At 71.9% G+C, this 56,658-nt stretch carries 56 protein-coding genes and 1 tRNA gene (2 of these 57 running past the window's edge); 25 read left to right on the top strand and 32 right to left on the bottom strand.

Annotated features, from left to right (window positions below; genetic code table 11):
• Positions 1-789 carry the end of a glycosyl hydrolase family 18 protein gene (locus tag CLV40_RS10620; RefSeq protein ID WP_245931201.1) on the top strand. Its footprint begins 1,293 nt before the window's first position, so the window shows 789 of its 2,082 coding nt (coding positions 1,294-2,082); the start codon falls outside the window, past its left edge; the stop codon is at positions 787-789.
• Between the two features lie 163 nt (positions 790-952).
• Here CLV40_RS10620 and CLV40_RS10625 read toward each other — a convergent pair whose 3' ends face one another.
• From CLV40_RS10625 to CLV40_RS10640, 4 genes are all read right to left on the bottom strand, one after another.
• Positions 953-1,936, bottom strand: a complete 984-nt coding sequence (locus tag CLV40_RS10625; RefSeq protein ID WP_245931202.1) for a CobW family GTP-binding protein — start codon at positions 1,934-1,936, stop codon at positions 953-955.
• A gap of 216 nt (positions 1,937-2,152) precedes the next feature.
• Positions 2,153-2,653, bottom strand: coding sequence for an NUDIX domain-containing protein (locus CLV40_RS10630; RefSeq protein ID WP_104478673.1), 501 nt, complete (start codon positions 2,651-2,653; stop codon positions 2,153-2,155).
• Positions 2,654-2,664: 11 nt separating this feature from the next.
• Positions 2,665-3,063 (bottom strand): OsmC family protein, encoded by a 399-nt coding sequence (locus CLV40_RS10635; protein ID WP_104478674.1) that lies wholly within the window; start codon positions 3,061-3,063, stop codon positions 2,665-2,667.
• A gap of 214 nt (positions 3,064-3,277) precedes the next feature.
• A complete protein-coding gene (locus CLV40_RS10640; protein WP_245931203.1) occupies positions 3,278-3,973 on the bottom strand; it encodes a copper homeostasis protein CutC in 696 nt (231 codons plus the stop codon).
• Positions 3,974-4,446: 473 nt separating this feature from the next.
• On the opposite strand from CLV40_RS10640, the gene CLV40_RS10645 reads away from it, so the two are divergent.
• Positions 4,447-5,406: a hypothetical protein gene (locus CLV40_RS10645; RefSeq protein WP_104478675.1), complete on the top strand. Its 960-nt coding sequence runs from the start codon at positions 4,447-4,449 to the stop codon at positions 5,404-5,406.
• 73 nt (positions 5,407-5,479) lie between these two features.
• Here the strand turns inward: CLV40_RS10645 and CLV40_RS10650 are convergent, their stop codons facing one another.
• Positions 5,480-6,541 carry a WD40/YVTN/BNR-like repeat-containing protein gene (locus CLV40_RS10650; RefSeq protein ID WP_104478676.1) on the bottom strand — a complete coding sequence of 354 codons (1,062 nt, stop codon included), beginning with the start codon at positions 6,539-6,541 and terminating at the stop codon, positions 5,480-5,482.
• 62 nt (positions 6,542-6,603) lie between these two features.
• Between CLV40_RS10650 and CLV40_RS10655 the strand changes: the two genes are divergently transcribed.
• Positions 6,604-7,665 (top strand): FAD-dependent oxidoreductase, encoded by a 1,062-nt coding sequence (locus tag CLV40_RS10655; protein ID WP_104478677.1) that lies wholly within the window; start codon positions 6,604-6,606, stop codon positions 7,663-7,665.
• A gap of 419 nt (positions 7,666-8,084) precedes the next feature.
• On the opposite strand, the gene CLV40_RS10660 is transcribed toward CLV40_RS10655, so the two are convergent.
• Positions 8,085-8,849, bottom strand: coding sequence for an SGNH/GDSL hydrolase family protein (locus tag CLV40_RS10660; protein WP_104478678.1), 765 nt, complete (start codon positions 8,847-8,849; stop codon positions 8,085-8,087).
• A gap of 100 nt (positions 8,850-8,949) precedes the next feature.
• Between CLV40_RS10660 and CLV40_RS10665 the strand changes: the two genes are divergently transcribed.
• Both CLV40_RS10665 and CLV40_RS10670 read left to right on the top strand, forming a co-directional pair.
• Entirely contained in the window at positions 8,950-10,155 is a 1,206-nt protein-coding gene (locus CLV40_RS10665; RefSeq protein ID WP_104478776.1) for a sensor histidine kinase, read from the top strand.
• Positions 10,156-10,818 (top strand): response regulator, encoded by a 663-nt coding sequence (locus CLV40_RS10670; protein WP_104478679.1) that lies wholly within the window; start codon positions 10,156-10,158, stop codon positions 10,816-10,818.
• 388 nt (positions 10,819-11,206) lie between these two features.
• Here the strand turns inward: CLV40_RS10670 and CLV40_RS10675 are convergent, their stop codons facing one another.
• Both CLV40_RS10675 and CLV40_RS10680 read right to left on the bottom strand, forming a co-directional pair.
• Positions 11,207-11,620: a GNAT family N-acetyltransferase gene (locus tag CLV40_RS10675; protein WP_104478680.1), complete on the bottom strand. Its 414-nt coding sequence runs from the start codon at positions 11,618-11,620 to the stop codon at positions 11,207-11,209.
• A 9-nt stretch (positions 11,621-11,629) separates the two neighbouring features.
• Positions 11,630-12,394 carry a helix-turn-helix domain-containing protein gene (locus CLV40_RS10680; RefSeq protein ID WP_245931204.1) on the bottom strand — a complete coding sequence of 255 codons (765 nt, stop codon included), beginning with the start codon at positions 12,392-12,394 and terminating at the stop codon, positions 11,630-11,632.
• A gap of 64 nt (positions 12,395-12,458) precedes the next feature.
• Between CLV40_RS10680 and CLV40_RS10685 the strand changes: the two genes are divergently transcribed.
• Positions 12,459-13,022, top strand: coding sequence for a TIGR03086 family metal-binding protein (locus CLV40_RS10685; protein ID WP_104478681.1), 564 nt, complete (start codon positions 12,459-12,461; stop codon positions 13,020-13,022).
• Positions 13,023-13,060: 38 nt separating this feature from the next.
• The gene (locus CLV40_RS10690; RefSeq protein ID WP_104478682.1) at positions 13,061-14,110 is read left to right on the top strand and encodes an NAD(P)/FAD-dependent oxidoreductase; all 1,050 of its coding nucleotides are present in this window, start codon (positions 13,061-13,063) and stop codon (positions 14,108-14,110) included.
• A 1,320-nt stretch (positions 14,111-15,430) separates the two neighbouring features.
• Here the strand turns inward: CLV40_RS10690 and CLV40_RS37125 are convergent.
• The 3 genes from CLV40_RS37125 to CLV40_RS10705 all read right to left on the bottom strand — a co-directional run bounded on the left by CLV40_RS37125 (position 15,431) and on the right by CLV40_RS10705 (position 18,477).
• A complete protein-coding gene (locus tag CLV40_RS37125) occupies positions 15,431-16,237 on the bottom strand; it encodes a hypothetical protein (protein WP_146107986.1) in 807 nt (268 codons plus the stop codon).
• A gap of 276 nt (positions 16,238-16,513) precedes the next feature.
• On the bottom strand, positions 16,514-16,741 hold the full coding sequence (locus CLV40_RS10700) for a hypothetical protein (protein WP_104478683.1): 228 nt from the start codon (positions 16,739-16,741) through the stop codon (positions 16,514-16,516).
• Positions 16,742-16,851: 110 nt separating this feature from the next.
• Complete coding sequence (locus tag CLV40_RS10705; RefSeq protein ID WP_219823942.1) at positions 16,852-18,477, bottom strand: FAD-binding dehydrogenase; 1,626 nt, start codon at positions 18,475-18,477, stop codon at positions 16,852-16,854.
• A gap of 214 nt (positions 18,478-18,691) precedes the next feature.
• Here CLV40_RS10705 and CLV40_RS10710 point away from each other — a divergent pair, with 214 nt between their 5' ends.
• From CLV40_RS10710 to CLV40_RS10730, 5 genes are all read left to right on the top strand, one after another.
• A complete protein-coding gene (locus tag CLV40_RS10710) occupies positions 18,692-19,777 on the top strand; it encodes a Re/Si-specific NAD(P)(+) transhydrogenase subunit alpha (RefSeq protein WP_104478685.1) in 1,086 nt (361 codons plus the stop codon).
• Positions 19,778-20,077: an NAD(P) transhydrogenase subunit alpha part 2 gene (locus CLV40_RS10715; RefSeq protein WP_104478686.1), complete on the top strand. Its 300-nt coding sequence runs from the start codon at positions 19,778-19,780 to the stop codon at positions 20,075-20,077.
• Positions 20,074-21,462: an NAD(P)(+) transhydrogenase (Re/Si-specific) subunit beta gene (locus tag CLV40_RS10720; protein WP_104478687.1), complete on the top strand. Its 1,389-nt coding sequence runs from the start codon at positions 20,074-20,076 to the stop codon at positions 21,460-21,462. The genes CLV40_RS10715 and CLV40_RS10720 overlap by 4 nt, the downstream gene beginning before the upstream one ends.
• Before the next feature lie 61 nt (positions 21,463-21,523).
• Positions 21,524-21,934: a VOC family protein gene (locus CLV40_RS10725; protein ID WP_104478688.1), complete on the top strand. Its 411-nt coding sequence runs from the start codon at positions 21,524-21,526 to the stop codon at positions 21,932-21,934.
• Positions 21,931-22,422 (top strand): hypothetical protein, encoded by a 492-nt coding sequence (locus tag CLV40_RS10730; protein WP_104478689.1) that lies wholly within the window; start codon positions 21,931-21,933, stop codon positions 22,420-22,422. The genes CLV40_RS10725 and CLV40_RS10730 overlap by 4 nt, the downstream gene beginning before the upstream one ends.
• Positions 22,423-22,793: 371 nt before the next feature.
• Here the strand turns inward: CLV40_RS10730 and CLV40_RS10735 are convergent, their stop codons facing one another.
• Complete coding sequence (locus tag CLV40_RS10735) at positions 22,794-23,132, bottom strand: histone-like nucleoid-structuring protein Lsr2 (protein WP_104478690.1); 339 nt, start codon at positions 23,130-23,132, stop codon at positions 22,794-22,796.
• Positions 23,133-23,552: 420 nt separating this feature from the next.
• On the opposite strand from CLV40_RS10735, the gene CLV40_RS10740 reads away from it, so the two are divergent.
• Positions 23,553-24,563, top strand: coding sequence for a D-cysteine desulfhydrase family protein (locus CLV40_RS10740; protein ID WP_425428231.1), 1,011 nt, complete (start codon positions 23,553-23,555; stop codon positions 24,561-24,563).
• Between the two features lie 317 nt (positions 24,564-24,880).
• Here CLV40_RS10740 and CLV40_RS10745 read toward each other — a convergent pair whose 3' ends face one another.
• The gene (locus CLV40_RS10745; protein ID WP_104478692.1) at positions 24,881-26,131 is read right to left on the bottom strand and encodes a hypothetical protein; all 1,251 of its coding nucleotides are present in this window, start codon (positions 26,129-26,131) and stop codon (positions 24,881-24,883) included.
• A 447-nt stretch (positions 26,132-26,578) separates the two neighbouring features.
• Here CLV40_RS10745 and CLV40_RS10750 point away from each other — a divergent pair, with 447 nt between their 5' ends.
• Positions 26,579-27,082 carry a DUF3145 domain-containing protein gene (locus CLV40_RS10750; RefSeq protein ID WP_104478693.1) on the top strand — a complete coding sequence of 168 codons (504 nt, stop codon included), beginning with the start codon at positions 26,579-26,581 and terminating at the stop codon, positions 27,080-27,082.
• 23 nt (positions 27,083-27,105) lie between these two features.
• Positions 27,106-27,705, top strand: a complete 600-nt coding sequence (locus tag CLV40_RS10755; protein WP_146107987.1) for a hypothetical protein — start codon at positions 27,106-27,108, stop codon at positions 27,703-27,705.
• An 89-nt stretch (positions 27,706-27,794) separates the two neighbouring features.
• Here the strand turns inward: CLV40_RS10755 and CLV40_RS10760 are convergent, their stop codons facing one another.
• From CLV40_RS10760 to CLV40_RS10790, 7 genes are all read right to left on the bottom strand, one after another.
• Positions 27,795-29,042 (bottom strand): beta-ketoacyl-[acyl-carrier-protein] synthase family protein, encoded by a 1,248-nt coding sequence (locus CLV40_RS10760; protein ID WP_104478695.1) that lies wholly within the window; start codon positions 29,040-29,042, stop codon positions 27,795-27,797.
• 91 nt (positions 29,043-29,133) lie between these two features.
• Complete coding sequence (locus tag CLV40_RS10765; RefSeq protein ID WP_104478696.1) at positions 29,134-29,385, bottom strand: acyl carrier protein; 252 nt, start codon at positions 29,383-29,385, stop codon at positions 29,134-29,136.
• 97 nt (positions 29,386-29,482) lie between these two features.
• Positions 29,483-30,457 carry a beta-ketoacyl-ACP synthase III gene (locus tag CLV40_RS10770; RefSeq protein WP_104478697.1) on the bottom strand — a complete coding sequence of 325 codons (975 nt, stop codon included), beginning with the start codon at positions 30,455-30,457 and terminating at the stop codon, positions 29,483-29,485.
• Positions 30,454-31,374: an ACP S-malonyltransferase gene (locus CLV40_RS10775; RefSeq protein ID WP_104478698.1), complete on the bottom strand. Its 921-nt coding sequence runs from the start codon at positions 31,372-31,374 to the stop codon at positions 30,454-30,456. The genes CLV40_RS10770 and CLV40_RS10775 overlap by 4 nt, the downstream gene beginning before the upstream one ends.
• Positions 31,375-31,553: 179 nt before the next feature.
• Positions 31,554-32,741: a PucR family transcriptional regulator gene (locus CLV40_RS10780; protein WP_104478699.1), complete on the bottom strand. Its 1,188-nt coding sequence runs from the start codon at positions 32,739-32,741 to the stop codon at positions 31,554-31,556.
• Positions 32,742-32,796: 55 nt separating this feature from the next.
• Entirely contained in the window at positions 32,797-33,810 is a 1,014-nt protein-coding gene (locus CLV40_RS10785; protein WP_104478700.1) for a hypothetical protein, read from the bottom strand.
• Positions 33,803-34,213 carry an RNA polymerase sigma factor gene (locus tag CLV40_RS10790; protein WP_219823943.1) on the bottom strand — a complete coding sequence of 137 codons (411 nt, stop codon included), beginning with the start codon at positions 34,211-34,213 and terminating at the stop codon, positions 33,803-33,805. Before CLV40_RS10790 ends, CLV40_RS10785 begins: the two co-directional genes overlap by 8 nt.
• 1,074 nt (positions 34,214-35,287) lie before the next feature.
• Here CLV40_RS10790 and CLV40_RS10795 point away from each other — a divergent pair.
• On the top strand, positions 35,288-35,911 hold the full coding sequence (locus CLV40_RS10795; RefSeq protein WP_104478701.1) for a nicotinamide mononucleotide transporter family protein: 624 nt from the start codon (positions 35,288-35,290) through the stop codon (positions 35,909-35,911).
• Between the two features lie 45 nt (positions 35,912-35,956).
• Here CLV40_RS10795 and aceE read toward each other — a convergent pair whose 3' ends face one another.
• Positions 35,957-38,722, bottom strand: a complete 2,766-nt coding sequence (gene aceE, locus CLV40_RS10800) for a pyruvate dehydrogenase (acetyl-transferring), homodimeric type (protein ID WP_104478702.1) — start codon at positions 38,720-38,722, stop codon at positions 35,957-35,959.
• A 305-nt stretch (positions 38,723-39,027) separates the two neighbouring features.
• On the opposite strand from aceE, the gene CLV40_RS10805 reads away from it, so the two are divergent.
• The 4 genes from CLV40_RS10805 to CLV40_RS10820 all read left to right on the top strand — a co-directional run bounded on the left by CLV40_RS10805 (position 39,028) and on the right by CLV40_RS10820 (position 41,244).
• The gene (locus CLV40_RS10805) at positions 39,028-39,459 is read left to right on the top strand and encodes a DUF3052 domain-containing protein (RefSeq protein WP_104478703.1); all 432 of its coding nucleotides are present in this window, start codon (positions 39,028-39,030) and stop codon (positions 39,457-39,459) included.
• Between the two features lie 114 nt (positions 39,460-39,573).
• Entirely contained in the window at positions 39,574-40,032 is a 459-nt protein-coding gene (locus CLV40_RS10810; protein ID WP_104478704.1) for a peroxiredoxin, read from the top strand.
• A gap of 45 nt (positions 40,033-40,077) precedes the next feature.
• Positions 40,078-40,149 (top strand) — tRNA-Val (locus CLV40_RS10815).
• Between the two features lie 549 nt (positions 40,150-40,698).
• Positions 40,699-41,244 carry a hypothetical protein gene (locus tag CLV40_RS10820; protein ID WP_104478705.1) on the top strand — a complete coding sequence of 182 codons (546 nt, stop codon included), beginning with the start codon at positions 40,699-40,701 and terminating at the stop codon, positions 41,242-41,244.
• A gap of 54 nt (positions 41,245-41,298) precedes the next feature.
• Here CLV40_RS10820 and CLV40_RS39380 read toward each other — a convergent pair whose 3' ends face one another.
• The 8 genes from CLV40_RS39380 to CLV40_RS10860 form a co-directional block, all read right to left on the bottom strand.
• Positions 41,299-42,906, bottom strand: a complete 1,608-nt coding sequence (locus tag CLV40_RS39380; RefSeq protein WP_245931205.1) for a trypsin-like peptidase domain-containing protein — start codon at positions 42,904-42,906, stop codon at positions 41,299-41,301.
• Between the two features lie 314 nt (positions 42,907-43,220).
• Positions 43,221-43,988 (bottom strand): hypothetical protein, encoded by a 768-nt coding sequence (locus tag CLV40_RS10830; protein WP_104478706.1) that lies wholly within the window; start codon positions 43,986-43,988, stop codon positions 43,221-43,223.
• Positions 43,975-45,540, bottom strand: coding sequence for a substrate-binding domain-containing protein (locus CLV40_RS10835; protein WP_245931206.1), 1,566 nt, complete (start codon positions 45,538-45,540; stop codon positions 43,975-43,977). Before CLV40_RS10835 ends, CLV40_RS10830 begins: the two co-directional genes overlap by 14 nt.
• Positions 45,519-46,724: a hypothetical protein gene (locus tag CLV40_RS10840; protein ID WP_219823944.1), complete on the bottom strand. Its 1,206-nt coding sequence runs from the start codon at positions 46,722-46,724 to the stop codon at positions 45,519-45,521. The genes CLV40_RS10835 and CLV40_RS10840 overlap by 22 nt, the downstream gene beginning before the upstream one ends.
• A gap of 203 nt (positions 46,725-46,927) precedes the next feature.
• Complete coding sequence (locus tag CLV40_RS10845) at positions 46,928-47,605, bottom strand: DedA family protein (RefSeq protein WP_104478781.1); 678 nt, start codon at positions 47,603-47,605, stop codon at positions 46,928-46,930.
• Between the two features lie 207 nt (positions 47,606-47,812).
• Positions 47,813-48,814, bottom strand: coding sequence for a lipoyl synthase (gene lipA, locus CLV40_RS10850; RefSeq protein WP_104478707.1), 1,002 nt, complete (start codon positions 48,812-48,814; stop codon positions 47,813-47,815).
• 18 nt (positions 48,815-48,832) lie between these two features.
• Positions 48,833-49,762 (bottom strand): oxidoreductase, encoded by a 930-nt coding sequence (locus tag CLV40_RS10855; RefSeq protein ID WP_104478708.1) that lies wholly within the window; start codon positions 49,760-49,762, stop codon positions 48,833-48,835.
• Between the two features lie 59 nt (positions 49,763-49,821).
• The gene (locus CLV40_RS10860) at positions 49,822-50,310 is read right to left on the bottom strand and encodes a hypothetical protein (RefSeq protein ID WP_245931207.1); all 489 of its coding nucleotides are present in this window, start codon (positions 50,308-50,310) and stop codon (positions 49,822-49,824) included.
• Between the two features lie 44 nt (positions 50,311-50,354).
• Between CLV40_RS10860 and CLV40_RS10865 the strand changes: the two genes are divergently transcribed.
• Together CLV40_RS10865 and CLV40_RS10870 are read left to right on the top strand one after the other, a co-directional pair.
• Positions 50,355-50,951 carry a TetR/AcrR family transcriptional regulator gene (locus CLV40_RS10865; RefSeq protein ID WP_104478782.1) on the top strand — a complete coding sequence of 199 codons (597 nt, stop codon included), beginning with the start codon at positions 50,355-50,357 and terminating at the stop codon, positions 50,949-50,951.
• Between the two features lie 60 nt (positions 50,952-51,011).
• Positions 51,012-52,091, top strand: a complete 1,080-nt coding sequence (locus tag CLV40_RS10870) for a hypothetical protein (RefSeq protein ID WP_104478710.1) — start codon at positions 51,012-51,014, stop codon at positions 52,089-52,091.
• Here the strand turns inward: CLV40_RS10870 and cobT are convergent.
• The gene (gene cobT, locus CLV40_RS10875) at positions 52,088-53,188 is read right to left on the bottom strand and encodes a nicotinate-nucleotide--dimethylbenzimidazole phosphoribosyltransferase (protein ID WP_104478711.1); all 1,101 of its coding nucleotides are present in this window, start codon (positions 53,186-53,188) and stop codon (positions 52,088-52,090) included. The two genes, CLV40_RS10870 and cobT, sit on opposite strands and share 4 nt — an antisense overlap.
• Positions 53,189-53,272: 84 nt before the next feature.
• Between cobT and CLV40_RS10880 the strand changes: the two genes are divergently transcribed.
• Genes CLV40_RS10880 through CLV40_RS10890 form a run of 3 tightly spaced genes read left to right on the top strand, consistent with a single transcriptional unit; the run spans position 53,273 to position 54,463 of the window.
• Positions 53,273-53,473, top strand: a complete 201-nt coding sequence (locus CLV40_RS10880; protein ID WP_104478712.1) for a hypothetical protein — start codon at positions 53,273-53,275, stop codon at positions 53,471-53,473.
• A gap of 2 nt (positions 53,474-53,475) precedes the next feature.
• Entirely contained in the window at positions 53,476-53,766 is a 291-nt protein-coding gene (locus CLV40_RS10885; protein ID WP_104478713.1) for a hypothetical protein, read from the top strand.
• A 4-nt stretch (positions 53,767-53,770) separates the two neighbouring features.
• On the top strand, positions 53,771-54,463 hold the full coding sequence (locus CLV40_RS10890; protein WP_104478714.1) for an alpha/beta hydrolase: 693 nt from the start codon (positions 53,771-53,773) through the stop codon (positions 54,461-54,463).
• Between the two features lie 81 nt (positions 54,464-54,544).
• On the opposite strand, the gene CLV40_RS10895 is transcribed toward CLV40_RS10890, so the two are convergent.
• On the bottom strand, positions 54,545-55,642 hold the full coding sequence (locus tag CLV40_RS10895; RefSeq protein ID WP_104478715.1) for a branched-chain amino acid aminotransferase: 1,098 nt from the start codon (positions 55,640-55,642) through the stop codon (positions 54,545-54,547).
• Positions 55,643-55,705: 63 nt separating this feature from the next.
• Positions 55,706-56,658, bottom strand: partial view of a hypothetical protein gene (locus CLV40_RS37875; RefSeq protein ID WP_181043422.1) — the 3' portion only. It continues 250 nt past the right edge of the window; the window shows 953 of its 1,203 coding nt (coding positions 251-1,203); its start codon lies off the right edge, out of view — the gene reads right to left on this strand; its stop codon occupies positions 55,706-55,708.

Here is a 56,658-nt window from a genome sequence, read left to right on the forward strand (position 1 = left end):
AAGTCCGCCACCGTCTCGGTCAAGGTCAACGGCACCCAGCCGGGCAACGACTTCTCGCTCGCGGTCAACCCGGCCGAGGTCACCGTCGCCACCGGCAGCACCGCCACCACCCAGCTGACCACCGCGGTCACCGGCGGCAACGCGCAGACCATCGCGCTGAGCCTGACCAAGCCGCAGAGCGGTGTCTCCGCCACCATCAACCCGACCAGCGTCACCGCGGGCAACTCGGCCACCATCACCGTGACCGCCGCGGGCAACGCCACCCCGGGCAAGTACACCTTCTCGGTCGGCGGCTCGGCGCCCTCGGGCAAGCACAGCACCTCGTTCACCGTGACCGTGCAGGGCGGCACCCCGGGTGGTTCCGTGGCCAACGGTGACTTCGAGTCCGGCGTGCTGGCCCCGTGGACCGCGGTCGACGGCACCACCGTCGTCACCTCGCCCACCCACGGCGGCGGCCACGCCCTCTCCGTCGGTGCGAGCAACTCGAGCACCGGTGAGGCCAGCCAGCAGGTCACCCTGGAGCCGAACAAGTCGTACACGCTGCGCGCCTGGCTGCGCGGCAACTACGCCTACCTCGGCGTCCGCGGCGGCGCCAGCGCCACCACCTGGACCGTCGCCAGCGACTGGCAGGAGGTGACGCTGCCCTTCACCACCGGCGCCAACGGCACCGTGACGATCTACACCCACGGCTGGTACGGCCAGGGCGCCGTCTACGCCGACGACTTCAGCATCTCGTCGTCGGTCAAGGCAGTGCAGAAGCTCGCCACCACCAAGCACGGCATCAAGTAAGCACCACCCGAACGGACAAGGTGGCGGGCGCCTGCAGGCGTCCGCCACCTTGGCTTCGCGGCCTGGGGTTGCCGCCGGCCCCCGGAATCCAGGCTACCGGCGGGGACCGACGGTACCGCCGGGTAGCGATCAAGCCTGTGGACAGCTCGCGATCTTGGTTTGCTCAGACCCTGGGCAGGAACCGGGTGATCGAGGCCATGTCCAACGGGTCCACCGACTCCGGGGCGTCCTCAAGCGACTCGTCGAGACCCCGGCGCAGGGCCGACTCGTCCAGTTCGGATCCGATCACCACCAACTCGTTGCGCCGCTTGGCCTCCGGTGCCGCCGCGAGCCACACCGCCTTGCCGACCGTCTGCACCAGGTACGGCTCCTCGAAGCCCGGCACCCCGAAGTGCGCGAAACCCTTCATCCGGTAGACACCCGCGGGCCGCTCCGCCAGGAACCGGGCGAAGCGCAACGGGTTCATCGGGCGCGGGTCGGCGAACTCGACGCTCGAGTAGCCCGCGTGCACGTGCTCCTCGTGCGGCAGCAGGTCGTCCAGCGTCAACTGGCGCACCTCCGGCTCCACCCGGGCCACGCGGTCGAACAGCAGACCCGGGTCCACCCGCCCGTACTCGGTCGGCACCACCGGGACGCCGCCCGCCAGGTCCCGCACCAGCTCCAGCACGCCATCCGCCGCGCGGTCGACCTTGTTCAGCAGCACCAGGTCCGCCTGCTTGATGTGCCGGTCCAGCTGCGGGTGCCGCTCCCGGGTCGCCGGGAACTCCGCCGCGTCGACCACCTCGACCAGCCCGCCGTAGCGGATGTGCGGGTTCTCGCTCGCCAGCACCAGCCGCACCATCGCGGGTGGCTCGGCGAGCCCGCTGGCCTCCACCACGATCACGTCCACCGGCCCGTCCGGGCGCGCTATGCGGTCGAGCATCGCGTCCAGGTCGGCCGCGTCGACCGCGCAGCACAGGCAGCCGTTGCCGAGGGTCACCATGGAGTCGACCTGCGCGGCCACGGTCATCGCGTCGATGTTGACCTTGCCGAAGTCGTTGACCACGACACCGATGCGCAGACCGCCCGCGGTGCGCAGGAGGTGGTTGAGGAGGGTTGTCTTGCCGGAGCCGAGGAAGCCCGCGACCACTACGACCGGGATGTGCACGCGCCGAGGGTAGTGAACCCGGATGATCTCCGCTGGGCCGCTACGGGGGGTGGCCCCCGCCGGACGTCCCGACCCGGCGGGGGCCATCACCCCCAGTTCCCCCGCTGACCGATCCCCCAATCGACCTGACGACAACGCTAGGCACCCGGCCCCCGGCGGTCATCACGCCGGGGGATGAGGTCCGCGTCCGACCTTCGGGGGAGCCCGCCGGGGCGGTCAGTCCACTTTGGTCGACACCTGGTCGAAGTAGGTGGCCACCACCGTCGTGTGCAGCGGAAACGCCAGGGTGGTCGGTTCGCGCACCAGCTCCCAGCCGGTGGTCTCGTCGGTCGGGGTGGACGGCGGCAGCGCCGACCCGGCCACCGCGGGGGCCAAGCCGAACACGAGCAGCGTGCCGTCTGGGGCGCTCAACGCGTCGAACAGCCGGACGGCGGCCGGGTCGACCTCGATGCCCGCCTCCTCGCGCAGCTCCCGCGCGGCCGCGGCCTGCCAGGACTCACCCAGATCGATGAAGCCGCCGGGCAGGGCGAGCGCACCGCGCCGGGGCTCGACGTCGCGGCGGACGACCAGCAGCCCGTCGTCGACCGGCAGCAGCAGGACGGCGACCGGCACGGGGTTGAGGTAGGAGGTCTGCCCGCACCCGGCGCACCGGCGCGGCCACGGCAGGTCGGTGGGGTACGCGGTGCCGCAGTACGCGCAGTGGGAGTTCTTCGTCATGCGGTGATGATCTACCAGTTGTGGACTGTCTCCACCGTTGTGGGCTGCTTGAGGGTGCGGGTGACCGTGCACAGCGCCTCCACCGCCCGGGTGACGACGTCGAGCAGCTCCGCCCGCGCGGCGTCGTCCAACCCGGACGCGTCCAGTTCGACGTCGAGGCGCACGCCGTCGAGCTGGTGGGCGCCGTCGGGGCGCACGTCGGTGGCGTCCACGGCCAGGCCACCGCCCGTGCGCCGCAGCACCAGCTGCTCGGCGGTCACCCCGACGCAGGTCGCGGCGGCGGCCAGCAGCAACTCGACCGGGCTGAACACCCCGTCCTGCCCGGCCCGCCCCACCTCGACGCTCGCACCCCGGTCGTTGGTGGCGGTGAACACGTGCGCACCGGTGCGCCGCGTGCGAACGGTGGTCATGTCGAACCCCTCTCCGCCGCCGGTCGCGGCGCGCCGGTGGGGGAGATCGGGGCTCCCTCCACATGCGCCGAGGTTATCCACAGCCCCGAGCCGACCCCGGCCACCCGCCTGCCGCCGCGCTTGGGCTTGGCATCAGGGGTTCCCCCTGGGCGGGGACCCCTCGCGCCTGGACCTGGCCAGGTGGAGCCCCGGCTCGGAGGTGCGCCGCGTCGGGTCAGGCGTCGAGCAGCTCGCGCAGGGCGCGGACCCGGGTCGAGTCGACCGGGCTGTCCCAGCTGTCCCGGACCAGGCCGCCCGCGTGGATCGCGGTGACGCCGATCGAGCGCAGGCCCGGCACGTGCGCGTGCTTGAGCCCGCCACCGGCCAGCAGCCGCACGCCGCACTCGCGCCAGTCGTCGCGGGCGGCGAGGCGGGGGAGGCCGTCCTCCAGCCCGCGCGCGGAACCGGCGGTGAGCACGGTGTCCAGGCCGGGGAGGCCGCGCAGGTCGGCCCAGGCGCGCTCGGTGTCGGCGGCGTGGTCGACCGCGCGGTGGAAGGTCCACGGGCAGCCGTCCAGTGACTCGACCACGACCCGGGTCGCCTCCAGGTCCACGTGCCCGTCCTCGGTGAGGAAGCCGAGGACGAACTCCTCGGCGCCCGCCGCGCGCAGCTCGGCGACCACGGCCAGCAGCCTGGCCAGCTCGTCGGCGTCGGCGGTGAAGCCGTCCGTGCCGCGCACCATGATGCGCAGCGGGATGTCCACGGCGGCCCGCATCTCGGCCACCAGCTCCGGCCTCGGGGTCAGCCCGTCCCGGTCCATCTCGGCGACGACCTCGATCCGGTCGGCGCCGCCGTCCTGCGCGGCCACCGCGTCGGCGACGGTCAGGGCGATGATCTCCAGCAAACCGCTCTGCGGCGGCGAAACGGTCACGGCGCCCATCATCCGGCCCCCACCGGTCGCCGCGACGCCCAGGGTCGAAAAATCCCACCACGTGGTTGGCTTTCCGCGCACCCGGACCACGACCCCCTACCGGGAAAGGTGGTCCAGACCACATAATACATAGCCATAGCGCCCACGATCCTCCTGTGCGACACCGGTTCCAGCCCATCGGCATGGGCAAGGAATGGTGTACCACGAATGATCTCGAATAGTGGTCCAGACCACATATCTGTTAGCGTTCGTGAACTGAACAGCGCTGCTTTTCGGGTGTTATCCACATGGGCCGGACGGTCCACGGTCGAGTGGTGTTTATCCCGGCTCGGACGGCGCGGGCCGACCGGTCGCTCACGGAGCGTGTGGTGTACATAGCAGTTCGTGCTTGACCGCGAAAGGGGCGGCACGGGTGTCACCCGGTCTGGTGACATTGGTCCGCTATTCCCGCGTCCGGGGAGTACGAAGGGCGCGTGACACCGGACGAGATGGACCGGATCGCCGCCGCGTGGGCGCCGGTCGAGGAACGCGACACCGCGCTCGAGTGGCTGGTCGAGCCGATGCGCGCCTTCGTCCACGAGATCGGCGAGCCGCCCCGCCTGGGCGAGTACCTGGACATCGTCGCCTGGTCGATGCCGGGCATCGAGGAGTTGGAGTTCCTGCCGACCCCGGTGCCGCTGCGCGCGACCCTGGTTGGCGGTGTCGACTACGGCTACCGGTGCGCCGAGCGCGTGCGGGGCCGCGTCGCCGAACTGGGTGACGTCGCGTTCGCCGAGACGACCGAGTGGCTGACCGCCATGATCCGCGGCCTGCACCCGCACAGCGACGGCGTGCTCCCCGTCGACATCGTGGCGAAAGGCCTGCTCAACGCGCTCCAGGCCGGGGAGGTGGCGTTCGCCGACGTCGAGGCCAAGGACGTGGCCGCGCTGTCGGTCGACCTGCCGGTCCGCGTCCCCCGCCCTCGTCCGGGTGACGTGCTGGCGATCCCGGGTGAAGCGGGTCACCACCTGGCCGTAGTCCTGGCCACGGGGCTCGGGGATGTGGTCCTCGGCCTGCTAGCGGGCGCCCATCCGACCCCGGAACTCGGCGACCCCACCACTCAGCGTCCTCGCCGCGTCCCCGTCCGGGTGATCCACGACGCCATCGCCGAGGGGCGCTGGCCGACGGTCGCGCACGAGGAGTCACTGCTCGCGCTGTTCCCCGACCCCGTGGCCGACTACGTCCCGGCCCGGCTGCCCTCGGGCCAGCGCCACGGGGAGTGGGGCGCCCGCGTCGGCCGGGACCAACTCCCGGTGCTCATCGGGGAAGCGGAGGCCGAGGCCATCGGGCTGCTGGACGGCACCCACCAGGACTGCTACCTCGACAAGCATTTCGTGGAATTGCTCAACAAGGGCCGCTTCGACCGCGGCCCGCTCCCCGGCCAGTTCACCTGACCGTCCGCTATGGACCGAATACCCCACCCGATGGGCTGGCCGGGTGGGGCCGGTCGACCCCACCCGGCGCTCGTCAGTGTCCCAAGTGGAGTTTCGCGATCCGGCCCTTGGTGCCGGAGGCCCAGCAGGCGCCGTCGGCGGCGCAGTCGACCGTGTCGAAGCTGCCCGTGTCGAACTGGCGCCAGTGCCTGCCGCTGTCGAGGGTGTAGTCGCTGCCCGACGGGCCGACGGCGATGGCGGCGCCCGGCAGGAACGGGTGCCAGGTGACCCCGGAGCGGTAGCCGGTCGGGGCGGTGCTCGGCTTCTGCCACGTCTTCCCGCCGTCGCGGGTGGTGGCGAGGGCGTCGACGGCGGTGTCGGGTTTGCCGTAGTCGCCGCCGACGGCGATGCCCGTGCGGCGGTCGCGGAACGCGGTGGCGAACACGCCCGCGCTGGCGCCGCTGGCCAGCACGGTGTCGCTGACGGTCCAGCTCCGGCCGCGGTCGGACGAGTGGAACACCCGCGCCTTCGCGCCGCCGCCGGTCGCGATCCACGCGTCGCGCGGGCCGGACGTGGTCACGCACTGCCCGCTGGCGGCGAAGGCGAACTCGCCCTCGAGCGCGGCGGGAACCCGGTCGGACGGGTTCGGCCGCCACGACCGGCCGCCGTCCGAAGTGGACAGGATGCGGAACTTGCCGTCGACCGGGTCGCTGAGCGCGAGGCCGTGGTCGCGGTCGAAGAAGGCCAGGCAGTCGTAGAACGCCGTCGGCTCCGCGTTGCGGAACGCCTCGGTCCAGGTGGTTCCGCCATCACCGGTGCGGAAGATGCGCGACTGGTCGCCGGGGCCGATGCTCAGCACCACGGCGGTGCGCGAGTCGAACGCCTCGACGTCGCGCAGCTCCAGCTTCTCGGTCCCGGGCGGCGTCGACCGCTGCCACTCGCGCCCGCCGTTGGTGGTGCGCAGCACGGTGCCGCCCGTCCCGCTGGCCCACGCCACCCGGTCGCTGACGGCGGACAGGCCGCGGAACTGGGCCTCGGTGCCGGTGGTGGACAGCCGCCAGCTCACGGTCGGCGGGTGCCCGGTGGCGGACGCGGCGCCGGGTAAGGCGGCCGAGCCCACCACGACGAGCGCGGCGATGATCAGGGATCGCTTCATGATCCGGACACTAGTGCCTGATGACCGCGGTGTGACCCAGCCGACGGAAGCCCATCCGGGCGATGGGTGTTGCACCGGGTGTGGACGTGGTCGTGATCGGTGCCGGGCAGGCGGGGTTGTCCGCGGCGTACTTCCTGCGGCGGGCCGGGTTGGAGTTCGTCGTGCTCGACGCCAACCCCGGCCCCGGCGGTGCGTGGCGGCACCGCTGGCCGTCGCTGCGCCTGGGGCGGGTGCACGGTATTCACGACCTGCCCGGTCTCGCGCTGCCGAGCGCCGACCCGACCAGGCCCGCGTCGGAGGTGGTGGCGGACTACTTCGCCGACTACGAGCGCGAGTTCGACATCCCGGTACTACGACCCGTCGCGGTTCGTGCCGTACGGGAGGCTGGTGCGGACCTCGTAGTGGAAGCCGATGGCGCGGTCTGGACCACCCGAGCCGTGGTTAACGCCACCGGCACCTGGGACAAGCCGTTCTGGCCGCACTACCCCGGCCGGTTCGACGGCAGGCAGCTGCACACCGCCGGCTACCGCGGCCCGGAGGAGTTCGAGGGCAAGCGCGTGGTCGTGGTCGGCGGCGGGACATCCGCCGTGCAGGCGCTGATCGAGATCGCGGAGGTCGCCGCCGAGACGACCTGGGTGACCCGGCGCCCACCGGTGTGGCACGAGGGACCGTTCACGTCGGAGCACGGTCGCGCGGCCGTGGCCAGGGTCGACGAGGCGGTGCGGGCGGGGAAGGTACCCGCCAGCGTCGTGAGCGTCACCGGCCTTGGCCTGACCCCGGAGGTCCTGGCCGCCCAACGCCAAGGCACCCTCACCCGCCACCCGATGTTCGAGCGACTGGTGCCCGGAGGGGTGGCGTGGGCCGACGGCCGGGTGGTCGAGGCGGACACGATCCTGTGGGCCACCGGCTTCCGCCACGCCCTGGACCACCTGGCCCCCTTGGCGCTGCGCACCCACGGCGGCGGCATCGTCATGGACGGCACCCGAGTCGTCGCCGACCCCCGCGTCCACCTCGTCGGCTACGGCCCGTCCGCCAGCACGATCGGCGCCACCCGAGCAGGCCGCGCGGCCGCGACGGAACTACGCACCCTCCTGCACCCCACGCCCGCCCACGTTGGATCTTGAAACGGCCGGTTGTCCCCATCCGCCGGGGTCATCCACAGGAGTTCGCGACCTCTTCCGCGCGACCCCGGCCCCGATAGACTGGAGCAGGGCTGTCCCCCCAGAGGAGGGCGGGGGCTGTGCGGGGTGTGGGTGTCGCTTGATCAATATGTGGTTTGTGGCTGGAACCCGTCGATGTGGGGCATAGGTTGGATTCGTGGCGGCACAGGTTCACGGCGCTGCGAATGCCCGCGACCTGGTGGTGTCGGTGAGGATGCCCGGACGAACTTGGGCTGCTGGTGGGCTTCGGGGACGTGGTTGTGCGTTGGTCGGAGCGCGTGATCAGCAGGTGTCGTTGTGTGCTTCGAGTGCGGTTCGTGGCCGGGATTGCCTTACCCAAGCGAGAATGGGCCCGCCGTACGCGTAGAGACGGTGTTCCTGGCTCAGCCGGTGAAGGGGTCCAGTTCGGGGCGCTTGGGCTGGCGGCCGTCGCCGGAGGAGCGGCCGGTGAGGCGGCGGGCGATCCACGGGCCCGCGTGTGTGCGTGCCCACTGCAGGTCGGCCTTCGCGCGGTCTCGCCAGTCCTGCGGCTGGTGGGGCAGTGCGGCGTCCCACTCGAAAGACGGCGCCACGCGCAGTGCGCGCAGGGTGGCTTCGGCGACTCGGCGGTGGCCTTCGGTGTTGAGGTGGATGCGGTCCTCCGCCCACAGCGCGGGCGAGTCGAACACCGGCGACGAGAACAGGTCGACGACCACCGCGTCGTGCTCTTCGGCCAGTCGGTCCACTACGGCCAGCAGGTGGTTGATCCGCGGCATGATCCGGGTACTCCCGCGCATCCGCCGCGAAGGGTCGGCGACGCGGAACAGCACCACCTGCTTCGCCGACGCGGCCAGGGTGCGGACCGCGTAGGAGACCCGGGCCGTCACGGCGTTCAAGTCGCAGCCGGGGCGCATTACGTCGTTCAGGCCGCCCGCGAACGTCACCAGGTCGGGGCGCATGGCGGCGGCCGGGTCGACCTGCTCGTCGACGATCTGGCGGACCAGCTTGCCCCGCACCGCGAGGTTGGCGTACCGGAAACCCGGTGTGTCGGCGGCGAGCCGGGCGGCGACCAGGTCGGCCCAGCCGCGGCAGGTGCCGTCGGGCCGGTAGTCCGACATGCCCTCGGTGAACGAGTCGCCGACCGCGACCAGGCTGCTGTAGTGGCTCATCTCGTGGCCGATCCTAGCCGGCAACTTTAGTTGCGGCCTGGGCCACCCGAAAGGTGCCGATGTGCGGGTCCGGCCGCCGCGGGTCGGTAGCGTGCTGGTCGTGCGGGATCCACTGTGGCGGACCTGGCGGGAAGCCGTCCTCTACCTGTTACCGATCGCCTTCGTCGTCCCGGCGTGGGTGTTGGCCGTGATCTGGGACGACGCGCCCGCGGGTCCGATCCGCTACGTCGACGGCCTGCTGACGCTGCTGATGGTGGCCGGGCTGGTGGTGCGCAAGTGGTACCCGGTGGTGCTGATGGCGGTCACCATCGGCACCACGGTGCTGTACCTGCTGCTCAGCTACTTCGCGACCGGCATGTGGCAGCCGCACTTCTCCGCCACCGACCCGTGGATACCGATCACCGCGCCGATCTACGCCTACACCGTGGTCGTCTACGCGGGCGCGCTGCTGGGGCCCGCGCTGGTGTCGGTGCTGCTGGTGCTGGTGCTGCGGCCGTGGCACACGTCGGTCGAGCTGGTGCTGGGCACCGTGCTGCTGCTGGTCCTGCCCGCGCTGATCGGGCTGTACGTCCGCGCCCACCGGCGGATGGTGCAGGCGTTGACCGACCGCGCGGAGCGGGCCGAGCGCGAGCAGCACCTGCTGGCCGAGCAGGCCAGGGCGGACGAGCGTGTGCGGCTGGCGGAGGAGATGCACGACGTCGTCACGCACCGGGTGAGCCTGATGGTGCTGCACGCCGGTGCCCTCGCCATGACCGGACCGGACGACCACACGCGCACCGCGGCGGAGGGGCTGCGGTCGGCGGGGTGCGAGGCGCTGAACGAGCTGCGCGAGCTGGTGGGGGTGCTGCGCAACGACTCGGGGGAGCGGCAGCCCCGGGAAGCGTCCGACGAACCCGCCGAGGTGCCCGACCTGACGACGCTGGTGGCCGAGTCGGAGTCGGTGGGGGTGCCGGTGGAGCTGGTGCAGGAGGGGAACCCGGCGCTGACGTCGACGGCGGTCGGGCGCACGGCGTACCGGGTGGTGCAGGAGTCGTTGACCAACATCCGCAAGCACGCGCCGGGGGCGCCGACGCGGGTGCACGTGCGGTACGGCGGCGACCGCGTCCGGCTGACGATCCGCAACTCGTCCGCGACGGGGACTGTCGACAGTGGTCTGTCGAGCACGGGGTCCGGGGCGGGGTTGGCGGGGCTGCGACAGCGGGTCGAGCTGGTCGGGGGGACCCTGCACGCGGGGCCGCGGCCGGGTGGTGGGTTCGAAGTGGACGCTGTGCTGCCCGCGTACGTCCCCGCGTCCGGGGGCGCGTAGATGGCGGAGCGGGTTATCCGGGTCGTGGTTGTGGATGACGAGCCGATGGTGTGCGCGCACCTGCGCACGATTTTGAGTTCCGCTGTGGACATCGACGTGGTGGACCTGGCGCAGGACGGGGCGGCGGCGGTTGAGGCGGTCATGCGGCACAGACCGCACGTGGTGTTGATGGACCTGCGGATGCCCGGTGTGGACGGGCTTACCGCGATCGAGCGCATCACGCGGCTGCCTGCCCCGCCCGCGGTGGTGGCGTTGACGACGTTCGACGCGGACCAGTACGTGATCCGGGCGTTGCGGGCGGGGGCGGCCGGTTTCCTGGTGAAAACGACACCGCCGGAGGACCTGATCGGCCTGGTGCGGGTGGCCGCCGACGGCCACACCGTGCTGTCACCCGCCGCGACCCGCCGGCTGGTGGCGGCGCAGGCCGGGGAACAGGCAGCCCGCGAACGCGCCCTGCGGCGGGTGCGGGAGCTGACCGAACGGGAGACCGAGGTGCTGTCCGCCCTGGGGGAGGGCCTGTCCAACGCCCAGATCGCCACCCGCCTCTCGCTGAGCGAGGCCACGGTCAAGAGCTACGTCTCCCGCATGCTCGTCAAACTCGACTGCGCCAACCGCACCCAAGCCGGCCTCCTCGCCTACGACGCGGGCCTGGCCACCCGCTGACCCGCGTCGGGTTGCGTTCTGCCGCTTCGGGTTGTTGGCCCGTTGTCCACATCCGATGGGCTGTCCACAGACACGCGCCGCTCGCTTTCGTCTCCACGCGGCCGTGAATAGCCTTGAAAGTAGGGTGGTGGTCCCGTTGGTCCCGCGTTGCCGGGGAGAGTGCAGGTCGCAGAAACAGACGGGCATGCCGGTCGCTGTGGTGAACGTGGCGTGGTCGGTCATCTCGCCGCCCTGATCCCAGGTCGACGATTTCCGGAGGAACTCCGGTGCGGTCTTCGTTTGTTCGCCAACAACATCGCGACCCGGTCGGCGAGTGCCTGGTCTGGTCACATGAGCCGCCCGGATACCCGGCCGTTGTCCGAGACCCACCTCGCGGCGACCAGGTGGGTCAGCGGTTCGGGGTGCGGACCAGGACGGTGGAGTCCGGGGTCGTGAAGCCGAACTGGTGGTAGAGGGTGTGGGCGTCGCTGGTGTGCAGCATCCAGCGGAACCCGCTGCCCGGGCCCTCGTCGATCATGGTGCGGACCAGGGCTTTGCCCAGGCCGTTGCCGCGGTCCGCGGACAGGACGAAGACGTCGGCCAGGTAGGCCAGGGCGACGCCGTCCGAAACGGCTCGGGCGAAGCCGACCTGGGCGCCGGTTTCCCGGTTGTACGCGCCCACCACCCGCCACGCGGAGGCCAGTTGGGCCTCCAGGTCCGCGCGGGTTCGGGTGCGGCCCCAGTACGCCTCGGTGGACAGGTAGGCCCAGACCGCGTCCACATCGATCCGGTCGGGGTCGTCGTCGAGGTCGTAGGTGGTCATGGGACCAACCTATCCGGCGGCGTAGCGGGCGGGGGAGGTGCCGATCGTGGCGGTGAACTCACGGGTGAAGTGGGCCTGGTCGCTGTAGCCGAGTTCGGCGGCGAGGGCCGCCCAGTCGACCGGGCCGCCCGCGTCGGCGCGGGCGGCGGCCTCGTGCAGGCGGTGGCGGCGGATGACCCACTTCGGGCCCACGCCGACGTAGTCGTTGAACAGCCGTTGCAGGGCGCGCACCGTCAGGCCCGAGGTGCGGGCCAGGTGGTCGACCCGGGTCAGGGACAGGTCGGACTGGATGCGGCCGACCAGCTCCCGCACCCGCTCGACCGCCGGGTCGGGGGCGGGCAGCCGCGGCAGCAGCAGGGCCTCGACCTCGGCGACCAAGCCCGCGTCGTCGGCGGCGTCCAGGACGGCTTTCTCCGCGCCTTCGAACCCGAACAGCTCACCGGCCGCCAGCGTGCGGTCGGTCAGGTCGGCGACCCGGCCGCCCAGCCACGGCCGGAACCCGCCCGGGTGGAACCGCACGCCGATCGCCCGTTCCCGGCCCACCAGCCGCCGCTCGAACAGGCCGAGGTGGACGCCGTGCACCAGCGCGCCGTCGGGCTCGAACACGAGGTGCACGTTGGGGTGCGGCACGACCCGCTGCGCGAAGGGCTCGTCGAGGTCCCAGGAGACGATCCAGTGGTACTCCACGAACCCGGCCAGCGCGGCCGACGGCGCGGCGGTGCGCAGGCGGAACTTCGTCCGCCCCTCCCGCTCGTGCAGCACACCCCTGGGCACGCCCCACGGTAACCGACGCGTTTGTTCAATACGCGGGGTCGGGAGGTCGGTACGTTCGCCCGTCATGGACAGCCCCATGAGCCGCGCCACCGAGAGCGTGGTGGCCCTGGCACGCACCGTGACCCCGGAACAGTTCGACCGCTCGACACCGTGTCCCGAGTGGACAGTCAAGGACCTGATCAACCACCTCACGCTGTGGAGTGGCGTCGTCGCGGTGCGCACCGCCAACCGCCTCCCGGCACCCGGGGACGGCAGCGAGGACGAGGCGGTCGACCGCTCCGCCACCTGGCCCGACGGGTTCATCGACGGCGCCCGCGCCGCCGCCCGCGCCTGGGACGCCCCCGGCGGCCTCGACGGCGAGACCGCGATGATGGGCGACCCGCGCCCGGCCCGCTTCTTCCACGACATGCTCCTGGCCGAGCTCGTCCTGCACGGCTGGGACCTCGCCACCGCCACCGGCCACGAGTTCACCGTCGACGACGACGTCGCCGAACTCGCCCGCGCGAGCACCGCCGCCATGGCCGAACAGGGCCGCGAGTGGGGCGTGTTCGGCGCCGAGGTGGCGGTCCCGGAGGACGCGCCGGTCCTGCACCGCGCCCTCGCGATCAGCGGCCGCGACCCGCGCTAGCCGTTTCGGCCGGGCCGAGGTGGTGGCACGCTCCAGCCATGGACTGTGACGTGGTCGTGGTCGGCGGCGGGATCGCCGGGGTGTCGGTGGCGGCGGAACTGGCTGGTGAGCGGTCGGTTCTGCTGGTGGAGGGGGAGTCCGAGCTGGCCCGGCACACCACCGGCCGGTCGGCCGCGGTGTACCTGCCCAGCTTCGGCGGTCCGGTCGTGCACAACCTGACGTTGGCCAGCAGACCACTGTTCGGCGACGTGCTGCGGGCGCGATCCCTGCTCTGGCTCGACACCGGCGGCGGTGGCCTCGACGAGGTCGTGGCGACGGGCGAGGCCGTGGAGATCACCGTCGCCGAGGCGCTGGAGCTGAGCCCGGTGCTGCGCCCCGACCGCCTCGCCGGGGTGGCCCTGGACGCGGGCACCATGGACATCGACGTCATGGCCCTGCACCAGCGCTACGTGCGACGGCTGCGGGAACGCGGTGCGATCCGGGTCGGCGCGCCGGTGACCGCGATCCGGCGCGACGGCGGCGGTTGGCGGATCGGCCTGGGGACCGACGAGGTGCGCGCGGGCTACGTGGTCAACGCGGCGGGCGCGTGGGCGGACCGCGTCGCGCGGCTCGCCGGGGTGCCGGAGGTGGGCCTGCGCCCGATGCGCCGGACCATCGCGATCGCCAAGGGGCGCCCGGTCGATCCCCGGTGGCCGCTGGTGGGCGATGTCGCCGACACGTTCTACTGCCGCCCGGAGGGTGACGCCATGCTCGTCTCCCCGGCCGACGAGACCCCTGCCGAGCCCGGTGACGCCAAACCCGACGAGCTGGACATCGCCCTGGCGTTGGAACGGGTCAACCACTACACCACGCTGGAGCTCCGCACGGTGCGCACGGCGTGGGCGGGCCTGCGCACCTTCGCGGCGGACCGCGAGCCGGTGGTGGGGGAGGTGCCCGGGCACCCCGGGTTCGCCTACTTCGCGGGCCAGGGCGGCTACGGCATCCAGATGGCCCCGGCCCTGGCGATCCTCGCCGCCCGCCAGATCCTCGGCGAGCCGACCGACGTCCCGGCGGAGGCCGTGTCACCTGGGCGGTTCGTGCGGGGGTGAGGGGAAGCGGAGGACCTGCGGATGGGCGGCCGGGAGGCGCGCGGCCCGGCTGTGGGCGAGAAAGCAAAAGCGCCCCGACGGGGTCCTGGCAAGCGGCGAAGGGGCCCTGCAAGGGGGAGGGGCTGCGGACTGATTGCTGGTGGGTTAACGAGCGAGGGGCGCCGGTGGGATGGGGTAGGGGGGCGGCCAGGAGGAGAGGGGGCAAGCGGCGAAGGGCTGCGCCAAGGGGGTAAGCGCCGAGGGGGTCATCGGGAGACCGGAAGTGGTGGCTGACGAGCGGAGGGGTGCGGCCCGGCGGTGGGCGGGAAAGTAAGCGGCCTCAGCGGGGTGCTGGCAAGTGGAGAAGGTGGTGTGCCCAGGGCGCTAGCGCCGGGGCCCCTCCAGGCAGGGCTGCGGACCGGTTGCCTGCGGGGCGCGCGAGAGGGAGCGGCCAGGCTGCGGCCAGGGGTGGCCGGGCTGCGGCAGAGCGAGGGGAACAGGGAAAGGGCACTGCCAGGCTCCTTGCCGGAGGGAAGCGGGCCTCAGCAGGGTGGCGGCGAATGGGTAGTGGCCGGGGGCAAGTGAAAAGGGCTCACCAGGGAAGGCGCGGGTGGGCCGCGCAAGGGCGGAGAGCAGGGGCCTTGGGCAGTTTGACGGCGGGACGGAGAGCGGGCGGCGCCAGTGGGTGAGGGGGAAGGCAGTCAGACTGCCTGCGGGGAGAGGGAAAGCACCCCGGGGCACCCGGTGGGTGGTTGCGGCAGGAGAGGCGCTTCACCAGGGCAAGGAAGCGGTCGGTGACGCCACAGCTGCGGGCGGCGGATCCGGTGTGCAGGGGGGAGCGCTTCGAGGGTCGGCATGGGCGCCCGCAGGTGGAGAGGTGAGAAGGGGTTGTCTCCGTGCGGCAGCGGGGAGGGCTGCCGACAGGGTGGAGGACCGCAGAGGAACTGCCCGCGGAGAGGGACGGCCCCATGGGGGCGGGGATCGCCGGGTGGGCCGGAAGAGGTGCGGAAACGAAGGGCTGCGGGCAGGAGCTGAGAGCCGAGGACACGAGACAGGTGGGCGGGGGTGGGGTGACGGACTGGCTGGCGCTCGGTATGGGCGGTGGGGTTAGGGCGGGAGCGGGAGACCCTGGTCGCCGCGGTCGGGTACGCGGTGGACCGGGGCTTCCACCAGCAGTGCTGGCGCCTCGCCCAGTCGTTGCAGAGCTACCTGGACAGCGTCGGCAGGCACGAGCGGACCCGGGTGGTGCTGCTGTGGGTCGTTGCGGTGGGCGTGTTTCTGTTTCTGGGCAAAGCGAAAGGGCCGCCGACTCGAGTCGGCGGCCCTTTCGGTGGACTTGGGTCAGCGGCGGGTGCCGTTGTTGTCCGCGGTGGTGTCGTTGCCGGTCAGGGTGGACACGGTGTCGTTGACCAGGTCGGTCACCGGGCTGGTGACGGTGTTCAGGTCCGTGGCGGCCGAGGTGTCGGCGGCGTCCGCGACGGTGGTCTCGGTGTTGGTGGCGGCCGGGGTGGTGCTGGTGTTGGTGGCCGCGGGGGTGGTGCTGGTGGCGGTGGTGTCAGTGGCCGCGGGGGTGGTGGCGGCGCTGTTGGTGGTGGTCGCGTGGTGACCGCGCAGGTCGATGTCGAGGTCGACGTCGGCGTTGAGGTTCAGCAGGTCACCGTCGAGCAGACCGCCGTGGCCGCCGAGGCCGAGCAGACCGTCGTGGCCGCCCAGGCCGAGCAGGCCGTGGTGGCCACCCAGGTCGAGGACGTCGTCACCGAGCAGGTCGTCCAGGGCGTCGTCGACGTTGTCGAGGGCGTCGTCCAGGTCGAGGTCCAGCAGGTCGTTCAGCAGGCCGTCGTCGCACCAGTCGTCGAGGATGATCCACAGCGCGTGGTCGATCGGGATGTCCAGGTCCTCGGCGAGGTCGCCCGCGAGGTCGACGACGGCTTCCAGCTCGGCCGGGTTGTCGGCGTCCGCGAGGTCGTCGATCAGGTCCTCGTCGAGGCCTGCCACGTTGATGCCCGCGTCCTGCAGGATGTTGATGACCACCACCGGGTGCACGTCCGCGGCGGTCGACGTCTCGGCGGAGGCGGTCTGGGCGGAGAAGCCGAGCGCGACGGCGGTCGCGGTGGCCATGAAACCGAGACGGAGAAGGGCTTTGCGCATTGCGGGAAGCTCCTAGCGAACTGGCCGGGTTGGACAGTGAAAGGCTTGCAGAACGATCAGTTGGTGGCGAGTCCACAAGAGAGTGGTCACGTTCGTGATCGTCGAAATCCCTCGGATGGCCCTGGCGCTGGGGGTCTTCTCGTTAGTGGGTCGGGTTTCGGTTCCGGTGGGAGGAATCGCCGACCCGCCCCGCCCACCTTCGGGTGACGCTCGACCGTGGCCCGCGTGATCACGGCCGGTGCCGGGCCGTCGAACCTGCCCGGCACCGGCCGCCGATCACGGGGTCGGCTCGGTGCCGACGAGGTCGAGCAGCGGGCTGGCGACGTCGACGTCGCCCTCCTGGACGTTGATCACGTTGACGGTGATCGCCGGGAGCAGCGCCGGGGTGTCCGCGGTGGAGCCGACGCCCTCGGCGGAGGCGGCCGTGGCGTTGATCGCACTGAAGCCGAACGCGGCCGCGGCGATGCCGAACGCGGCGCCGACGCGGGAAAGGTTGGTGCGCATGGGGAATCCGATCCTCACTACCAGGGTGCCTGACGTGTTTCAGGCGCCAGGCAGCCTGGCAGACCGCACCGCGCCGTGCGATCCACAGTGGAGTGATCCACCTGAATGTGTCAGACGACCGTGCCGATGGCGCGTCCGGCCTGGCGCCCGGAGAAGATGCAGCCGCCGAGGAAAGTCCCTTCCAGGGAACGGTATCCGTGCACACCGCCGCCGCCGAAGCCCGCCGCCTCGCCCGCCGCGTACAGGCCCGGCACCACCTCGCCGCCCGCGCGCAGCACCCGCCCGGACAGGTCGGTTTCCAGTCCGCCCAACGTCTTGCGGCTCAGGACGTTGAGCCGCACCGCGATCAGCGGCCCCGCCTTGGGATCCAGCAGCCGGTGCGGCGCGGCCACCCGGACCACCCGGTCGCCCAGGTACTTGCGCGCCCCGCGCACCGCCGTGAGCTGCAAGTCCTTGCCGTACGAGTTGTCCACCTGCTGGTCGCGCGCCACGACCTCGCGCCGGATGTCCGCGGCGGACAGCAGGTCCTCGCCGGTCGCCCGGTTCATCCCGGCCACCAACTCGTCCAGGTCTGTCGAGATGACGAAGTCCTCGCCGTGCTCCATGAACGCCTTCACCGGACCCGTCGCCCCCGGCAGCGCCCGCTTCAGCGTGAGCCGGATGTCCTTGCCGGTGAAGTCCGGGTTCTGCTCGGACCCGGACAGCGCGAACTCCCGCTCGATGATCTTCGCGGTGAGGATGAACCACGAGTGGTCGTACCCGGTCTCGCGCAGGTGCGCGAGCGTGGTCAAGGTGTCGAAGCCCGGGTACAGCGGGTCCGGCAGCCGCCGCCCGCGCGCGTCGAGCCACAGCGACGACGGGCCGGGCAGGATCCGGATGCCGTGGTTGGGCCAGATCGGGTGCCAGTCGGTGATGCCCTCGACGTAGTGCCACATCCGGTCGCGGTTGATCAGGTTCGCGCCCGCGGCCTCGCTGATCGCCAGCATCCGCCCGTCCACGTGCGCGGGTACGCCGGTCAGCATCTTCGCGGGTGGGGTGCCCAGCCGCGACGGCCAGTTCGCCCGAACCAACTCGTGGTCGCCGCCGATCCCGCCCGACGACACCAGCACCGCCTGCGCGGAGAGCTCGAATTCCCCTACTACGACACGGGAACTGCTCACCCCGCGCTCGACGTCGCTGGCCTCCAGCACGCTGCCGCGCACCCCGGTGACCGCGCCGCCGGTCGTCACCAGCTCGTCCACGCGGTGCCGGAAACGCAGCTCCACCAAGCCTTTGTCGACCGCGTCGCGCACCCGCCGCGCGAACGGCTCCAGCACGCCCGGCCCGGTCCCCCAGGTGATGTGGAAGCGCGGCACCGAGTTGCCCGCGCGCTCCGCCCACCCGACGACGGGGAAGAAGCGCACCCCCTGCGCGTGCAGCCACGACCGCTTCTCGCCCGCCGCGAACTCCACGTACGCGCGCGCCCACCGCCGGGGCCAGTGGTCCTCCTCGCGGTCGAACCCGGCGAACTGCTGCCAGTCGGCCCAGGCCAGCTCCAGCGAGTCGCGCACCCGCAGCCTGCGCTGCTCGGGGGAGTCGACCAGGAACAGCCCGCCGAGCGACCAGAACGCCTGCCCGCCCAGCGACGCCTCGGGCTCCTGGTCCACGACGACGACCCGCTTGCCCCGGTCGGCGAGTTCGGCCGCGGCGACCAGTCCGGCCAGCCCGGCACCCACCACGATCACGTCAGCGGTCACGCGCCCACCCCTCACCTCCGCCGGGTCCACCAGGCGGTTTCCCGGGTGAACCATGACTTCCGGCCAGGGTACCGCCGGTCGGGCACCCGGTCCGGGCGATCTTCGATCCGGGTCGCGGGCACACCGAAGACACGGAGCGCGTTCGCCGCATCGCGGAGAGTATTGGCAACTGTGATCGTGCGCGCACCGCGGACCCAAATGGTACAACTGTACTGTGACCGCCAACACAGTCGTGGGCGTCCCCAAGGAATCGGCCGCGGGCGAGCGGCGGGTCGCGCTCGTGCCGAAAGTGGTCGAGCGGCTGCGCGCCCGCAACCTCTCCGTGGTCGTCGAGCCCGGTGCCGGGCTCGCGGCGCTCATCCCCGACGACGCCTACGTCCACTCCGGAGCCACGCTCGGCGACCCCTGGGCCGCCGACGTCGTGGTCAAAGTGGCCCCACCGAACGAAACCGAGGTCGGCGCGCTGCGCGCCGGGTCCGTCCTCATCGGCTTCCTCGCCCCGCTGACCGACCCCGGCAAGGCGAAAGCGTTGCGCGAGCGGGGAGTCACCGCGTTCGCCATGGAGTCCATCCCGCGCATCTCCCGCGCGCAATCGATGGACGCCCTGTCCTCGCAGGCCAACGTCGCGGGCTACCGCGCGGCCATGCTCGCCGCCGAGCACCTCACCCGGTTCTTCCCGATGCTGACCACCGCCGCGGGCACCGTGCCGCCCGCCAAGGTGCTCGTGCTCGGCGTCGGCGTGGCCGGGCTGCAGGCGCTGGCCACCGCGCGCAGGCTCGGCGCGCACACCACCGGCTACGACGTGCGGCCCGAGGTCGCCGACCAGGTCCGCTCGGTCGGCGCGCAGTGGCTGGACCTGGGCATCGAGGCGGCGGGCAGCGGCGGCTACGCCCGCGCGCTCACCGACGCCGAGCGCGAGGAGCAGCAGCGCCAGCTCGGCAAGGCCATCACCGGGTTCGACGCGGTGATCACCACCGCGCAGGTCCCCGGCCGCACCGCGCCGACCCTGGTCACCGCCGAGGCCGTCGAGGGCATGCGGGCGGGCAGCGTGGTGGTCGACCTGGCGGGTGAGTCCGGCGGCAACTGCGAGCTGACCGAGCCCGGCGAGATCGTCGTCGCGCACTCGGTCACCGTCGCGTCCCCGCTGAACCTGCCCGCCACCATGCCCGAGCACGCCAGCGAGCTGTACGCGCGCAACGTGCAGGCGCTGCTGGAGCTGCTAGTCGACGCCGACGGCGCGCTGTCGGTCGACTTCACCGACGAGGTCGTCGCCGGTGCCTGCGTCACGAAGGAGGCGTAGATGCTGGTCGAGAACCTGGCCGTGCTCGTGCTCGCGGGCTTCGTCGGCTTCGCGGTGATCTCCAAGGTGCCCAACACCTTGCACACACCGCTGATGTCGGGCACCAACGCCATCCACGGCATCGTGCTGCTCGGCGGACTCATCGTCGCGGGCCTGGGCGCCGAGGGCGTGCTGGACAAGGTCCTGCTGGTCATCGCCATCGCCTTCGGCACGATCAACGTCATCGGCGGGTTCCTGGTCACCGACCGGATGCTGGGCATGTTCAAGAACGGGCCCAAGCGGGACGGGAGCGCGAAGTGAGCCGCGAGACCGGGATCCAGCTCCTCTACATCGTCGCTTTCGCCCTGTTCATCTACGGCCTGATGGGCCTGACCGGCCCGCGCACGGCCGTGCGCGGCAACTGGATCGCGGCGGCGGGCATGGGGGTCGCGGTGGTCGCCACGCTGCTGACCCCCGGCCTGGGCAACTGGTGGCTGATCCTGCTCGGCGTGGCGATCGGCACCGCGGTCGGCGTGCCGTCGGCCCGGCAGGTCAAGATGACCGCCATGCCGCAGATGGTGGCGCTGTTCAACGGCGTCGGCGGCGGGGCGGTCGCGCTGATCGCCTGGGTCGAGTTCCGGGAGAGCGCCGGGTTCGCGCACGCCCCCGGGCACGTCGCCGTGGCCAGCCTGTTCTCGGCGGTCGTCGGCTCGGTGTCGTTCTGGGGCTCGCTGGTCGCCTACGGCAAGCTCCAGGAGGTCATCACCGGCCGCCCGGTCGGCATCGGGAAGCTCCAGCAGCCGCTGAACCTGGTGCTGCTGCTCGTGTCCGCCGCGTGCGCGGGGGTGATCATCGGCGGTGGTGACGCCGAGGTGCTGATCCTGGGCCTGCTGCTCTCCGCCGCCGCGCTCGGCGTGATGGTCGTGCTGCCCATCGGTGGCGCGGACATGCCCGTGGTGATCTCCCTGCTCAACGCGCTCACCGGGCTCAGCGCCGCGGCCATGGGCCTGGCCCTGGACAACACCGCGCTGATCGTCGCGGGCATGATCGTCGGCGCGTCCGGCACCATCCTGACCAACCTGATGGCCAAGGCGATGAACCGCTCCATCCCGGCGATCGTCGCGGGCGGCTTCGGCGGCGGGGGCGGCGCGGGACCCGCGGCGAGCGGGGACCAGACGGTCCGGCGCACCAGCGCCTCGGACGCGGCCGTGCAGATGGCCTACGCCAACCAGGTCATCATCGTCCCCGGCTACGGCATGGCGGTGGCCCAAGCCCAGCACGCGGTGCGGGAGCTGGCGGACATGCTGGAGGCGCGCGGCGTCGAGGTCTACTACGCCATCCACCCGGTCGCGGGCCGGATGCCCGGCCACATGAACGTGCTGCTGGCCGAGGCGGACGTGCCCTACGAGCGGCTCAAGGAGATGGAGGACATCAACCGCGAGTTCAGCCGCACCGACGTGGCCGTGGTCATCGGCGCCAACGACGTCACCAACCCGGCGGCGCGCACCGACCCGTCCTCGCCGATCTACGGCATGCCGATCCTCAACGTCGACGAGAGCCGGTCGGTGATCGTGCTCAAGCGCGGCATGGCGCCCGGGTTCGCCGGGGTCGACAACGCGCTGTACTTCGACGCCAAGACCAGCATGCTCTTCGGCGACGCCAAGTCCTCCGTCGCCGAGGTCACCGAGGAACTCAAAGCCCTCTGACCCGCGTCGGCGGTCTCTGCCATGCTTTCCCCCATCCGGTCGAGCGGTGGGAGGACCAGCAATGCAGTGGACCCTGGAAGTCGTCGTGGTGCCGGTCAGCGACGTGGACGTCGCCAAGGAGTTCTACGCCGAGAAGGTCGGTTTCGTCCTCGACCACGACACCTCGTTCGGGGACAACCGGTTCGTGCAGCTCACCCCGCCCGGGTCGGGCTGCTCGATCGTGCTCGGCCCGAAGCTGGAGAAGGTCGCGCCGGGTGAGCTCGGCGGCGTGCAGCTCGTCGTCAACGACCTGTGGGCCGCGCACGCGGAGCTGTCCGCGCGGGGCGTGCAGGTCAGCGAGGTCCAGTTCGCCTCGCCGCAGGGGTTCCGGGCCGCCACCGAGGAGGACGACCTCAACAACGCCGGGTTCCTCTTCTTCGCCGACCCGGACGGCAACAGCTGGACGGTCCAGCAGATCACCGCTCGCGCGTGAGACCCCTCTACCGGCACCCCGTCGAGCGGGTGGGACTGCTGTGGACGGCGGTCGCCTGCGCGCTCGGCGCGGGACTCGGGGTGGCGTTGTGGTCGCCGGGCTCCGGGCTCGACAAGACCGCGCTGCTGCTGGCGGCGGGTGTCACCGCCGTGGCCACGGGCTACCAGGCGCTGTTCCCGTACTGCTTCGTGCGCGACGGCCGGGTCGGCGTCCGCACCGTGCGCGGGCTGCGCACGGTGGCGGTCGCCGAGGTCACCGGGGTCCAGCGGCGGGACGCGCGGGCGCCGTTGGGCCGGGCCGTCTACCGCTACCCGGCACTGACCGTCGGTGGCCGCACGATCCCGTTGGACCGGGCCCACTACCGGCCGGGAACGCGGCGGGAACAGCGGATCGAACAGTTCCTGCGGGCCATCGAACCCGTCGCCCTTGCCGCCGGAGAGGCCACCGGATCGATTACCGGGGCGACCGCCGGGATGATCACCGACTGAGCCGCCGGTATTCGCTCTTCCGCTTGTCGCCAGCGGGAAAACCGGCCGCGCGCGGCCGTGGTTTGCCCGGCGCGGCGCGGCGGATTCCAGGGAAACACCTAGACCGGACGAGCACGCGAAAACGGTTCGGAAGAAGGGGCACGAGTGCCCGGAGTGGACCGTCGACCCCGCGGTGGTGGACGTCCTCGGTGGATCGCGCGGTGTTCGGGTGACACGGTGTTCACGCGGGTGTCCAAAGCGAGCCTGACCGGCCGAAGTGGTCCGTGGTCCGCTATGGCCCGCGTTTTCCCCCGCCCGCCGGCCTGGACCCCCGACTGGTTCCAGGCGCGACACGCGGTGCCCGGCCCGCGCGGCCGGGAAAAGCGGCGGGATCAGCCGCCGTGCGCCTCTTGGAACTTCATCACCAGCGCGGCCGGGATGCGGCCGCGCTCGGCGACCGTCTCACCCTGGCTGCGGGCCCATTCGCGGATGGCCTGGTTGTCCTGCCGGTCGGTGCCGAAGCGGCGGACGACGAGGCCGTTCTTCGCTTTCCGGCTACCGGTGCGCCGGGCGTGCCCGACGAACTCCGCGAGCGAATCCCGCAGTCGCGTCGCGTTCTCTCTCGACAGGTCGATCAGGAAGTCCACCCCGTCGATGGCGAAGGCGACGGTCTCGTCGGCTTGGCCGCCGTCGAGGTCGTCGACAAGCTCCACCACGGTCTTCTGCGCCACGGTTTCCTCCGTGTGATGAGAGTTCGTTTCCTGCACGGGGCCGACACCTTTAGCGAGGGTCCCGGTCACGGCCCGGTATTGGCGAACCGATCACCGCCGAACTGTATCGCCCGACCCGGCCCGAGAACCACCCAGGAGGTCCAAGAGGCGGTCTCTCGGAATAGTAGTACCCCATCGGGCGTTACCGGTCCACTAGCGGGAATGCGACGTGTCCGATTCGGCTGGTCTGGTGCGGCCCTTGGCCCCTGTCTCTTCGCCGCCATCGTCGGCGCTGGTCATCCCAAATGGCGGCGCAATATCACCCGTGGGATCACGGGTATTTGCCCCCCAGGCAACATGAGGATCGGTCAGTCATTTCCGAGCCGCGCCGAGAAGGCCGGACGGGTGAAACCCTGCCTTCTCGTGGTTAGAGTTCGCCGCGTGGCCATCGACCTGACACCGTTCCCGCGCGCCACCCTCGGCCATTGGCCGACGCCGCTGCGGGCCTGCCCGCGGCTCGGCGCCGCGCTCGGTGGCGGCCCCGGCCCGCTGGTCAAGCGCGACGACGTCGGCGCGCTCGGCGTCGGGGGCAACAAGCTGCGCAAACTGGAGTTCCTGCTGGGTGCCGCGGTGGCCGACGGGGTCACCCGGGTGATCACCTTCGGCGCGCTGCAGACCAACCACGGCAGGCTCACCGCGGCCGCGTGCGCGAGCCTCGGGCTGCGCTGCGACCTCGTCCTCACCCGCGACGTCCCGCGCACGGGTGAGGCGTACGAGCGGTCCGGCAACATGGCGCTGCACCGGCTCTACGGCGCCACCGTGCACGTCTGCGCGGAGGCCGAGGTCGCCGGGGTGGTCGCGGCGCTGACCGCCGAGGCCGGTGGGGTCGCGGTTCTGCCTGTCGGTGGGTCCAACGCGGTTGGGGTGCTGGGTTACGTGGCCGCCACCGCCGAGCTGTTCGCCCAGCTCGACGCGGAGGGGATCGAACCCGACCGGATCGTCGTCCCGGTCGGCAGCGCGGGCACCGCGGCGGGCGTCGTGGCCGGTGTCGCCCTGCTCGGCCGCACCACCCGCGTCGACGGCGCCTGCGTGTCGCGCACCGCCGCCGAGTCGCTGGCCACCATCCGCCGGTTGGCGGGGGAGGCGGCGGCGCTGCTCGGCCAGGAGATCGACCTGGCCCACGCGCACGCCGACGACCGCGCGGTCGGCCCCGGCTACGGCATCCCGACCGACGCGATGTGGGAGGCGCTGGGCCTGTTCGCGCGGACCGAGGGGATCACCCTCGACCCGGTGTACACGGGCAAGGCGGCGGCGTACCTGGTCGACGCCACCCGGTCGGGGGAGATCGGGCGTGAGGAGACCGTGGTCTTCCTGCACACGGGCGGGCTGCCGGGATTGTTCGCGTACGCGCCGGACCTGGAGGGCAGCCCGGCCTTCAGCTCGCCTGCCTGAGTCCGGCAGCCGTTCGGGGTCGGTTCGGTCGCCTGCGGAACACCGCGGAGTTGTCCACAGGGCGTTCCCGAGCCCTGCCGCTCGACCGGTTTCCGCAGGTAGAATGGTAAATAGGGGTTCCCTTCTCGCGGGGGACCCCTCGCGGGTGTTGGGCTGCCGGGCGTTGGGGTGCCGGGAGTTGGGCGGCTGGCAGGCCAGGGCCAGACGGCTGGGAGGCCGGGCCCGGTAGGGCCGGACGGCAGGGCGGGCGCGGGGCGGCGGGGTAGGTGGGCGCGGGGGACGGCGGAGATCGGCTGCCGGGCGGGGCCTCGGGTGAGTCAGCCCGCGAGGCTGAGGCGGAGGGCGCGGTCGGCGATGGCGAGCAGGGCCGGGTCGTCCGGGCGGGACGGCTGGTCCAGCCAGACCGCCTGCACCAGCTTCACGCTGTTGCCCTCCTGATCACTGGCCCGCGCCGCCGCGTCGAAGGTGGGGGGTGGGGTGGTGGGCCAGGCGACGCCCTCGGCGGACTGGTCGACGACGGCGCCCGTGTCCGGGCGGTCCGCCAGCGCGCGCAGTTCCACGGCCGACGCGCTCCCGGAGATCCGCACCACGCCGACCAGCACCGCGGCTCGGCGGCCGTTCTCCGTCGCCTCGAACCGGCCGCGCAGGAGTTCGGCGCAGCCGTTGCGTTCCAGCCAGGTGCGCAGCTGGCCGCTGGTGTGCGTCGCGCAGTCGGTCTGGGTGGCCTCGCCGCGCGGGGTGAACACCAGGCCCTGTTGGGGCGCGGGCGCCGGGGGTGCGTGCGGGATCGGGGGGCCACCGTCGGCCGCCGCGACGGCCAGGGCCACGCCCGCGACCAGCAGCAACGCCACCAAGACCCCGATCGCGATCGGTAACCGGCGTCGGGGTGGCGGTGTGGGGGCCGGGCGCGGGGGAGCGCCCGGGACGGGCGGGAGGATCGTGGTGCGCTCGGCGCTCGCCGCCGCGGACATGCCGTCCGGGAAGCCCTCGGCGACCAGGTCGGCGTCGTCCAGGTCGAGGTCGGCGTGCAGGGCGTGCAGGATCCGGCGCAGCTCGTCGACCGGGCAGGGGCGGCTGTGCGTGGTCAGCTCGCGGGTCACCGTCAGCAGGGGCGTCGGCGCCGGGTGCAGGATCCGCACCCCGCGCTCCAGGTCGGTGGCGGGTTGGTCGACCCGGCCGACGTACGGGCCGACGGCCACCACCGTCGACACCGGCAGCGGCCTCGGCTGCGCCCGCCGCACGACGGCCGCCACCGCGGCGGTCGCGGCCAACGCCCCGTCCCCCGGCGCGCGGTCGCCCACCTGCGGCACCGCCCCGTCGGCCCGCCACGGTTCGCCCAGCGGGGCCGACAACCACACGGCCGGGCGCGGCAGGTCCACGCCGAGGACCACCAGCACCCCGCGCGGGGTGATCACGACCGCCTCGACCGGCGAGCCGAACTCCGGCGGTCGCACGCCCAGCAGCGCCACCCCGCCCGCCACGGCGTCGCCGCGACCCCACGAGGTCAGCGCCGCGCGCAGATCCCGGCCGACACCCGACGTCGGCTCACCGACCCGGACCAAGCGCACGCCGACTCCTCCTCGACCGGCCCCCCGCACGGCAGTTGGTGGGTTTTCCACCACATCCCGCCTGACACGCTAGCGCCAGTGACCCCCGAGCGGGTGGTCGGACGTCGGAAGGTAGCCACCTGGCGCCAACCGTCACCCCTGGGTGGGTACACCGCTCGGGGATGGGATGAAGATCGCAGGCAACTCGGACGTTGCTCGGACGTCCTAGTGATCAACGAGATCGTCGGGTGTGCCGCGCCGACCGCGCCGAAAGCGGCACGCCCGGTGCCGCGCTGTCCGCATTCGGCGCGGAATAGGTGGGGCGTGGGTTGTTTTCGTGGTTCGTGTGGCCAAAGTGTCCGGAAGCAGGGCACAATGAGCGCCGGGAATACCACGTGTGACGCAGGCACCCGTTGATCGCGCAGGACGTAGGGGAAGACGATCCTCGTCGAGCAGCGGAGGTCAGCAGTGAGCACCCGTGGAAACACCCAAGGTGTGGTGTACGTCCACTCGTCGCCGGCTGCGGTATGTCCGCACGTCGAGTGGGCGATTTCCGGCACCCTCGGGGTGCGCGCCGAGTTGCGCTGGACCGCGCAACCCGCCGCCCCCGGCCAGTTGCGCGCCGAGTGCGCGTGGACCGGCGACGCGGGCACCGGCGGCAAGCTGGCCGCCGCCCTGCGCGCCTGGCCGATGACCCGCTTCGAGGTCACCGAGGAGCCCAGCCCCGGCGTCGACGGCGAGCGGTTCTGCTACGCGCCCACCCTCGGCCTCTGGCACGCCCGCACCAGCGCCAACGGCGACATCGTGGTGTCCGAGGACCAGCTGCGCGCCATCGCGGCGTCCGCGCGCGGCGGCGAGTCCTTCGCGTTCAAGGTCGACGAACTGCTCGGCGCCTCCTGGGACGAGGCGCTGGAGCCGTACCGGCGCGCAGGCGATGGGGCACCTGTTACCTGGTTGCACCGCGTCGGCTGAGAACCGTGTGGCACGCTGGCGCCGTGCACCCGAGCAGCACCCCCAGACCGGAGCGCCAGCGCTGGCTGCTGCCGGTCGTGCTCGTCGCCGTGGTGATCTGCGCCGCGGCGGCGATGGTCGCGCGCGAGCTGTACGCCACCGGCAACGCCACCGCGGCCACCCCGTCGCCGATCCTGCCGAGCGAGAACGTGATCCCGCCCAGCGCCCGGCCGGGGCCCCGGGACGTGCGCGCCACCCAGGACGCCATCCGGCACCCGCTCTACGAGACGGTCCGCCAGCTGCTGCAAACCCATTTCGACGCCATCAACGGCAAGAACTACGCGCGTTGGCGAACCACCGTCACCGACGCCCGGGCCAAGGACATGCCCGAGGACAACTGGCGCTCGGCGTACCGCAGCACCCAGGACGGCACGATTGTCGTCTACCGCATCGAGACCGGTCCGGCGAACAACGCGCGGGTGCTGCTGTCTTTCGTCAGCCAGCAGGACCCGGCCGACGCGCCGCTGGAATTGCCGGTCGGCTGCATCCGCTGGAACGTGGTGTTCCCGCTGACCGTGGCCGCGGGCGAGTGGCGCATCGACGCCGGTGCCACCAGCGCCTCTCCCCAGCACGACAGCTGCTGATTCCCCGGCCCATCACGACCGGGTGACGGAGAAGCGGGGCGGGCCGACTCGGCCGCGCCCCGCTTTCCACGAACCACCCCCGGCTCCGCTCAGGCGGCGGTGAACAGCAGCGCCACGTTGTGGCCGCCGAAGCCGAAGGAGTTGTTGATCGCCGCGGTCAGCTCCACCTTCCGCGCCTCGCCCGCCACCACGTCGAGCCCGACCTTGGGGTCGAGGTTCTCCAGGTTCCGGGTCGCCGGGATCACGCTGTGGTAGATCGACAGCAGCGCGATGATGCTCTCCACCGCGCCCGCGCCGCCGACCAGGTGGCCGAAGGAGCTCTTCGGCGCGGTCACCAGCACGTGCTCGCCCAGCGCCTTGCGGATCGCCGCCGCCTCGCCGACGTCGCCCACCACGGTCGAGGTGGCGTGCGCGTTGACGTGGCCGACGTCGGCCGGGCTCAGCCCGCCCATCCGCACCGCCTGCTCCATGGCCCGGATCTGGCCGATGCCGTCCGGGTGGTTGCCGGTGATGTGGTAGGCGTCGGCGGTCATGCCGTAGCCGGTGATCCGGCCGTAGACCCGGGCGCCGCGGGCCGCCGCGTGCTCGGCCCGCTCCAGCACCACCACGCCCGCGCCCTCACCGAGCACGAACCCGTCGCGCTGGGTGTCGAACGGGCGCGAGGCCCGCTCCGGCGCGTCGTTGCGGGTGCTCAGCGTCCGGGACTGGCAGAAGCCCGCCACGGTGATCGGGTGGATGCAGGCGTCCGCGCCACCGGCGATGACCACGTCCGCGCGGCCGTTCTGGATCATCTGGTACGCGTTGGCGATGCCCTCCGCGCCCGACGCGCACGCCGAGGCGACGGTGTGCACACCCGCCCGGGCGCGCAGGTCGATGCCCACGTGCGCGGCCGGGCCGTTGGGCATCAGCATCGGCACCGTCAGCGGCGAGACCTTGCGCAGCCCGTGCTCCTCCAGGAGGTCGTCCTGGTCGAGCAGGGTGAGCGGGCCGCCGATCCCGGTGCCGATGCTGACCCCGAGGCGATCCGGGTCCACCGGCTCGTGCTCCTCGGTCGGCGGCTCGTACCCGGCGTCGGCCCACGCCTGCCTGGCGGCGATGAGCGCGATCTGCTCACACCGGTCCAGCCTGCGGGCCTGCACGCGGGGCAGGACCTCGGTCGGCTCGACGGCCAGCGGCGCGTGCAGCCGGGCCGGGAGGTCGTAGCGCTCCGCCCAGTCCGTGGTGTTCGCCCGGATGCCGTTCCGACCGGCGAGCAGGGCATCCCAGGTGGACGAGACGTCACCGCCGAGCGGCGTGGTCGCGCCAAGCCCGGTGATGACGACATCGACGTTGCTCATGGAATTTCCTTCGCGAGCGGGTGAAAGGATGGCTTGGCCAGGTGCCGGATCGGCACGGGGGGAGCCGGGGGAGTGTCCGGCCGGGGGAGCGTCAGGAGTGCGCGGAGACGTACTTGAGCGCGTCGCCGACCGTCTTCAGGTTGGCCAGCTCGTCGTCCGGGATCTTGACGCCGAAGCGGTCCTCCGCCTGCACGGCGATCTCCACCATGGACAGCGAGTCGATGTCCAGGTCGTCCACGAAGGACTTGTCGGCGGTGACGTCGTCGGGCGAGACACCCGCGACCTCTTCGACGATCTCCCCGAGGCCCTCGAGGATCTGCTCGTCGCTGAACTTCTCCGACATGGGTTGCACTGTCCTTCCTCGTTCCACCCGCGGGTACCGCACCCGGCGGGGCCTTGCAGTCCCCCGGGGGCGCCCCGGGGGTGGCTCTCAGCGCCCGCTAGGGGCAGATCACGACCTGCGCGGCGTAGGACAGGCCCGCGCCGAAGCCGACCAGCAGCGCCACGTCACCCGGCTTGACCCGGCCCGCGGCCCGCATGTGGTCCATGGCCATGGGGATCGACGCCGAGGAGGTGTTGCCCGAGTAGACGATGTCGTCGGCGACGACCATGTCCTCCCGGGCGCCGTGCGCGCGCAGCTTCTTGGCGATCGACTCGACGATGCGCAGGTTCGCCTGGTGCGGGATCAGCACGTCCACATCGGCCGGTGCCACGCCTGCGGCCTCCAGCGCGCGCAGCGCGATCGGCGCGATCCGGGTGGTGGCCCAGCGGAACACCGACTGGCCCTCCTGGAAGATCCACCGGTCGTCGCGCAGCCGGATCATGTCGGTCAGGTCGCCCGCGCTGCCCCAGACCACCGGGCCGATGCCCGGCTCGTCGGCCGGGCCGACCACCGCGGCGCCCGCGCCGTCGGCGAAGATGATCGCGTTGGCCCGGTCCTCGTGGTCCACCCAGTCGGTCAGCTTCTCCGCGCCGATCACCAGCACCCGCCGCGCCGAGCCCGCGCGGACCAGGTCCGACGCGGTGCCCAGGGCGTAGCAGAAGCCCGCGCACGCGGCGTTGAGGTCGAACGCGCCCGCCGCCTTGACCCCGATCCGGTCGGCCACCTGGGCGGCGCCGTTGGGGATGGGGGTGGGCATGGTGCAGTTGGCCAGGATCACCGTGTCCGCGTCCGACGGCGACAGCCCGGCGTCGGCCAGCGCCTTGGCGCCCGCGGTGACCGCCATGTCGACCAGCTTCTGGTCCTTGGCCGCGAACCGGCGTTCGACGATGCCCACCCGCTCGCGGATCCACTCGTCGGTGGTGTCCATCCGCTCGGAGAGCTCGTGGTTGGTGACGATGCGCTCGGGCTGGAACGAGCCGACGCCGAGGATCCGGCTGGCCGCGGCCCCCGGGGCAAGTCGCAACGTGGTCATTCGGCACTCCCGATCAGCTCGACCACCGTGTCGAGGTCCGCGGGCGTCTTGAGGGCCACGGTGGGAACGCCCTTCAACTCGCGCTTGGCCAAACCGACCAGTGCGCCCGCGGGCGGGAACTCTACGACTGCCGAGACCCCGCGTTCCCCCATGGTCGCCATGCACGAGTCCCACCGCACCGGACTGGTGACCTGCGCCACCAACCGCTCGAGCACCTCGGCGCCCGAGGTGACCACCGCGCCGTCGGCGTTGGACAGCAGCGTCCTGGTCGCGTCGGCCGTGGTCACGCCCGCCGCGTGCGCGCGCAGCGCCTCCTGCGCCGGGGCCATGTAGTGGGTGTGGAACGCGCCCGCCACCTTGAGCGCGATCGCCTTGCTGCCCGCGGGCGGCTCGGCCGCCAACTTCTCCAGCGCCGCCTTCGCGCCCGCGGCCACGATCTGGCCCGCGCCGTTGCGGTTGGCCGGGACCAGGTCCAGCTCGGCGAGCCGGGCCAGGATGTCCTCCTCGGTGCCGCGCACCAGCGCGGCCATGCCCGTGGGCTCCAGCTCGCAGGCCTTCGCCATCTCCCGGCCGCGCACCGCGGCCAGCCGGACCGCGTCCTCGGCGCCGAGCACACCCGCGATCACCGCGGCCGCGAACTCGCCGATGGAGTGGCCCGCGACCAGCGCGTCCGCCGGGACCTCGACCCGCTCGGCCAGCTCACCGGCGGCCAGCAGGGTGGCCGCCACGATCAGCGGCTGGGTGATCGCGGTGTCCTTGATCTCGTCCGCGTCGGCGGTGGTGCCGAGTCGGGCCAGGTCGAGCCCGGCGACCTCGGACCAGCCCGCCAACCGCTCGGCGGTACCGGGGAGTTCGAGCCAGGGCGCGAGCATGCCGGGGGCCTGGGAACCCTGCCCGGGTGCGAGGAGTGCGATCACGTGTCAACCCAACACCGACAGCCCGCCTCGACTGCATGCCGCCGCTCACCAAGTCGTAGCGGTTCGTTTGTAGGAAACCTCCAAAAGTCACCGGGCAATTACCCTGACGTACGGGTATTCGTTGTCAGTTGTCGTGGCAGACACCACACAGTTACCTACCGTTGCCCGCCCGCACGCGATCACCAGAGGCCGCGCGCCCGCGACAGCCTGCCCACCGCGAGGGCCACGCTCAGCACCAGCGCGTCGCGGGGGTCGCCCGCGTTGCGGCCGGTCAGCTCGGCCGCCTTGCGCAGCCGGTACCGCACGGTGTTCGGGTGCACGAACAGCTGCCGCGCGCACGTCTCGAGCACCCCGCCGGTGGCCAGGTACGCCTCGACCGTCTCCTGGAGCGCGCCGCCCGCGTCCTCCAGCGGTCGCGCTACCCGGTCGATGAGCTGCCACTCGGCCTCCGGGTCGCCCGCCAGCGCCCGTTCCGGCAGCAGGTCGGCCGAGCGCACCGGGCGCGGCGCGGTCGGCCAGGCGACCACCGCGCGCAGCCCGGACAGCGCGTCCGCGGCGCTGCGGTGGGCCTCGGCGATGCTCGCCACGGTCGGCCCCGCCACCACCGCGCCGACACCGAACGCGGCGGACATCTTCACCAGGGCCTCGTGGTCGACGGCGTCCTCGGTGGGGCCCGCCAGCACCACGACCAACCGTGAGCCCTGCACGCCGAGCAGCACCGGCCTGCTCATCCGCGCGGCCCGGCTGCGCACCTCGTAGAGCACCGTCGGCGGGTCGTCCGACGGCGGGTTGCCGACCAGCACGGTCGCCTCGGCGGCCGGGTCCCAGCCCAGGGCCGCGGCCCGGGACAGCAGGGACTCCTCGGCGTCGCCGCGGACGATGCCGTCGACCACCAGGGCCTCCAGCCGGGCGTCCCACGCGCCCCGGGCCTCGGCGGCGGAGGCGTAGGACATGGCGGAGGCGAAGGCCACCTCGCGGCCGTAGCGCAGGACGGCCTCGGAGAGCACGGCGCGCTCGGCGTCGTCGGCGGCCAGGTCGGGCACCAGCTGCTCGAAGATCTGCAGCGAGACCCGCACCATCTCGACGGTCTGCCGCAGGCTAATCCACCGGGACAGGTCCCGCGGCGCGCCGCGGAAGGTGTCGGTGGTCAGCCGCAGGGCCTCGCGGGGGTCGCGCAGCCAGGCGGTGAAGCCCGCGACGCCGTTCTGCGCGACGAGCAGGACGGATGCCCGCTGGTCCGCGGGCATCCGCCCGAACCAGGCGAACTGCTCGTCCATCACCGCGACAGCCGCCGCCGCAAGCTTGCCGGAGGCCCGTTCGACGGCCGCGACGGTCGCCTCCGACAACCCCTCCGACGCAGCGCTCATCCCACCACCCTAGGAGGTGCGCAAGCACACTTGCGCACCTCCCGGGCGCGTCCGATCAGGGGACGCGGGTCAGCCAGGGGCGGAGGTCGATCAGGTCGGACCCGGACGCCGCGAGCTTGGCGGCCAGTTCGGGGGTGAGGGCGACGGCTTCGGCGATGGCCCGGCCGTCCTCGACCTCGCGCAGGTACACGCCGGTGGCCGGGTCCTCCATCAACGGCGCCAGCACGTCGTCCGACACCTGCCGCGCCCGTTCCTGGTCGGCGATGGTCGACCTGCCGGGCGCCACGACCGTGCAGAGGTTGCCCGTGTAGCGGGCCCGCAACTCGCGCCGCGCGGCGCGCGGGTCACCGTTGACGACCTCGACGACCAGCACCTGGAGGAACCTCGGCGTTCCGGTCTGGGCGGGCGTCATGCCCAGGCGCAGGGGGTGGAACTGCTCGGGGTGCTGGGACAGGTACTCCCGCACCGCGGTCTCGTCCATCGGCCCCGCCTGCCAATCGCCCGGCGGGGCGGGGCAGGGAACACCTCTTTCGAGAGGGCCGAACGGGTCTTGCTCGCTGAGCTTGGCCGCGGACTGGGAGGTGACGGTGAGTCCGCCGTCGCGCCAGACACCGCGCAGGGTCAGGTTGGCCCAGTGCTCGGTCGCGGGGTCGAGCCCGGTGACGGGTACCCCGAAGTGGCACGGCTGGGTTTCGGGCGCACTCCCCCCGGGCACCGGGGCGATGGCGCAGAACCGCGCGGGGACACCGGGGAGGATGCGGGCGTACCCGGTCGCCTCCACCGTGTCCCCGTCCCGCACGACCTCGGCGCGCGGCGCGGGCGCGGCAGGCGAAATCGTCACGAACGGCTCTTCCGCCGCCGGGTTGCTCGCCGAACCGCCGCTCGGCGACCCGCTCGGCCACAGCACAACGGCCCCGACGCTGATCACGACGACCGCCGCCGCCACCGCCCCGACCCGCCAACGCCGCTCGACCCCGAACCGTTCGAGGTCCACCTCCGGCGGGGGCGGTTGCGCTTCCCGCCACTCCCGTCCGGCTTCCCGCAGCATCTCGTCCACCGGATCACCCATCAGACACCTCCAGTCGCACCCGCAACTTCGCCCTGGCATCCGCCAACGTCGACTTGACCGTCCCCACCCCACACCCCATGACCTGCGCCGTCTCCGCCACGGAGAGATCGACGAAGTACACGCAATCCACCGCCAGCCGCTGCCGCTCAGTCAGGCAGGCCAGCGCCTCCCAAAGGTCAAGCTGCTCCTCGACCCCACCCACAACCACAGGTGTTTCGGGCACGTCCCCGGGCTCCGGCACCTTCACCCGCCGCGCCTTCCGAACCTGGTCCACGACAATCGCCGCCAACCAAGCCCGCGCCGTCCCCCGACGGGGATCGAACTGCCCCCGCTTCACCCAGGCCCGAGCCAACGCCTCCTGCACCACGTCATCCCGCTCAAGAACCCCGTAATAGGCCCCCACCCGCCTGGCCACCCCAGCCATCACCCCAGATGCGGCCGCACCCACTCCGCGAACAACTCCACCCGCCCCGGCACCCCACCACCACCCATCACACCCCCTCTACCCACCCCCACCCCACCCCGGTTGGCCCCGTAACCACCCCGTGACCACCCGCCCCACCCATCGCCAGGAGAACCGCGCCTCACCACACCACCGCGCCAACACGGAGTGCGGAATCACAAAAAGCACCGCCAGACAGGCCAACGCAACCAAGCAACGGAGAAGTCACCAGCCAACGACACCAAGGCGAGGGAATCCAAGAACTCCGCCGCGCCCCACCCCGTGCCAACCCCAACCCGCTGGTTCAGTCACCAGGACACGCTTCACCAGCCAGATGCACCAACCGCGAAATCCGGGTTTTCCGCCCACCCCGCCCCGGTGCCACCCTGTGCCAGCCCCCACTCGCTGGTTCAGTCACCAAGACACGCTTCACCAACCAGATGCACCAACCCGCAACCCAGGTTTTCCGCCCACCCCGCCCCGGTGCCACCCCTGTGCCAGCCCCCACTCGCTGGTTCAGTCACCAGGACACGCTTCACCAGCCAGATGCACCAACCCGCAACCCAGGTTTTCCGCCCACCCCGCCCCGGTGCCACCCCTGTGCCAGCCCTCACTCGCTGGTTCAGTCACCAGGACACGCTTCACCAGCCAGATGCACCAACCGCGAAATCCGGGTTTCCGTCCACCCCGCCCCGGTGCCACCCCTGTGCCAGCCCCCACTCGCTGGTTCAGTTCCGTACGCACCGTGGGGGTCTGGGGGGTCGCCCCCCGAAACAAAAAACGCCCGATCAAGGTAAGCGTGTTCCGCGAACACGGTTGCCTCGATCGGGCGGGCCGCCCGGCATGTCGGTGCGCTCGATGCCGGGCGGCCCATCTCCCCGGTCCCCACCGGTGTTTCCACTATGGAACGTTGCGAGCGCGGTTGCCAGGCGAGGGCGGATTGTTCCCCCTTTCGTGGCATGGCACGGCGTGTCCTTCTGCGGGAACACACAGCTCGCGGCTCTTGTTCACCCCGGTGAGACGAGGGAGGGCGTCGTGCGCGTGCTGCTCGATAGTTCGATCGTGGTGTTCGGGGAGCGGATCTCCTATGCGGAGCTGTTCGGGCAGGTGTTCGCGTTGGCCGTGGTCTTCCTGGCGCAGCGGCGGACGCTGTGGACCTGGCCCGTCCAGTTGGTCTCGGTGGTCCTGCTCTTCACCGTCTACGTCTCCGCGCACCTGGGCGGTCTCGCCGTCCGGCAGGTGGTCGTGGGGCTCATCGCGCTGTACGGCTGGTGGGCGTGGACCCGCCGCCGGGACCCGGTCTTCGGGGTCGCGGTCCGCCGGGCGACGGGTAGGCAACTGACCGCGGTGGCGGTGGCGTTCGCGGTCGGCACGGCCGTCTTCGCGCTGGTGCTCGACGCGCTGGAGGCGTCGTGGGCGCCGTGGCCCGACGCGGCGATCTTCATCGGGACGGTGCTGGCCTTCGGCCTGCAGGCCTGGGGGCTGGTCGAGTTCTGGCTGGTCTGGCTGGTGGTCGACGCCATCGGGGTGCCGTTGCAGCTCAGCTCCGGCCTGTGGTTCAGCGCGGTCGTCTACACCGTCTTCGCCGCGCTGGTGGTCTACGGCTGGGTCAGCTGGTACCGCTCGGCCGCGCAGCAGCACCAGCGGGTGGCCGCCTGAACCGCGGAGGGCGGGGTCCGTGCGGACACCGCCCTCCGCGGGAACTCAGGCCGAGCCCGGGTCCGACGTCTGCGGGCCCGCCGCCGACACGTCGTCGATGCGGTACTTCGCCGCCGCCTCGACGACCGTCGAGCGCGGCACCTCGCCGCGCCCGGCCAGGGCGGCCAGCACGCCGACCGTGATCGACTCGGCGTCGACCAGGAAGTGCCTGCGGGCCGCGGGCCGGGTGTCGGAGAAGCCGAAGCCGTCGGTGCCCAGGGTGAGCATGTCGGTCGGCACCCACGGGCGGATCAGGTCCGGCACCGCGCTCATCCAGTCCGACACCGCCACGACCGGGCCGACGCCCTCGGACAGCACCGAGGTCACGTACGGCACGCGCGGCTCGGCCTGCGGGTGCAGCAGGTTGTGCCGGTCGATCTCCACCGCCTCGCGGCGCAGCTCCGACCAGGACGTGGCCGACCACACCTCGGCGCCGACGCCCCACTCCTCGGCGAGCAGCCGCCGCGCCTTGAGCGCCGCGGGCATCGTCACGCCCGAGACCAGGATCCGCGCCCGCGGACCGTCGGCCGACGGCGCCTCCTGGTACCGGTACAGGCCGCGCAGCAGGCCCTCGACGTCGAGGTTCGCGGGCTCGGCGGGCTGCTGGTACGGCTCGTTGTAGATCGTGAGGTAGTAGAAGATGTCCTCGGCCTGCTCGCCGTACATTCGGCGCAGGCCGTCGCGCACGATGTGCGCGAGCTCGAAGGACCACGCGGCGTCGTAGGACACCACGGCCGGGTTGGTCGCGGCCAGCAGCAGCGAGTGCCCGTCGTTGTGCTGCAGGCCCTCACCGGTCAGCGTCGTGCGGCCCGCCGTGGCGCCGAGCACGAAACCGCGCGCCATCTGGTCGGCCGCGGCCCACAGGCCGTCGCCGGTGCGCTGGAAGCCGAACATCGAGTAGAAGATGTAGATCGGCACCATCGGCTCGCCGTGCGTGGCGTACGAGGTGCCCGCCGCGGTGAACGACGCCGTCGACCCGGCCTCGTTGATGCCCTCGTGCAGGATCTGGCCCTGCTCGCTCTCCTTGTAGGACAGCATCAGCGACGCGTCCACCGAGGTGTAGAGCTGGCCCAGCGGGTTGTAGATCTTCTGCGTCGGGAACATCGAGTCCATGCCGAACGTGCGCGCCTCGTCCGGGATGATCGGCACCAGCCGCGGCCCGATCTCCGGGTCCTTGGCCAGGTCGCGCACCAGCCGGACGAACGCCATCGTGGTGGCGACCTCCTGCTTGCCCGACCCGCGCTTGAGCACGTCGTAGACCTTGTCGCCGGGCAGCACCAGCGCCTTGGACTTGGTCCGCCGCTCCGGGGAGTAGCCGCCGAGCTGGCGGCGCCGCTCGGTCAGGTACTGGATCTCGGGGGAGTCCGGTCCCGGGTTGTAGTACGGCGGCAGGTACGGGTTCTTCTCGAGGTCCGCGTCCTCGATCGGGATGCGCAGCGTGTCCCGGAACGCCTTGAGGTCGTCCAGGGTCATCTTCTTCATCTGGTGCGTGGCGTTGCGCGCCTCGAAGTGCGGGCCGAGGTTGTAGCCCTTGATCGTCTTGGCCAGGATGACCGTCGGCTGGCCGTGGTGCTCGGTGGCCGCCTGGTACGCCGCGTACACCTTGCGGTAGTCGTGGCCGCCGCGCTTGAGGTTCCAGATGTCCTGGTCGGACATCGGCGTGACCAGTTCCTTCGTGCGCGGGTCGCGGCCGAAGAAGTGCTCGCGGACGAACGCGCCGTCGTTGGCCTTGTAGGTCTGGTAGTCGCCGTCCGGGGTGGTGTTCATCAGGTTGATGAGCGCGCCGTCGCGGTCGCCGTGCAGCAGCGCGTCCCACTCGCGGCCCCAGACGACCTTGATGACGTTCCAGCCCGCGCCGCGGAAGAACGACTCCAGCTCCTGGATGATCTTGCCGTTGCCGCGCACCGGGCCGTCGAGCCGCTGCAGGTTGCAGTTGATGACGAAGGTCAGGTTGTCCAGCTGCTCGTTGGCGGCCACGTGGATCAGGCCGCGCGACTCCGCCTCGTCCATCTCGCCGTCGCCGAGGAACGCCCATACCCGCTGGTCGGAGGTGTCCTTGATGCCCCGGTCGCGCAGGTACCGGTTGAACCGGGCCTGGTAGATGGCGTTCATCGGGCCCAGACCCATGGAGACGGTCGGGAACTCCCAGAAGTCCGGCATCAGCCGCGGGTGCGGGTAGGACGGCAGGCCGCCGCCGGGGCCCGCGTGCGAGAGCTCCTGGCGGAAACCGTCCAACTGGGAGGTCGAGAGCCTGCCCTCGAGGAAGGCGCGGGCGTAGATGCCGGGGGAGGCGTGGCCCTGGACGTAGATCTGGTCGCCGCCGCCGGGGTGGTCCTTGCCGCGGAAGAACCAGTTGAAGCCCACCTCGTACAAGGTCGCGGAGGAGGCGTAGGTGGAGATGTGGCCGCCGACACCCACACCGGGGCGCTGCGCGCGGTGCACCGTCATCGCCGCGTTCCACCGGATCCACGCGCGGTAGCGGCGCTCCACCTCCTCGTCACCGGGGAACCACGGCTCCTGCTCGGTGGGGATGGTGTTGACGTAGTCGGTGCTGGTGAGCGCGGGCACCCCGACGTGGCTCTCGCGGGCCCGCTCCAGCAGGCGCAGCATCAGGTAGCGCGCGCGCTGCTGCCCACCGCCGCGCAGGGCGGCGTCGAAGGACTCCAGCCACTCCGCGGTCTCCTCCGGGTCGATGTCCGGCAGGTGAGCGGCGATGCCGTCGCGGATGACGCGGACGCGCTCGGGGGTGGGCTGGTTGTTCTGCGTGGCCAACTTCGAGCTCCAGCCTGGGTTGAGGACAAGATTTCCGCGCGCGCGATATCACGCGCCTAGGGGACACTCTGCCATGTTCGACCCCGCGCGCCGCGCCGTCACCGTGCCTACTGGCCGGTACGGCGGTGTGGGGTTGTTCGCACCGCTCGCTGCCTGGACGTCCCGGCGGCGTGTCGAACAGCAGACGGTTGCGCTGGCGGGCACAGTCAGTGTTCGCTATCGCCTAACCGAACAGGCACAACGCGGCCGACGGCCCTCCAGGAGGGTCGGAACGCCGCGTCGAGCACAACTGGAGGAGTGACACCGTGGTGGCCGCGGGAGACGCCGGGAACGCCGACGTCGCCGACAAGCTGGGGATCGAGACTGGCGCCGTTGTCCAGGAGATCGGGTGGGACGAGGACGTCGATGACGACCTGCGTGCCGCCGTCGAGGAGCGGATCGGCTCCGACCTGCTCGACGAGGACGCCGACGAGGTGGTCGACGTCGTGCTGCTGTGGTGGCGCGAGGACGACGGCGACCTGGTCGACGCGCTGATGGACGCCATCGGGCCCCTCGCCGACGACGGCACGATCTGGGTCCTGACCCCGAAGACGGGCCGCCCCGGGCACGTGGAGCCCAGCGACATCGCCGAGGCCGTGCCGACCGCGGGGCTCGCCCAGACGTCCAACATCAGCGTCGGACCGGACTGGTCCGGCACCAGGCTGGTATCGCCCAAGTCGGTGAAGACCAAGCGCTAGCGCGGCGCTGGTCCCAAGCGGCGGTCACCCGGGCGGTCACCCGCCCGGGTGGCCTAGGCTGGCCGAGCACAGTTCCGGGCGCGACACGCGCCCCCAGCCAGGAGGTTGCCGGGTATGGCGGTCGAGGTCGGTTCGAAGGCCCCGGACTTCACGCTCAACGACTACAACAAGCAGCCGGTCAAGCTGTCGGACTACCAGGGCTCGAAGAACGTCCTGCTGGTGTTCTACCCGTTCGCGTTCAGCGGCATCTGCCAGGGCGAGCTCTGCCAGGTCCGCGACGAGCTGGCGAACTACAGCGACAGCAACGTCCAGGTCGTCGGTGTGTCCGTGGACACGCCGTTCAGCCTCAAGGCGTGGGCCGAGCAGCAGGGCTACCAGTTCCCCCTGCTCTCCGACTTCTGGCCGCACGGCGAGGTCGCCAAGACCTACGGCGTCTTCAACGAGGCGGCGGGCCTGGCCAACCGCGGCACGTTCCTGATCGACACCGAGGGCACCGTCCGCTTCGCGGAGATCAACGCCCCCGGCGAAGCCCGCGACCAGGACGCCTGGAAGAAGGCCGTCGCCGCCCTGTAGCGTCAAGTCTTCCCCCGCCGCGCGACCCGCTCGCGCGGCGGACCCGGGCGCATAGCTCAGCGGGAGAGCACTCGGCTTACACCCGAGCGGTCGCAGGTTCGAATCCTGCTGCGCCCACGACCTCAGGAGAGGTGTGTTCGCGGAGAGCGCGAACCGGGTCGGTCGTCATTGAATCTGGGGGCCGAGCCCCCAGACCCCCACGGTGCGGTGTGTTCCCGAACCAGCGTGGGCGTGTAGGCGCGGAATCCGTGAGCGCGGAGTTCGTGGGTGCGTGGGCGCGGGGGTTGTGTAGCGCTTGTGGTGGTCTGGGTGGGGTTGTTGGTGCGGGGTGTTCGCATGTGCATATTGATGGGCTGGGTGTGAATCCGCGTAGGTGCGGAATGTGTATTTGTTTTGGCTGGTGAGGGTGTTCGGGTGACGGTGGGCTTGCCTGGGCGTGGTTCTTTGCTGGTTGTCGGGGGAAGTTTTTACTGCGAGCATGCGCCTGACTTTGTGGAGGCGATGGTGAGCGGTGGTGCGGGTTCGTCGGGTCGCCAGGGTGTGGTCAGCAGTCTGATCGGTCGGGAGCTGAATGGGCCTGCCGTGCAGGCGAATGTTGTTCGGGGGGATCTTGTTGTCAATCCGCCGCCCGCTCGACTGGGGGGTAGGGCCGGGGTGGCGGTGGGAATGTCCGTGCTGGTGACGATGATGTTCGCCGCTAGTGTGCCGACCTCTTCGGCGGGTCGGACTTCCGCTTCCGTTGTGCCTGATGTCGGTAGGTTGGTGACATTTCTGCGCCTGTGGTCGACGCCGCAGGCTTCCTTTGATTTTGAAGCGTCGTTCGCCGTGGTCGGTCCGCTGGATGACCGCAAGGACGCGACCGTGCAGTGCGTCGACCCTGGGGATGGTCGGCTGGGGTGTCCTGTGGGGGAGAATGTCGCGTGGTCGGTTCTCCTGCCTGACCATTCCGGGGTCATCGAGATGAATGGCTCGGCTGGATTGGACCCGCGGAGTTGCCCGCGGCAGGCGGAATCGTATTTCAAGGGGTCGCTCGTGGTGCGTCCCGGCAAGGTGTACTGCCTGTGGATCGACAACTCCAGAGGTGATGATCCGGCGAAGTGGGGGGTTGCCGCTTTTCGGATCTCCGGTGTGCTGGGGAGTAGGCCGGTCGATCCCGAAGCGGCGTTGCCGGTGGTTGTTGAGCGCGCGTTTCTCACTGCGGCGCAGAGGTAGGGCTGAGGGCTGGTGGGCCCGGCGCCGCCTCAGGGGACGGCGCCGGGGTTGGGGTTATGGGGCGTTGTAGGTGAGGGTGTATTGGCCGGAGCCGGTGACGGACTTGATTTGGTAGCGGTAGTAGCCGGCGGTGCCGTTGTAGGTCAGTGTTTCGGTGGGGTTTGTGGTGGTGGACTGGGCGACTGTGGGCCAGGTGGAGCCGTTCCACTTTTGGAGGGCTAGGTCGTAGTTGGTGCCTGTGGGGAACTTCAGGCAGGCCTGGTGGGGGCCGGAGACGGTGGTTTGGAAGAAGCTTCCGTCAGGTTGGTAGCCGGTCGCGCCCGCGGTCAGGGTGGCTGTCTTCGTCGTCTTCAAGGTGGGGCAGCCGGTGGGGTCGTTGCCGGTGACCGTCAGGGTGTAGGCGCGTGACAGTGTGGTGGGGGCGCCAGTGGCGGTGACGGTGATCGAGTAGGTGCCCGGTGGGGTGCTTGCTGACGTGGCCAGGGACAGGGTGGACGACTGGCCCGCGGAGACCGACGACGGGCTGAAGGCCACCGTTGTGCCTGTGGGGGCGCCGGTGGCGGAGAAGGTCAGCGTGGTGGTCGGTTGGCCGGTGGTTTGGACCGTGGCGGTCGTGGCGGCACCCGGGACGACGGTGCCCGAGGAGGGCTGGAGGGCGATGTCCGTCGGGTCGCCGGGGGTGGGGCCGCTGTTGTTGTCGATGTCGTTGCGGATCTCGTTGTAGACCAGGGTGATGCGCGTGCCCCAGTTCGGGCAGCCGCCCAGGTGGTGCAGGGCGATGACCTTGTGCGACGAGCCCGCCAGCACGGGTGAACCGGAGTTGCCGCCGGAGGAGTCGCAGCGGTAGCCGGTGTTCACGCCGGAGGACACCACGTCGATCTTGCAGGTGGCGCCGCCGTCGCTCTCCTCGTACAGGGACAGGCGCTTGGGCTTGATGTCGCCGTGGCCGGAGATGTAGATCCGCTCACCCGCGGTGGGTTCGCGGACGTCCAGGTAGAGCGTGCCGTACTGGCGGATGCTGTCGAAGTTGCTGACGCTGAACAGCGTGTAGTCCAGGTCCTGCAGGGAGCTGATCTTGATCAGTTCCTGCCCGCTGACCTTCGTGCCGGTACGCGGGTTGTTGCCGCCGCACGTGGCGCACTGGTAGTCGAACTGGAACTCGCTCGACCGCAGCTCGGCCGCGTCGCCGATGCAGTGCGCGTTGGTCAGCATCCGGTTGGTGTTGCCGACCCGCCACGCCGTGCACGAGCCCAGTCCGTTGACCAGCTGCCGGGCCACCGCGTTCGAACGGGCGTACTCGGTGGGGTGGCTGGTCTGGTAGCAGGCCACGTCGCGGCGGGCGTCGTTGCCGCAGACGCTCAGCGTCGTCGGGTTCTCCGCCGCGTACTCGGTCTGCGAGTAGCCCCGGTCGTACCGGGTGACGCGCACCCCGTAGCCGCGGCGCTTCAGCGACGCCGCGCTGCGATCGCCGGTCGCGTGCAGCGTGACCACGGCCGTGTCGCCGTCGATCGACATGGCGGCGAAGCCCGCGTCACCGTGCAGCGTGTACGACGAGCCCCGGGACAGGTCGCCGTAGTAGGTGTGCTTCTCCTTCCCGTCCGGCGAGGACACCGTCACGTAGTCGTCGCCGACCAGTTTCAGCGGCGCGAAATGCACCTTCACATAGGTGGCGCCGGGCGCGGAGATCCGGGTGCTCCACGAATTACCAGTATTCCCATAGCGAATTTCGGAAGACTTGGCCTCAATGGCTCCGGTGCGGGTCACGCGGGAGTTGAGGACCGGTGCCGTGAAGGTGGGTTCTGCCTGTTCAGAGGCACTTACCGGGGGTGCTGCGGCGACCGCCGCGGCCACCAGGGCCACGGCGAGAACGAGACGTCGAAGCATTGTCGCTCCTGGGTGCAGGGTGATATCCACCCCTGAGATTGCCCCAATGGCGACACGACCGGGGGCATCTCAAATCCCCATAACGAAACCGCTTACTGGAAGATCGCGATCGGCCGCACCACCAGCTCGCCGGTCGCGGACTTCCACGCCTGCACCTTGCCAAGGCACCGCGCGTGGAAGGGCCCGTCGGGGATCTCGTCGTCGCGCAGCCCGTCCTTGTGGCACTCCAGCCGGACCTGCGGGCCCTCCTCCGGGTCGTCCGGGTCGCCGAAGGGGGCGAGGAACACCGTGCGGGTGCCCGCGTGGTCGGCCACCCGGAACGCGCCGCGCACCGAGACGTAGCTGTCGATCGACCGCAGCCGCAGCCGGTCGGTGCCGCCGGTCTTGAGCAGCGCCACCGACACCGCGTTGTTGTGCGTGATGGTCCGGTCGCGCAGGTCAACGTGCACCACGCCGTCGGCGTTCTCCAGCACGTCGAGCAGCACGCCGATGACCGCGATCGGCTCGGCGTTGGTGATGTACCGGCTGACCACCTCGCGCCCGCTGCTGCGCCCGCCGTCGAGGCCGACGGCGTGCACCTTCAGCGCCAGCTTCTGGTCGCTGGTGCTGTCCACCCGCTCCTCGACCTCGCGCCGCATGGCGTCGCCGTAGCCGCCGGACTGGTACAGGTCCATGACGGATTTCTCGTGCAGGTAGAACGTCAGCCCCGGCACCTCACGGGTCACCTTGGGCCGCGCCCGGTGCGCGCGCCACGCGAAGAAGAGCGCGCCCAGCGCCACTACGACACCCAGCGCCGTAAGAATCCACACCATCGCCCACGGCCACCACACCGACCACCACAGCGCCCTATCGACAGCCACGAACCCCCCTTACCGCGTCGAGCAGCGACGACGTCGCCGGGTCCAACAGCCTGCCCCCGGTCTCACGGGCCACCCGGTCCAGCTCCACCGGGTCCGCGTCGCCGAGCCGGACCGCGAACACCGGCACCTTCCGCGCGGCCTCCGGCATCGCCGCCCGGGCGCGCAGGAAGTCGTCGGCGGACGCGCCCGCGTTGTTCTCCCCGTCGGTGATCACCACGACCGACCCGGTGGCGTCCTCCCACCGCGTGCCCCGGAATGCGTGCTCCAGCGCCGACCAGATCGCCGTGCCCCTCCCGTCGGCGGGCGCGGCCACCACGCCCGCCAGCGCCGTGAGGTCGGACGCGCCGCGCACGGTCACCGACCGCTCGGCCAACACCCCGCCCGCGAACCGGACGACGGTGATCGTCTCGCCCAGGTGGAACCGGTCGAACCCGCCGCTGCCCGTCCCGCTCAGCGCCGCGAACACCTCGCGCAGCCGCTCGACCCGGGGCCCGGCCATGGAGTTCGAGTAGTCGAGCACGTAGACGACCCGCTGCGCGCGGCCGGTGGTGAGGTCGCGGTAGGTGGACAGCAGCGCGTCGAGCACCTCTTGGCGCGCTGGGAAGTACAGCGCGTTGCCGATCGGCGGGCGCAGCGGTTCCGGGCGCGGCAGCGCGGGGTCGACCGAGCGCCGCGCGGTGTGCTCCATGATCCAGTTCTGCGCGGTCGGCGCCAGCAACCAGTCCACCGCGCGCTGGTACGGCTCGCGCTTGGCGGGGTCGAGCAGCAGCAGCGGGAAGCGCGACAGCACCATGCCGTCCCGGGGGCGGACGATCTGCGGTCCCGCAGCGGCGGCCCGGGTCAGCAGGGTCGACTCGTGCGCGATCACCGCGTCGACGTCGTCGTGGTCGGTGAACGCGGCCACCGCGTCCCGTTCGGACTGCCCGCCGCGGGTCTTGCCGGTGAGGAACCCGCCCAGCGGCGCGCAGCTGACCTGCGCGGCCTCCAGCGCGCCGCCCGTGCGGGTGGCCGCGGTGGCGACGCCGACCAGCGCGGCGAGCCCCGACCCGGACCGGTCCGGGTCGGCCATGGCGAACCGGAACACCCCGGCCGCCGCCCGGTCGGCGACGTCCGCCCAGGTCGGCCCCCGGCCCCCGGACGCGGCTGTCAGCGCGGGCATCGCCCGCCCGCGCACCCCGAGGACCAGCGGCGACTCCATGACGGGCGTCCCGGTCGGCAGGCCACCGGGGTAGCCGTCGCGCTTGGCCCGCAGCTCCAGGTACCGGTCGGTGCTCAACCACGCCAGGTCGTGCCGGTACTGCCCGGGGACCAGCGCCCGGTCGGCGTCCTCGACGTACTCCATCCGCAGCTCCACGCCCGTCTCGCGGCGCAGGTCCGCCAGCAGCGGCTGCACATCGGACAGTTCCGGCGGAGCCAGCACGGTCAGCGTCACCGGCGCGGGGGTCTCGGTGGTGCACGCCGTCAGCAGGCAGGCCAGCGCGAGCACCGCCGCCGGCGCCCTCGTCGACGCGGCGGGCACTCGGTTGTGGCTCATCGCCGTGGCGGCGGGCACTCGCCCACCGTCGTGATCATCTTCTCCAGCAGCGGCAGCGCGGGCAGGAACGTCTCGGTATCGCCGACGCCGGAGCTGGGCACGGGCACGCCCTGCTGGTTCAGGAACGTGGTGAACTGGCCGGTGGTCAGCGTGTCGTCGGACTCGAAGACCCGGAAGCCCAGCTCCAGCGCGCGTCGGCGCAGCCGGGGGTCTTCGGTGATCAACCGGCCGACCCGTTCGCCCGCCGGGGTGAGCGCGATGAACTCCGGGACTGCCTGGACCTGCGCGGCCGGGTAGAGCAGCACCCGCCGGGTGTCGAGGGAGCCGGTCTGCGCGCGCACCCGCACCTGGTGGGCCAGGTACTGGTGCTCGTAGATCACCGCGATCGGCGCCAGGCCTTGGCCGTCGGGGGCCAGGTAGCTGCGGGACATGTCGTCGCCGGGCAGGCCCTGCGCGGTCAGCAGCGGTTTGATCCGGTTGGCCAGGTCGACGGCCTCGGCCTCGGTCTGCGGGATCGTGTTGCCGTTCTCCACGAACGCGACCAGGCCGAGGTAGGTGGCGGCGGAGTTCGACGAGCAGATGTCCGAGGTCTGCGCGAGCACCCGGTTGCCGTTGCGCAGGTCGGGGTCCAGCTTCTCCCAGGTGTCCGTGCGGATCTTGTCGATGAAGGGCTTCATCGGCAGGTTGAAGTAGAGCGGTTCACCGGTCGACGGCTGCGGCGCGCCGACGCCCGCGCCGACCAGTGCCTCGGCGTAGTCGCGGTAGGTGGCCAGCACGATCGGGCTGAAGAACGGCTTGAACACCTTGGCGGGGGCGTGCGTGGCGTCCCAGCGCTGCCGCAGCTGCAGGGCGGCGGGCTGGCCGGACGGGAAGACGAAGTCGAGGTCGTCGATCGCACCCGTGACGATCTCCCGGGACCCCGCGCGGTCGAAGTCGACCTGGATGCCCTCGCTCATCAGGATGCGCTTCACCTCGGCGTCGGCGAAGAACTCGCCCTTGGACGCCGTCCGCCCGGTCACCACTACGACCTCGCGAAACGGCAGGGTGACCATGCCACCCGCCCACAGCACGATGAGGCCGACCAGCCCGATGATGGCGGCGGGCACGAAGGGGCCGAGGAACCGCTTGCGCCGGAAGGCCGACCTGGGCGGGGTCACGATGGTGAAATCCGGCTCGGTGGCAACCCCGGGGGTGACGGTCACGGACCCCTCCGCTCGAACGGAACTCCTCATCGGAAGGGTCGCGGGATCGCGGTCGGTGATTACGCGGTTTCGGAAAGTCCGCGCCGAACGCGTCCGACCGTCGTGGGCCGAATGGCGCACGGGGTTCCGGTCCGCGTCCGGGGGCGGAAACCGAACAGCGGACCGCCGTGGACGGTCCGCTGTGTTCGTGCAGGTCTTTCGGGTCAGCCGGTGACGCGCTCCAGGTCGGGGTCGTCGTCGGAGGTGACCACGGGGGCGTTCGCCGCCGCCTTGGCCTTCTTGCGCTTCTTGACCAGGTGCACGACCACGATGACCACCACGACCACGACCAGCAGGACCACCGCGCCGCCGCTGAGGTACTTCTCCAGCTGGTGGGCCGCCTCGCCGAGCGCGGCGCCGATGCTGATGTGCAGCGCCGACCAGCAGGCCGCGCCCGCCACGACCGCGGGCAGGAACTTGCGGTACTGCATGCCCGCCGTGCCCGCCGCGGCCGGTGTCAGCGTGCGCACCACGGGCATGAACCGGGCGAAGAACACCGCCCACGCCCCGCGCCTGCGCAGGATGTCGGTGGCCTTGTCCCAGCCCTCCACGCCGTACTTCTGGATCAGCTTCGTCTCGCGCAGCTTGACCCCGTACTTGCGGCCGATGAGGTAGCCGATGGAGTCGCCGATGCCCGCGCAGACGGTGACCACGGCCCACAGGATGAGGAACCGGGGCACGCTGTTGACGGTGGTGGCCGCGATGAGCAGGCCACCCTCACCGGGGGCGATGAAGCCGAGACCGATCGTGCACTCGGCGAGCACGAGGCCGCCGGTCGCGGCGACCAGTGCGGGCTGCGGGAGTGCTTGCAGCCAATCGAGGACGTCGGTCAGGAATGCCACGGCTCGGTTCCCCTCAACACGCTCCGGCGCCAGACTTTCCGACGCCGCGTCGTGGGACGCGCCGAGGTGCCCCCTGGTTGCGACCTCGACGACCCACTTGGACAGTGTTTCGTCCACGACGAGCCTGGCATAACGGGGATGACCCCTGAATCGGTCGGGGTGACCATCTGGGGGTCACCCTGAAGATTGACACGGGGGAGACGAAAGTTACCTCTTCAGGAGCGCGGTGATCTCTTGGCTGGACTCGCCCGCCTCGGCCAGGTGACGCAGGTTCTCCGGGATCTGCTGGCCCCGGTGCTCCACGGCCTGGGTGAACAGCCGACCGGCCCGGTAGGACGACCGCACCAGCGGACCCGCCATGACGCCCGCGAAGCCCAGGCCCTCGGCCGTCTCCTTGTGCGCCAGGAACTCCTCCGGCTTGACCCACCGGTCCACCGGGTGGTGGCGGACGCTGGGCCGCAGGTACTGGGTGATGGTGATGATGTCGCAGCCCGCGTCGTGCAGGTCCGCCAGCGCCTCGGTGACCTCGTCGGCGGTCTCGCCCATGCCCAGGATCAGGTTCGACTTGGTGACCAGGCCCGCCGCGCGCGCCTCGGTGATCACCGACAGGGACCGCTCGTACCGGAACGCGGGCCGGATCCGCTTGAAGATCCGGGGCACGGTCTCCAGGTTGTGCGCGAGCACCTCCGGGCGGGAGCCGAACACCTCGGCGAGCTGGTCCGGCTCGGCGTTGAAGTCCGGGATCAGCAGCTCGACGCCGGTGCCCGGGTTGAGCGCGTGGATCTGCCGGACGGTCTCGGCGTAGAGCCAGGCGCCGCCGTCGGCCAGGTCGTCGCGGGCCACGCCGGTGATCGTCGAGTAGCGCAGGCCCATGGCCTGCACCGACTCGGCGACCCGCCGGGGCTCGTCGCGGTCGAGGTCGGCGGGCTTGCCGGTGTCGATCTGGCAGAAGTCGCAGCGCCGCGTGCACTGCTCGCCGCCGATGAGGAAGGTGGCCTCGCGGTCCTCCCAGCACTCGTAGATGTTGGGACAGCCGGCCTCTTCGCACACCGTGTGCAGGCCCTCGCGCTTGACCAGGCCCTTGAGTTCGCGGTACTCGGGGCCCATCTTCGCCCGGGTCTTGATCCAGGACGGCTTCTTCTCGATCGGGGTCTGCGCGTTGCGCACTTCCAGGCGCAGCATCTTCCGACCCTCAGGCGCGACTGTCACGTCCGCCAGGCTACGCCTCTACGCCGGATCCGGAGAAACGCCGGTCAAATCGGCCGTCCGCACCCACAATGTCCGGCCATGATCGGGGTTGAGGGCATTAGGCCGCGGTGAAACCCGGGTTGGACCGCCGAATACCTGGCCCGGTCCGGACGGCCCGTAGTACTCGCCGCCGCGCACGTCCGGCGCGGTCGCGGTGTAGAGCTGGGGCAGCGCGCCGCGTGCCGCCGACTGCATGACCAGGCGGTTGCCGACCGAGACCACCGAGGTCAGCGCCCGGCTCAGCGGCCCGCGCACCCGGTTGCGCGTGGTGTTCGCGGCCAGCTCCGTCGCGCTCAGGCCCGGGTGCGCGGCGACGCTCACCAGGTCGAGCCCGGCGGCCTCCACGCGGCGGTGCAGCTCGAACGCGAACAGCAGGTTGGCCAGCTTGGACTGGCTGTAGGCGGTGATCGAGCGGTAGGGGCGGCGCTCGAAGTTGAGGTCGTCGAGGTCCAGGCCGCCGCCGCGGTGGGCGAGGCTGGAGACGGTGACCACGCGCGCGCCCGCGACCTCGCGCAGCGCGGGCACGAGCAACCAGGTCAGCGCGGCGTGGCCCAGGTGGTTGGTGCCGAACTGGAGCTCGAAGCCGTCGACCGTGCGGCCGGGCGGGACGGCCATGACGCCCGCGTTGTTGATCAGGATGTCGAGCCGGTCGCCGGTGCGCTCGCGGACCTCGGCGGCGGCCTTGCGCACCGAGGTCAGGTCGGCCAGGTCGAGTTCGAGCAGTTCGGCGGGACCGTCGATGGTCGCCAGCGCGCGGCGGCCGCGCTCGGCGCTGCGGCACGCCATGACCACGTGCGCGCCGCGGCGGCTCAGCGCCTGCGCGGTGCGCAGCCCGAGACCGGAATTGGCCCCGGTGACCAGCGCGGTCTTGCCGCTCAGGTCGGGGATGTCGGCTTCGGACCAGCCCATGTCGTCCTCCTCGGAAACTCGCGTTACCCGAGGGTAGGCAGCGGCTGCTGAGGTCGCGCTCAGGCGATGGCGAGTCGCGGCGCGGTGGACCCGATCAGGGCGGCGAAGGCGGCGCCGACCCGGGTGACCTCGGCCCGGGGCCCGGTCGGGTCGGCGAGGTTCGCGACCAGCGCCAGCATCCGCTGCTCGGCCTCGACGCCGGGGCGCAGGGCCGGGTCGTCGCGGTGGGCGTCGAGTACGGCGCGCAGGACGGGGAAGGCGCTCGCGGTCGTCCACCAGGCGCGGGTGACGGCGTCGACGAGGTCGGTGCCGGGGTCCCGGTCGGCCTCGGCGCGGGCCAGGCCCAGCGGACCGGTGAGCTTGAGGGTCCAGCGGTGGTGCAGGGCGAGCAGGACCTCGTCCGCGTCGGCGAAGGTGTCGGCGGGCGGGATCGGGCCGCCCGGGTCGTGCCGCAGGTGCGCGAGGACGGCGTCGAGCGCGTCCCGGCGGCGGTAGAACTCGGCCCAGCCCATGGTCGGCTCCCCTCCGGACGTGCTGGTCGCCGTCAACATACCAACGGTACGTACCGTTGGTATGTCCTATCGTTGTGAGCGTGCCGACAGTCCGCGCCGACGAGTCCAGCACCAGGCGGGACCTGGTCGACTCCGCCATCACCCTGTTCACCCGCCAGGGGTACGCGGCGACCTCGCTGGAGGCGGTCGTCGCGGGCGCGAAGGTCACCAAAGGGGCGCTGTACCACCACTTCAGCGGCAAGCAGGCGCTGTTCGAGGCCGCCTTCGACGCCGTGGAGAGCGCGGTCGTGAACCGGCTGGGCGAGGTCGTGGTGCACGGCCCGGGGACGGCGTGGGACCGGGCGGTGAGCGGATTGCGGGCGTACGTCGAGGTGTGCCTGGAACCGTCGTACCAGCGCATCGCGATCCACGAGGGCCCGGTGGTGATGGGCTGGGAGCGGTGGCAGGAGGCGGCGGAGAAGTACAGCTACGGGCTGGTCCGGGCGGCCGTGGCGGCGCTGGTCGACGCGGGGGAGATCGACGAGCTGCCGGTCGAGGTGACGGCCCGGATCCTGTTCGGCGCGCTGCGGACCGGGGCGGCGATCATCGCCGGGGCCGCCGAACCGGAGCTGGCGGGGGCGGACGTGTCGAAGACGATCACCCGCGTGCTGGAGGGGATGCGCAAGCTGCCCGGGTAGCCGCCGGGGGCGCGGAGTCCATTTGCGACCATGACGCCCTTGCCGACTGGGGAGGTTGTCATGGCGGTGACGTGGGAGCGGGCGGTACCCGACCCGGGGCCGGGGCGGATCGCGGCGGAGGACGCGGCCACGGCGGCCGTGCTCGGCGTGCGGCGGGCGACCGACGAGGCGGGGGGCAAGCGCCGTCCGGTGGTGTTGAGCCTGGTCGCGATCACCGCGGCCCTGGCGGTCTTCGACCTGGTGGGCGACCACGTCGGCCTGTTCTTCGCGCACCTGGCGCTGCTGCTGTTCACGATCTGGATGGCCTGGTTCTTCCTCCGCCCGCTCGCCAGGAGCTTCCCGGCCGTGGAGCACCTGGTGACGACCCTCCCGTGGCGCCAGGTGACCGCCCGCGTCGTTCGCGTCGCGCGCGTGTCGTGGCTGTCGACGGTGGTGGAGATCGAGGAGCCGGAGGGGTTCGTCCCGCTGCGGGTGTGGGGGTTGCCCGCCGCGCACCGGGGCATGATCAGCGGCCTCGCCACGGCGTGGGTCGTGGGACCGCACGAGTCCTGGTACGCGATCCGGGTGCCCGGGTCGCCGCTGTTCTGGACCGCCCGCCGCCCGGGGAAAGCGCTTTCGCCGGGCACCTTCAGCGAGCGGGTGGACCCGGTGGAGATCACCCGCCGCACCGCGGCCTGGCGCCGTTGGCGCGCGCTGCGCCCCTACCTCAGCCCGGTGTTCACCCTGGTCACGATGTCCACCTTCGGCATCGGTTGGCTGACCACCTCCACGGTCTGGGTCGTCGTGGTGGTCCTCGTCGGCTACCAGCTCCTGCTGACCCAGAAGGCACTCCGCCACCGCAAGCCCGACCTGCGGCTCCCAGCGCTCGTCCAGCACACCCGTGCCTGGACCCGGCTGACCGTCCGGGTCCACCCCTGGACCCTCCGGCTGGACGGCACCGCGGAAGCCACCGCCGCGGTCACCCTGCCCGGTGAGGACGAGGAACGACACCTGTACTTCCCGGCGGCCCCGGTGGACTTCCTGAGCACCGCGGCCGCGACCGGCGCGGTGTGGGTGGCGGGGTCCTCGGTCGTCCCCGGGACCCCGCTCGCCGTGGGCTTCCCCGGCTGCCCGGTGCTCGCCGCCGGGGAGATCCGCTAGCGCCAGCCGCCGTTGCGGCCGTTGACGTCGACGGTGGCAGGGAGTCGGACCTCGCCCTCGCTGACGCCCGCGTCGGCGAAGGTGGACATCTCGCCGAGCACGCGGGTGGCCATGGAGAGCAGGGGGAGGGCCGCGAGCGCGCCGGTGCCCTCGCCGAGACGCAGGTCCAGGTCGAGGATCGGGGTCAGGTTGAGCTGCTCCAGGACCAGCGCGTGCGCGGGCTCCACGGACTTGTGCGCGGCCCGCCACCACTCCGACGCGCCCGGGGCCAGTTCCTCGGCGACCAGCGCCGCCGCGCCGACGACCACGCCGTCGAGCAGCACCGGGGTCTTGCGGACCGCGGCCTGGGCCAGGAAGGCGGCCATGGCGGCGATGTCGGCGCTACCGGCGGTGCGCAGCAGCGCGACCGGGTGCGCGCTGACGCGGCGGGCGCGGCGGAGCGCGTCGCGCACGGCGGTGGCCTTGCGCATCCAGGTCTGGTCGTCGATGCCCGTGCCGCGGCCGACGACGGCCACCGGCTCGGACCCCGACAGCGCGGCGATCAGCACCGCGGCGGGAGTGGTGTTGCCGATGCCCATCTCGCCCGCGATCAGCAGGTCGGCACCGCCGTCGACCTCCTCGTCGGCGAGCGCGCGGCCCGCCGCGATGGCGGCGTCGACTTCGGCGTCGGTCAACGCGTCCTCGCGGTCGATGGAGCCGGACGAGCGCCTGATCTTGTGCGCGGTGACGTGTTCGGGCAGCTCCGCGTCGGTGTCGACCCCGAGGTCGACCACCCGCACGGTCGCGCCCGCCACGGACGCCATCACGTTGACCGCCGCGCCGCCCGCCAGGAAGTTCGCCACCATCTGGCCGGTGACCTCGGCGGGGAACGCCGACACGCCCTGCGCGGTGATGCCGTGGTCGCCCGCGAACAGCACGACCCGCGGCCGGGCGAACGGCCGGGGCGGGCACTGCCCCTGGCACGCCGACACCCACACACCCAACTCCTCCAGGCGACCCAGCGACCCCGGGGGCTTGGTCAGCTCCAGGTGCCGGGCCTCGGCCGCGCGGTGGGTCGCCGCGTCCGGGGTGGGGATGTGGGGGAACTCGGTGCTCACCGGCGCTACCTCCGCTTCACGTGCCGTCGTGGGAGAGCCTGCCAGAGCGGTTCGCCGGAATCGAGGTCGGCTACCGTGGCCCCCGTGAGCTTCCGCTGGCGCTACGAGGACGAAACGGGCGGTTCGGTCACCGGCCCGGGGGTGGAGTTCGCCACCCAGGACGAGGCCGAGGAGTGGTTCGGCGGCGCCTGGCGGGAGTTGGGTTCGGCGGGCGTCGCCCAGGTGGTCCTGCTCGACGGCGACACCGAGGTCTACGGCCCGATGAGCCTGAGCGCCGCGGAGTAGCCGTGCCGCGCCGCAACCAGCCGAAGTACCCGGAACCGCGCCCCCTCAGCGGCGGCCTCGGTGACCAGCGGGTCGAGTCCGCCCCGGACGGGGAGTGGCTGGTCCGCACGGTGCCGGGGGCGCAGGCGACCAAGTCGTACCGGTGCCCGGGCTGCGACCAGGAGATCCGCCCCGGCGTGACCCACGTCGTGGCCTGGTCGGCGGAGGCGCACGGCACGGTGGAGGACCGCAGGCACTGGCACCCGACGTGCTGGTCGGCCCGCGGCAGGCGCGGCCCGACGAGGAGACGTTGACGCCGTGATCGGCCCCAACACGGTGCTGCCCGCCCGCCGCACTCCGTTGACCCTCCAGACCGACGACGGTGTGGGGTTGGCGGCCGAGCTCGCGCTGCCCGCCGATCGGGACCCGCGTGCCACGATCGTGTTCTTCCATCCGAATCCGGTTGGCGGGGGGTCGATGGACACGCACCTGATTCGCAAGGCCGCGGCCCGTCTTCCTGCCTTGGCCGGACTCGCCGTCTTGCGGCTGAACACGCGGGGGACCAGTAGCCCGTCCGGAACCAGCTCAGGCACCCACGACCACGGCGTCGCCGAGCGGTTCGATGTCGCTGCGGCTTTGACGGCGGTCGCGGGGTTGCCGGACGTGTGGTTGGTGGGGTGGTCTTTCGGTACGGACCTGATCCTCATGCACGGCTTGGCCGAGGGTGTTCGCGGCGCGGTCCTGTTGGCACCCACCCTCCGCCGGGCGCAACCGGAACACCTGGCGGCTTGGGCTACTTCGGGTAAGCCGATCCGTTGTGTGGTCCCGGAACTCGACGACTACGTGCGCCCGCCTGAGGCCCGCCAACGCTTCGCGGCCGTGCCACAGGCGGAAGTGGTGGAGTTCCCGGGCTGCAAACACCTCTTCGTCGGCCACGCCGAGACCGCGTTGGACGCTGTCGTCGAGGTCGTGGCCCCAGAGGTCGCCACCCCACTACCCCGCGAATGGTGACCGGCCAGCCGAACCGGTTGCCGCACAGGACAGCGCCCCGAGTGTCCACTGCGGACTGCTCGGGGCGCTGCCGGAAGTGCGTCAGAGGGTGGTGAGCCAGCCTCGGCTGTCCGCGACCCCACCGCGCTGCAGGGAGGTCAACGACTCGCGCAACTGGGTGGTCACCGGGCCTGTCGCGCCGCCGCTGATGGCGAAGGTGCCGTCGGCGTGCTTGACGTGGCCGACCGGGGTGATGACGGCCGCGGTGCCGCAGGCGAAGACCTCCGTCAGCTCGCCCGACTCGGCCTTCTTCTCCCACTCCTCCGTCGAGATCCGCCGCTCCTCGACGCCGTACCCCAGGTCCGCGGCCAGGGTCAGCAGCGACGAGCGGGTGATGCCCGGCAGCAGCGCGCCCGACAGCTCCGGCGTCACGACCCGCGCCGACGGGCCCGAGCCGAAGACGAAGAACAGGTTCATCCCGCCCATCTCCTCGACCCAGCGCCGCTCCACCGCGTCGAGCCACACGACCTGGTCGCAGCCCTGGTCCGCCGCCTGGGCCTGGGCGACCAGGGAGGCCGCGTAGTTGCCCGCGAACTTCGCCGCGCCCGTGCCGCCCGGGGCCGCGCGCACGTACTCCGTCGACAGCCACACCGTCACCGGCTTGACGCCGCCCGCGAAGTAGGCGCCCGCCGGGGAGGCGATCACCACGTACAGGTACTCGCTCGACGGCCGCACCCCCAGGGCGGGCTCGGTGGCGACCATGAACGGCCGCAGGTACAGCGACTCCTCCGCCTGCTCCGGCACCCACCGCGCGTCGGCGGCGACCAGTTCGCGCAGGGACTCCAGGAACAGCTCCTCGGGCAGCTCCGGCATCGCCAGGCGGCGGGCGGAGCTGTTGAACCGCGCCGCGTTGGCCTCCGGGCGGAACGACGCGATGGTGCCGTCCGGCTGCCGGTACGCCTTGAGCCCCTCGAAGATCGCCTGCCCGTAGTGCAGCACGCTGGCCGACGGGTCCAGGGCGATCGGCCGGTACGGCTCCAGCCGCGCGTCGTGCCAGCCCTGCTCTGCCGAGTAGCGGATGGTCACCATGTGGTCGGTGAAGTACTGCCCGAAGCCCGGCCGCGCGAGTACCTCCGCGACCCGGTCCGGGGTCGCCGGGGTGGGGTTCGGGGTCCGCGTGAACGGCAGCTCGGTTGTCATGCGCCAGACATTATCCGCTGATCGGTCGCCGGAAAATCGGTATCCCGAGGATCGGACGACCGACTACCTCACGTCACCCGTGCGTGGCCGCCGCGCACAGAGCGCGCACAGCCCCGTGCCCACGCCCAGCACCGCCACCGCGGCGGCCAGCGACGCGATCGAGATGTTGACGCCGACGACCACGCTCAGCCCGAGCCCGCAGCAGCCCGTGCGCACCCAGGTCGACCGGTCGTCGCGGCACAGCGTCCGCGCCGCCGAGTTGATGAACGCCGCCGCGCCGAGGACCAGGGTGGCGGCCACCGCCACGGCGTCCGCGGGCGTCACCAGGACCGCCACCGCGGCCGCGGGCACCGCCGCGACCAGGTACCGGTGCTCGGCGAACCGCGCGGGGAGTTCACCCGCGCCCGCCAGGTCGGCGACTTCCTCGGCCGCGCGGCCGAGCAGCGCGCGCAGGCCGACCGCCGCGCCGACGAGGACGCCCAGCGTCAGCACCGGGTCCAGCGGGGCGCCGTCGGCGGCGGCCAGCGCGTCGCGCAGCGGCGTCGGCGACACCGCGAGGCGCGGGCCGCCGAGCTGTCGCAACGCGACCCACGACACGAACAGGTAAGCCAGGCCCACCAACAGGATCGCGTACGCGCTCACGCGGGCCCGTGCGCCGCCGACGCGATCCACGTTAAGGAAGCCGAAGAACAGCACGCCGGTTGCGGTCAAAATGCCCGTCGGGTCATCCGATCCGGTGATCCCGGGCTCGACCGCGACGGCGGCCCCGACGGGCTGGATGGCCAGTCCCGTTGTCACGAACAGGGCGGTTGTGACGATGATCACAGCAATTGCGGCCAGTCGCACTCCGCGCGGCACGGCGAACTCCGCCACCCACAACGCCGTGACCACCGCGACCAAGGCCACCGCCGCGACCGCTGGTCGGGCGGGCCACGCGTACGCCCCGGCCACCCCGGCGACCGCACCCGCCGCCACCACGCGACCGCCGACCTCCAGCACCCCGGCCATCCGCCCGT

Source organism: Actinokineospora auranticolor (genome assembly GCF_002934265.1).
Lineage (GTDB): Bacteria > Actinomycetota > Actinomycetes > Mycobacteriales > Pseudonocardiaceae > Actinokineospora > Actinokineospora auranticolor.

What these genes read in the sequence shown, in the direction of transcription:
- CLV40_RS10670 (WP_104478679.1), top strand. Translation starts at nt 10,156, where the DNA reads ATGGCGGAGCGGGTTATCCGGGTCGTGGTTGTGGATGACGAGCCGATG.
- CLV40_RS10765 (WP_104478696.1), bottom strand. Translation starts at nt 29,385, where the DNA reads ATGTCGGAGAAGTTCAGCGACGAGCAGATCCTCGAGGGCCTCGGGGAG.
- CLV40_RS10635 (WP_104478674.1), bottom strand. Translation starts at nt 3,063, where the DNA reads ATGACCACCGTTCGCACGCGGCGCACCGGTGCGCACGTGTTCACCGCC.
- CLV40_RS10760 (WP_104478695.1), bottom strand. Translation starts at nt 29,042, where the DNA reads ATGAGCAACGTCGATGTCGTCATCACCGGGCTTGGCGCGACCACGCCG.
- CLV40_RS10780 (WP_104478699.1), bottom strand. Translation starts at nt 32,741, where the DNA reads ATGAGCGCTGCGTCGGAGGGGTTGTCGGAGGCGACCGTCGCGGCCGTC.
- CLV40_RS10675 (WP_104478680.1), bottom strand. Translation starts at nt 11,620, where the DNA reads ATGACCACCTACGACCTCGACGACGACCCCGACCGGATCGATGTGGAC.
- CLV40_RS10660 (WP_104478678.1), bottom strand. Translation starts at nt 8,849, where the DNA reads ATGAGCCACTACAGCAGCCTGGTCGCGGTCGGCGACTCGTTCACCGAG.
- CLV40_RS10895 (WP_104478715.1), bottom strand. Translation starts at nt 55,642, where the DNA reads ATGACAACCGAGCTGCCGTTCACGCGGACCCCGAACCCCACCCCGGCG.
- CLV40_RS10770 (WP_104478697.1), bottom strand. Translation starts at nt 30,457, where the DNA reads ATGACCACGTTGCGACTTGCCCCGGGGGCCGCGGCCAGCCGGATCCTC.
- CLV40_RS10810 (WP_104478704.1), top strand. Translation starts at nt 39,574, where the DNA reads ATGGCGGTCGAGGTCGGTTCGAAGGCCCCGGACTTCACGCTCAACGAC.
- CLV40_RS10650 (WP_104478676.1), bottom strand. Translation starts at nt 6,541, where the DNA reads ATGAAGCGATCCCTGATCATCGCCGCGCTCGTCGTGGTGGGCTCGGCC.
- CLV40_RS10785 (WP_104478700.1), bottom strand. Translation starts at nt 33,810, where the DNA reads ATGGGTGATCCGGTGGACGAGATGCTGCGGGAAGCCGGACGGGAGTGG.
- CLV40_RS10715 (WP_104478686.1), top strand. Translation starts at nt 19,778, where the DNA reads ATGCTGGTCGAGAACCTGGCCGTGCTCGTGCTCGCGGGCTTCGTCGGC.
- CLV40_RS10685 (WP_104478681.1), top strand. Translation starts at nt 12,459, where the DNA reads ATGGACAGCCCCATGAGCCGCGCCACCGAGAGCGTGGTGGCCCTGGCA.
- CLV40_RS10700 (WP_104478683.1), bottom strand. Translation starts at nt 16,741, where the DNA reads ATGCGCACCAACCTTTCCCGCGTCGGCGCCGCGTTCGGCATCGCCGCG.
- CLV40_RS10655 (WP_104478677.1), top strand. Translation starts at nt 6,604, where the DNA reads ATGGGTGTTGCACCGGGTGTGGACGTGGTCGTGATCGGTGCCGGGCAG.
- CLV40_RS10690 (WP_104478682.1), top strand. Translation starts at nt 13,061, where the DNA reads ATGGACTGTGACGTGGTCGTGGTCGGCGGCGGGATCGCCGGGGTGTCG.
- CLV40_RS10630 (WP_104478673.1), bottom strand. Translation starts at nt 2,653, where the DNA reads ATGACGAAGAACTCCCACTGCGCGTACTGCGGCACCGCGTACCCCACC.
- CLV40_RS10725 (WP_104478688.1), top strand. Translation starts at nt 21,524, where the DNA reads ATGCAGTGGACCCTGGAAGTCGTCGTGGTGCCGGTCAGCGACGTGGAC.
- CLV40_RS10855 (WP_104478708.1), bottom strand. Translation starts at nt 49,762, where the DNA reads ATGGGCTGGTCCGAAGCCGACATCCCCGACCTGAGCGGCAAGACCGCG.
- CLV40_RS37125 (WP_146107986.1), bottom strand. Translation starts at nt 16,237, where the DNA reads ATGCGCAAAGCCCTTCTCCGTCTCGGTTTCATGGCCACCGCGACCGCC.
- CLV40_RS10870 (WP_104478710.1), top strand. Translation starts at nt 51,012, where the DNA reads ATGGCGGTGACGTGGGAGCGGGCGGTACCCGACCCGGGGCCGGGGCGG.
- CLV40_RS10820 (WP_104478705.1), top strand. Translation starts at nt 40,699, where the DNA reads ATGTCCGTGCTGGTGACGATGATGTTCGCCGCTAGTGTGCCGACCTCT.